General features: G+C 68.5%; 44 protein-coding genes and 3 pseudogenes (2 of these 47 only partly in view). 32 read left to right on the top strand and 15 right to left on the bottom strand.

The genetic code is table 11. From position 1 onward, the window contains the following. The 3 genes in view from NV348_RS32570 to NV348_RS32560 are tightly spaced (at most 58 nt apart) and all read left to right on the top strand, a layout consistent with a single transcriptional unit that may run on beyond the window. A protein-coding gene (locus NV348_RS32570) for a hypothetical protein (protein WP_447150313.1) crosses the window boundary here: on the top strand, positions 1 to 131 show its final stretch. 1,258 nt of this gene lie to the left of the window's left edge; 131 of the gene's 1,389 nt are visible here — the last part of the coding sequence; its start codon lies beyond the left edge, outside the window; its stop codon occupies positions 129 to 131. Positions 132 to 165: 34 nt separating this feature from the next. Continuing rightward, positions 166 to 327, top strand: coding sequence for a hypothetical protein (locus tag NV348_RS32565; RefSeq protein WP_447151236.1), 162 nt, complete (start codon positions 166 to 168; stop codon positions 325 to 327). Between the two features lie 58 nt (positions 328 to 385). After that, a complete protein-coding gene (locus tag NV348_RS32560; RefSeq protein ID WP_447150312.1) occupies positions 386 to 526 on the top strand; it encodes a hypothetical protein in 141 nt (46 codons plus the stop codon). Here the strand turns inward: NV348_RS32560 and NV348_RS32555 are convergent. Then, positions 516 to 1,232, bottom strand: a complete 717-nt coding sequence (locus NV348_RS32555; RefSeq protein WP_447150311.1) for a 2'-5' RNA ligase family protein — start codon at positions 1,230 to 1,232, stop codon at positions 516 to 518. The genes NV348_RS32560 and NV348_RS32555 overlap by 11 nt on opposite strands. 260 nt (positions 1,233 to 1,492) lie before the next feature. Here NV348_RS32555 and NV348_RS32550 point away from each other — a divergent pair, with 260 nt between their 5' ends. After that, entirely contained in the window at positions 1,493 to 1,834 is a 342-nt protein-coding gene (locus tag NV348_RS32550) for an LSm family protein (protein WP_447150310.1), read from the top strand. Between the two features lie 493 nt (positions 1,835 to 2,327). On the opposite strand, the gene NV348_RS32545 is transcribed toward NV348_RS32550, so the two are convergent. The 3 genes from NV348_RS32545 to NV348_RS32535 form a co-directional block, all read right to left on the bottom strand. Then, complete coding sequence (locus tag NV348_RS32545) at positions 2,328 to 2,699, bottom strand: YybH family protein (protein ID WP_447150309.1); 372 nt, start codon at positions 2,697 to 2,699, stop codon at positions 2,328 to 2,330. A gap of 69 nt (positions 2,700 to 2,768) precedes the next feature. Next, a complete protein-coding gene (locus NV348_RS32540; protein ID WP_447150308.1) occupies positions 2,769 to 3,338 on the bottom strand; it encodes a hypothetical protein in 570 nt (189 codons plus the stop codon). A gap of 253 nt (positions 3,339 to 3,591) precedes the next feature. Continuing rightward, positions 3,592 to 3,957: a hypothetical protein gene (locus tag NV348_RS32535; protein WP_447150307.1), complete on the bottom strand. Its 366-nt coding sequence runs from the start codon at positions 3,955 to 3,957 to the stop codon at positions 3,592 to 3,594. A gap of 11 nt (positions 3,958 to 3,968) precedes the next feature. Between NV348_RS32535 and NV348_RS32530 the strand changes: the two genes are divergently transcribed. The 9 genes and pseudogenes from NV348_RS32530 (at position 3,969) to NV348_RS32490 (ending at position 14,636) form a co-directional block, all read left to right on the top strand. After that, positions 3,969 to 4,502, top strand: coding sequence for a hypothetical protein (locus NV348_RS32530; protein WP_447150306.1), 534 nt, complete (start codon positions 3,969 to 3,971; stop codon positions 4,500 to 4,502). 16 nt (positions 4,503 to 4,518) lie between these two features. Beyond that, complete coding sequence (locus NV348_RS32525) at positions 4,519 to 6,123, top strand: MFS transporter (protein ID WP_447150305.1); 1,605 nt, start codon at positions 4,519 to 4,521, stop codon at positions 6,121 to 6,123. Positions 6,124 to 6,417: 294 nt separating this feature from the next. Beyond that, positions 6,418 to 6,846, top strand: coding sequence for a DUF7144 family membrane protein (locus tag NV348_RS32520; protein WP_447150304.1), 429 nt, complete (start codon positions 6,418 to 6,420; stop codon positions 6,844 to 6,846). A gap of 52 nt (positions 6,847 to 6,898) precedes the next feature. Next, on the top strand, positions 6,899 to 8,218 hold the full coding sequence (locus NV348_RS32515; protein WP_447150303.1) for a diacylglycerol/lipid kinase family protein: 1,320 nt from the start codon (positions 6,899 to 6,901) through the stop codon (positions 8,216 to 8,218). 428 nt (positions 8,219 to 8,646) lie between these two features. Beyond that, complete coding sequence (locus NV348_RS32510) at positions 8,647 to 10,068, top strand: condensation domain-containing protein (protein WP_447150302.1); 1,422 nt, start codon at positions 8,647 to 8,649, stop codon at positions 10,066 to 10,068. A gap of 4 nt (positions 10,069 to 10,072) precedes the next feature. Further along, positions 10,073 to 11,455 carry a glycosyltransferase gene (locus tag NV348_RS32505; RefSeq protein ID WP_447150301.1) on the top strand — a complete coding sequence of 461 codons (1,383 nt, stop codon included), beginning with the start codon at positions 10,073 to 10,075 and terminating at the stop codon, positions 11,453 to 11,455. After that, positions 11,452 to 12,400, top strand: a pseudogene (locus NV348_RS32500) (ATP-binding cassette domain-containing protein). Before NV348_RS32505 ends, NV348_RS32500 begins: the two are co-directional and overlap by 4 nt. A gap of 20 nt (positions 12,401 to 12,420) precedes the next feature. After that, entirely contained in the window at positions 12,421 to 13,257 is an 837-nt protein-coding gene (locus tag NV348_RS32495) for an ABC transporter permease (protein WP_447150300.1), read from the top strand. An 11-nt stretch (positions 13,258 to 13,268) separates the two neighbouring features. Beyond that, the gene (locus NV348_RS32490; protein WP_447150299.1) at positions 13,269 to 14,636 is read left to right on the top strand and encodes a hypothetical protein; all 1,368 of its coding nucleotides are present in this window, start codon (positions 13,269 to 13,271) and stop codon (positions 14,634 to 14,636) included. Positions 14,637 to 14,685: 49 nt separating this feature from the next. Here NV348_RS32490 and NV348_RS32485 read toward each other — a convergent pair whose 3' ends face one another. The 5 genes from NV348_RS32485 to NV348_RS32465 all read right to left on the bottom strand — a co-directional run bounded on the left by NV348_RS32485 (position 14,686) and on the right by NV348_RS32465 (position 17,104). Next, positions 14,686 to 15,273, bottom strand: a complete 588-nt coding sequence (locus tag NV348_RS32485; protein WP_447150298.1) for a hypothetical protein — start codon at positions 15,271 to 15,273, stop codon at positions 14,686 to 14,688. 26 nt (positions 15,274 to 15,299) lie between these two features. Continuing rightward, complete coding sequence (locus NV348_RS32480) at positions 15,300 to 15,680, bottom strand: hypothetical protein (RefSeq protein ID WP_447150297.1); 381 nt, start codon at positions 15,678 to 15,680, stop codon at positions 15,300 to 15,302. After that, positions 15,670 to 15,972: a hypothetical protein gene (locus NV348_RS32475; protein ID WP_447150296.1), complete on the bottom strand. Its 303-nt coding sequence runs from the start codon at positions 15,970 to 15,972 to the stop codon at positions 15,670 to 15,672. Before NV348_RS32475 ends, NV348_RS32480 begins: the two co-directional genes overlap by 11 nt. Positions 15,973 to 16,074: 102 nt before the next feature. Continuing rightward, positions 16,075 to 16,266 (bottom strand): hypothetical protein, encoded by a 192-nt coding sequence (locus NV348_RS32470; protein WP_447150295.1) that lies wholly within the window; start codon positions 16,264 to 16,266, stop codon positions 16,075 to 16,077. A 190-nt stretch (positions 16,267 to 16,456) separates the two neighbouring features. Further along, positions 16,457 to 17,104 carry a TetR/AcrR family transcriptional regulator gene (locus NV348_RS32465; RefSeq protein WP_447150294.1) on the bottom strand — a complete coding sequence of 216 codons (648 nt, stop codon included), beginning with the start codon at positions 17,102 to 17,104 and terminating at the stop codon, positions 16,457 to 16,459. Positions 17,105 to 17,220: 116 nt separating this feature from the next. Here NV348_RS32465 and NV348_RS32460 point away from each other — a divergent pair, with 116 nt between their 5' ends. From NV348_RS32460 to NV348_RS32435, 6 genes are all read left to right on the top strand, one after another. Beyond that, positions 17,221 to 18,360: a VOC family protein gene (locus tag NV348_RS32460; protein ID WP_447150293.1), complete on the top strand. Its 1,140-nt coding sequence runs from the start codon at positions 17,221 to 17,223 to the stop codon at positions 18,358 to 18,360. Further along, complete coding sequence (locus NV348_RS32455) at positions 18,357 to 19,295, top strand: fumarylacetoacetate hydrolase family protein (protein WP_447150292.1); 939 nt, start codon at positions 18,357 to 18,359, stop codon at positions 19,293 to 19,295. Before NV348_RS32460 ends, NV348_RS32455 begins: the two co-directional genes overlap by 4 nt. Continuing rightward, a complete protein-coding gene (gene mhpA / locus NV348_RS32450) occupies positions 19,285 to 20,853 on the top strand; it encodes a bifunctional 3-(3-hydroxy-phenyl)propionate/3-hydroxycinnamic acid hydroxylase MhpA (RefSeq protein WP_447150291.1) in 1,569 nt (522 codons plus the stop codon). The genes NV348_RS32455 and mhpA overlap by 11 nt, the downstream gene beginning before the upstream one ends. Beyond that, the gene (locus tag NV348_RS32445; protein ID WP_447150290.1) at positions 20,843 to 22,045 is read left to right on the top strand and encodes a cytochrome P450; all 1,203 of its coding nucleotides are present in this window, start codon (positions 20,843 to 20,845) and stop codon (positions 22,043 to 22,045) included. The genes mhpA and NV348_RS32445 overlap by 11 nt, the downstream gene beginning before the upstream one ends. Further along, entirely contained in the window at positions 22,042 to 22,863 is an 822-nt protein-coding gene (locus NV348_RS32440; RefSeq protein WP_447150289.1) for an SDR family oxidoreductase, read from the top strand. Before NV348_RS32445 ends, NV348_RS32440 begins: the two co-directional genes overlap by 4 nt. Before the next feature lie 531 nt (positions 22,864 to 23,394). Beyond that, positions 23,395 to 24,492: an MCE family protein gene (locus tag NV348_RS32435; protein ID WP_447151205.1), complete on the top strand. Its 1,098-nt coding sequence runs from the start codon at positions 23,395 to 23,397 to the stop codon at positions 24,490 to 24,492. Positions 24,493 to 24,794: 302 nt separating this feature from the next. On the opposite strand, the gene NV348_RS32430 is transcribed toward NV348_RS32435, so the two are convergent. Then, positions 24,795 to 25,085 carry a hypothetical protein gene (locus NV348_RS32430; RefSeq protein ID WP_447150288.1) on the bottom strand — a complete coding sequence of 97 codons (291 nt, stop codon included), beginning with the start codon at positions 25,083 to 25,085 and terminating at the stop codon, positions 24,795 to 24,797. 818 nt (positions 25,086 to 25,903) lie between these two features. Between NV348_RS32430 and NV348_RS32425 the strand changes: the two genes are divergently transcribed. The 9 genes and pseudogenes from NV348_RS32425 to NV348_RS32385 form a co-directional block, all read left to right on the top strand. Beyond that, positions 25,904 to 26,443 (top strand): MSMEG_0572/Sll0783 family nitrogen starvation response protein, encoded by a 540-nt coding sequence (locus tag NV348_RS32425; RefSeq protein WP_447150287.1) that lies wholly within the window; start codon positions 25,904 to 25,906, stop codon positions 26,441 to 26,443. A gap of 9 nt (positions 26,444 to 26,452) precedes the next feature. After that, complete coding sequence (locus NV348_RS32420; RefSeq protein ID WP_447150286.1) at positions 26,453 to 27,511, top strand: MSMEG_0568 family radical SAM protein; 1,059 nt, start codon at positions 26,453 to 26,455, stop codon at positions 27,509 to 27,511. 1 nt (position 27,512) lies between these two features. After that, positions 27,513 to 29,036: an MSMEG_0567/sll0787 family protein gene (locus tag NV348_RS32415; protein ID WP_447150285.1), complete on the top strand. Its 1,524-nt coding sequence runs from the start codon at positions 27,513 to 27,515 to the stop codon at positions 29,034 to 29,036. Continuing rightward, on the top strand, positions 29,033 to 29,962 hold the full coding sequence (locus NV348_RS32410; RefSeq protein ID WP_447150284.1) for a carbon-nitrogen hydrolase family protein: 930 nt from the start codon (positions 29,033 to 29,035) through the stop codon (positions 29,960 to 29,962). Before NV348_RS32415 ends, NV348_RS32410 begins: the two co-directional genes overlap by 4 nt. Further along, positions 29,950 to 30,267 carry an MSMEG_0570 family nitrogen starvation response protein gene (locus NV348_RS32405; RefSeq protein WP_447150283.1) on the top strand — a complete coding sequence of 106 codons (318 nt, stop codon included), beginning with the start codon at positions 29,950 to 29,952 and terminating at the stop codon, positions 30,265 to 30,267. Before NV348_RS32410 ends, NV348_RS32405 begins: the two co-directional genes overlap by 13 nt. Then, a pseudogene (locus tag NV348_RS32400) lies at positions 30,264 to 31,543 on the top strand (MSMEG_0569 family flavin-dependent oxidoreductase). Before NV348_RS32405 ends, NV348_RS32400 begins: the two are co-directional and overlap by 4 nt. Positions 31,544 to 31,552: 9 nt before the next feature. Continuing rightward, entirely contained in the window at positions 31,553 to 32,404 is an 852-nt protein-coding gene (locus NV348_RS32395; protein ID WP_447150282.1) for a carbon-nitrogen hydrolase family protein, read from the top strand. Then, entirely contained in the window at positions 32,404 to 33,549 is a 1,146-nt protein-coding gene (locus NV348_RS32390) for an MSMEG_0565 family glycosyltransferase (protein WP_447150281.1), read from the top strand. Before NV348_RS32395 ends, NV348_RS32390 begins: the two co-directional genes overlap by 1 nt. Before the next feature lie 117 nt (positions 33,550 to 33,666). Beyond that, positions 33,667 to 34,467 (top strand): annotated as a pseudogene (locus NV348_RS32385) (IS3 family transposase); the annotation flags it as partial. A gap of 653 nt (positions 34,468 to 35,120) precedes the next feature. Here the strand turns inward: NV348_RS32385 and NV348_RS32380 are convergent. Further along, positions 35,121 to 35,960 carry a glutamate ABC transporter substrate-binding protein gene (locus NV348_RS32380; protein ID WP_447150280.1) on the bottom strand — a complete coding sequence of 280 codons (840 nt, stop codon included), beginning with the start codon at positions 35,958 to 35,960 and terminating at the stop codon, positions 35,121 to 35,123. 29 nt (positions 35,961 to 35,989) lie between these two features. Further along, positions 35,990 to 37,807 (bottom strand): type VII secretion AAA-ATPase EccA, encoded by a 1,818-nt coding sequence (eccA, locus tag NV348_RS32375; RefSeq protein ID WP_447150279.1) that lies wholly within the window; start codon positions 37,805 to 37,807, stop codon positions 35,990 to 35,992. Between the two features lie 200 nt (positions 37,808 to 38,007). Here eccA and eccD point away from each other — a divergent pair, with 200 nt between their 5' ends. Genes eccD through NV348_RS32355 form a run of 4 tightly spaced genes read left to right on the top strand, consistent with a single transcriptional unit; the run spans position 38,008 to position 46,020 of the window. Then, complete coding sequence (gene eccD, locus NV348_RS32370; RefSeq protein WP_447151204.1) at positions 38,008 to 39,462, top strand: type VII secretion integral membrane protein EccD; 1,455 nt, start codon at positions 38,008 to 38,010, stop codon at positions 39,460 to 39,462. Further along, a complete protein-coding gene (gene mycP / locus NV348_RS32365) occupies positions 39,455 to 40,852 on the top strand; it encodes a type VII secretion-associated serine protease mycosin (RefSeq protein ID WP_447150278.1) in 1,398 nt (465 codons plus the stop codon). Before eccD ends, mycP begins: the two co-directional genes overlap by 8 nt. A 15-nt stretch (positions 40,853 to 40,867) precedes the next feature. Then, entirely contained in the window at positions 40,868 to 44,914 is a 4,047-nt protein-coding gene (gene eccCa, locus NV348_RS32360) for a type VII secretion protein EccCa (RefSeq protein WP_447150277.1), read from the top strand. A gap of 14 nt (positions 44,915 to 44,928) precedes the next feature. Further along, complete coding sequence (locus NV348_RS32355) at positions 44,929 to 46,020, top strand: hypothetical protein (protein WP_447150276.1); 1,092 nt, start codon at positions 44,929 to 44,931, stop codon at positions 46,018 to 46,020. Positions 46,021 to 46,044: 24 nt separating this feature from the next. On the opposite strand, the gene NV348_RS32350 is transcribed toward NV348_RS32355, so the two are convergent. The 3 genes from NV348_RS32350 to NV348_RS32340 form a co-directional block, all read right to left on the bottom strand. Continuing rightward, positions 46,045 to 46,428: a hypothetical protein gene (locus NV348_RS32350; protein ID WP_447150275.1), complete on the bottom strand. Its 384-nt coding sequence runs from the start codon at positions 46,426 to 46,428 to the stop codon at positions 46,045 to 46,047. A 109-nt stretch (positions 46,429 to 46,537) separates the two neighbouring features. Continuing rightward, a complete protein-coding gene (locus NV348_RS32345; RefSeq protein WP_447150274.1) occupies positions 46,538 to 48,715 on the bottom strand; it encodes a WXG100-like domain-containing protein in 2,178 nt (725 codons plus the stop codon). Positions 48,716 to 48,719: 4 nt separating this feature from the next. Beyond that, positions 48,720 to 57,671, bottom strand: partial view of a C2 family cysteine protease gene (locus NV348_RS32340; RefSeq protein ID WP_447150273.1) — the end only. It continues 16,212 nt past the right edge of the window; the window shows 8,952 of its 25,164 coding nt (coding positions 16,213-25,164); its start codon lies beyond the right edge, outside the window; it ends in the stop codon at positions 48,720 to 48,722.

The following is a 57,671-nucleotide window of genomic DNA, read 5'->3' as shown; positions in this document are numbered from 1 at the left end:
CCTGCGACGACGACACCGTCACCCTGGTGGTCACCGGCGGCGACCCCGACCGCTTCCCGACCCGCGCGGCGCTGCAGGACCTGCTCGCCGCCGAGTTCGCCGACTGGGGCCTGACACCGCGCTTCTGGTGAGTCCGCGCCCGGTGCCCGCGGCTATCGTGGAGCCGTGGGCATCATGGGCGAGCTGTTTCCGGGTAAGAAGCTGCAGAACGAGGGCAGCGGCGACAGCAACGGCCAGGACCGGGAACCTCGGCTGGCCGTGGACCTCGACGCGGGCATCATCCGGCTCGCACTACCCGTCGGCCAGGACCCGTCCGACGGCGAGTAGAGCCGCGCCGCACCTGCACGCGCTCGCCGTCGGCATCGAGATCACCTTCGGTCTGCGCGTGCCCAACGCGGAGGAGTCGCTACCGACCGAGCACATCGGCCGCTTCCGCAAGAAGCTCGGCTGGGGCGACGGCCGGACCGCGGGCGCCCGGGTCGTGGTGTGCATGCCGCACGGCACGCCGCCGTGGCTCAGCCCCTGAGCAGGTCCGCCGGTCGACGCAACGCGCCGAAGAGCGGATCGTCGTAGACGGTGGGTTCGACGACCGGATCGGGGAGCCGCAGCAGGTCGGCGGCGCTCACCTCGGACCAGTCGTATCGCTGGTTCTCGCACTGCAATTCGACCAGCGCCACCGACGACACCGTGTCGTCGAGGCCGAAATCGGCGAAGCCGTCGTCGGCGAGCACCGCGCGGATGTGCTCGACCGGGGTCGGCCGGGTGGCGTAGGCCAGGGCCAGGTAGGGCCGCAGCGGCTCGCCGAACTCGGGGATCCGCTCGCGGATCCACACGTCGGTCAGCGCGCGCGTGAGGTCGTCGCGGACGTCGAGCAGATCGGCAGGCAACTCGATCGGCAGACGGATCGAGTCGGCGGCGACCACGGGCGCGCCGAAGGTGAGCTGGAACGGGGCACGCTCGGCGAGCATGGTTCGCGAGCCCGCGACCAGCGCCGCGAGATGCACCCCTTTGACCCCGTCGACGAAACCGATCCCCTGGACCCCGATCCGCAGGCGGCCCGCGTCGACCGGTTCGAAACCGGGCAGCCGGGTCAGGGTCGGCGCGAAGATCTCCACCAGCTTGTCGGCGACCGGCTGGGTCGGCGTGACCTGCCAGTCGTAGAAGGAACGTCCCGGTGTCCACCCCGGCCGCCACCACCAGCGGCTGGCAACCGTCATCTCGCTCGCGCCCATCGACCCACCTCCCGACCTCGGCCGCTCGTCCCAGCGACCACCCGGCTGACCGGCGGATCTGCTCACGAACGACAGATTCGGCCAGTTCACCCCGACGTACCGGACACGATCGGCAACCCATCTGCGATGACAGTTACCTGTCAGCGACGGTATTACCCGGCGTGGCCCACCCGCAACACGGCGAGACCGTTCCGTTGTACCTTCGATCCCGAGTCCACGCTTTCGGCCGCGGCCTGTCGGCCCGCATTACACTGACCGGCATGCCTGTTCGTCGGCTGATCACGCTGTGTGCGTTCGCCCTCCTGCTGCCCTTCGCCGCCTCCGCCTGCACCATGACGGGCCCCGGCACCACCTCCGAGTGCAACGTGGGCGGGTGCACGGTCACCTTCGAACGCGGCGTGAGCGCCAAGGCGTCGGTGCTCGGCATCGATGCCGAGCTGGTCGCCGTGAACGGCGACATGGTGACGCTGAGCATCGGCGGACAGCAGGTGACGGTGCCGGTCGGGCAGTCACAGGCGTCCAACGGGATGGACGTCCGGGTCGACGAGGTCACCCAGGACAAGGTCGTCGTCGTGCTGTCGACCGGCCTGAACCAGAACTGACGCGCGGCGAAAGCCGCTGCGCTACACCGGTTCCGCGCGGCGATAGCTGCGGGCGACCAGCGCCGACCGCAGCCGCCACAGACCGTGGCTGTGCGTCCGGTCCACCCAGGTCGGCAGCGCGTCGCTGTGCAGTGCGCGACCGCCGCGGTGATCGGCACGCCCGCGGCGTCGGTCAGCGCGGCGAAGAGCGGGTCGAGTTCGTCGGCATCGACATCGCCGGGAATCAGCGCGGTGCCGCCGTCGCCGGTCAGCAAGGACCGCGAGGTACCGTCCGACCAGCGGAACAATTCGGCGCGCAGCTGCTCGAGCCTGCGCCTGGCCTTCGATCGGTCGGAACGCACGCGGGCAGCCGGCTCCGGATAGTCCGGAACGGCCAGCGCGAGAACCCAGTAGTGCGTACAGGCCTCCTCGATATGCTGGTCCCGACCCGAGAACCACGCTACGGAGCTGCCGGCCCTCCCGATGTCCAACATTCTGGACACCGCCGCCCCGCTCAGCCGAGCACGTTCGGCTGATCCAGGATCCAGCGCCAGCTACCGTCCGGCTGCCTGCGCGCGACCTCGACGGTCGCCCCCGTGCCGCCGGGCAACCGGGACGAGGTGAGCGCGAGGTCGCCCGCGCGCAGTGCCGGCGCCTGCGCACCGAGCTGGAACACCGGCCGATCCGCGACCAGCCGCGCATAGGCCGCTCTGATCTCCGCGATACCGGTCGCCACCACACCGTCCGGCAGGGCGAGCACCGCGTCGGATTCATACAATTCGACCAGGCCGTCCACGTCACCGGCGTTCAGCCGTTCGACCACCAGCCGGCTCAGATCCTCCGGACGCCGCGCTCGTTCGCGCACACCGTCGACACTGTCGGTCATCGTCACCCTCCTCGACATGGGCTGTGCGCCAACGGTAACGCCGGGGTACGACAGGACCGGACGACCGTCTCAGTGCCCGTCGTGCAGATCGACGGAGTACCGGTACCAGTTCCCGTCGAACGGGGTGTAGACAGGCTGATAGGCGGAGGGGACGTGCACCGGCGGCCGGGCACCGGCGGGAAAGTGGGCCAGGCCGCCGAGGGAGTCACCGATCCCGAACAGACAGCCGCCGTCGCGGCCGGTGACCGAGTACACCCGGACGACCCCGATCCAGCCGGCGGCGGCCTCGTCGCACGGCCCCTGCGCCGCCTCGGTCAGCGCCGACTCCGACAGCCACCACGCCACCCGATCCGGGATCCCCGCCACGGCGGCGCCGATCCCGGCCAGCACCACCAGCGGCGCGATCAGCACCGTGCGGTAGCGGCGGTAGCGCGCGCACCCGATCGGCGCGCAGACCATCCACAGCACCCCGGCGACCAGCAGCGCGAACACCGCGGCGACCGTGATCAGCAGGTCGAACTCGGTGGCGTCGTTCAGCAGCAGCGCGACGATCGCCCCGGCCGCCACCGCCGCCGAAGTGCGCATCACCAGCACCCAGCGCCGGGGCGGTGTCCCGGTCGCGGTCTCCACGCTCGTCATGGGCCCACCCTACGGATCCACCTCCCGGAAACGGCGAAACCCCGGAACGCCGACGGCTTTCCGGGGTTTCACGCGCACAAGTCACACCGTCACAGCGGCGGGAATCCCGCCGAGCCGGTCGCCATCCAGTTCCAGAAACCGGCGGCACGGTTGACCAGCAGGGCAATGACGTCGAGAGCAGTGCTTCCCATCAAGCTTCCTAACATTCGGATGAACGATTCGCTTGCCCACCATAGCAACTCGTCACCGCCGATCACGACGCGATCTCGGCGCACTGGAGCATTACCAGCGAGCCGCCGCGCGGATTCGTCTCGCCGACAAAGCGATCGACGTTTCGGCAGGTGAGAGCGTTGCCGACGCGAAATATGCCCGGTGCTCGAGTTCTGCGTGCGGCGAGCACGGAGGCCGGTCGATTACCGAGCGGGCGCATTTCCGAGCGGGTCCACAGCGGCGAAATTCCGTCGGCGACGAATTCGCCGGACGATCGAGACGACAGGCGATCGCGGCCGAGTTCCGGCGACGACGCGGGTGGCAGATCCTCGCGGCCGTCGCGGCCCGCGCATACAGTACAGAGGTAGCAAACCTTTCCGACGTGAGACCGGTAGCGCCCGACGAACACGGTGAGGACAGATGGAAGGCACCAGGCACGAGCTCCTGCACAGACCCCTGTTCTCCCGGGACCCCCTCGATCAGCGGAATGCGGCCACTCGCATCAGCGCCTACATCTACGGGAACGTGCTGATCCTCGCCGCCCTGATCCCGGTCGCGCCGTCCGCCGAGAATGTCGGCATCCTCGTCGTCCTCGGGAGCGCGGTGTCCACGTTCATCGCGCATACCTTCGCCGAGAGCGTCGGCCGGTCGGTGCGGCAGGACCAGGCGGATCCGATGGCGCAGCACTGGTCGCATCTGCGCGATTCGCTGCCCATTCTCAGTTCGGCCGTGCTGCCGTGCGCGGTACTCGCGGCCGCGGCCGTCGGCTGGCTCCAGCCGCGCACCGCGCAGGTGCTGGCCGAGGTCGTGATGCTGGTGCGGATCGCCGGCATCGTCTTCGTCATCCGGCGACTCCAAGGCAAACACCCCGACAGATCGACACTGCTCGGCGCGATGCTGCTCGGCTGCGCGGCCACCACCGTGGTGGCGATCAAAGTCGTCCTGACCCACTGATACCGAGGAGGACCGGATGTCTGAGCCACCGGTGAAGTCCAGCTCGCTCGTCCTGGTCGTCCTGGCCGCCGGACAGTTTCTGATGACCCTCGACAGTTCGGTGATGAACGTGTCGATGGCGACCGTCGCCGAGGACATCGACACCACGATCACCGGCATCCAGACCGCCATCACGCTCTACACACTGGTCATGGCCTCACTGATGATCACCGGCGGCAAGGTGGGCGCCATCGTGGGCAGGCGCCGGGTGTTCGGGATCGGCCTGATCATCTACGGCATCGGCTCGTTCGTCACCGGTCTGGCGCCGAATCTGGCGGTGCTACTGCTGGGCTGGTCGCTCCTGGAGGGCATCGGCGCGGCCTTGATCATGCCCGCGATCGTCTCCCTGGTCGCGGGCAACTTCCCGCCCGAGCGCCGGTCGGCGGCCTACGGAATGGTCGCGGCGGCGGGCGCGATCGCCGTCGCGGTCGGGCCGCTGCTCGGTGGCGCGGTGACGACGTTCGCGTCGTGGCGCTACGTCTTCTTCGGCGAGGTGGTCATCGTGGTGGCGATCCTGCTGGTGTTGCGCCGGGTCAAGGACGCGCCCGCCGAGCAGGTGCGGCTCGATCTGATCGGATCGGCGCTGTCGGTCATCGGTCTCGGGGCGATCGTGTTCGGCGTGCTGCGGTCGAGCGAATGGGGGTGGGTGCGGCCGGACTCCGGCGCGCCCACGCTGTTCGGGTTGTCGGCGGTCATCTGGCTGTTGCTGGGCGGCCTGTTCACGCTGTACCTGTTCCTGCGCAGGCAGACCTATCTGGTCAGCCGGGGCCGGGATCCGCTCGTCGATCCGGCGCTGTTGCGGAACCGGCAGCTCGTGGGCGGGTCGAGCATGTTCTTCGCGCAGTTCGCCGTGCAGGCCGGGGTGTTCTTCACCGTGCCGCTGTTCCTGTCGGTGGTGCTCGAGCTCAGCGCGGTCGAGACCGGGGTGCGGATCCTGCCGCTGTCGGTCGCGCTGGTGCTGGGCGCCGTGGGTATCCCCAAGTTCCGGCCACAGGCCGACCCGCGTCGGGTCGTCCGGTGGGGCCTCGCCGTGATCATCGTCGGGGTGCTGATGCTCACGGCAGGCATGGATCCCGGGGCCGAGGCGGCCGTGGTGTCCATTCCGATGCTGTTGATGGGGCTGGGCCTGGGCGCGCTGGCCTCGCAGCTCGGTGCGGTCACGGTGTCGGCCGTACCCGATTCGCGCAGTTCCGAAGTCGGCGGGATCCAGAACACCGCCACCCAGCTCGGCGCCTCCCTGGGGACCGCGCTGGTCGGGTCGATCATGATCGCGACGTTGACCTCGTCGGTCATCAGCGGCATCGAGCAGAACCCGGCGGTGCCGGTCTCCGTGCAGCAACAGGCCACCACGGAGCTGGCATCGGGCGTACCGTTCCTGTCGGATCGGCAACTGTCGGATGCCCTCGACAGCGCCGGGGTCGACGACACCACCGCCGAGGCCGTCATGTCCGTCAATACCGACGCCCGCCTCGAGGCGCTGCAAGTGGCGTTCGCGGTGACCGCTCTGATCGCCATCCTGGCGCTGTTCGGCACCGGCCTGCTGCCCCGTCGCCCCACCACGGGAATCACCCGTTCCGGGTGAGGTCCGCCCCTCGGCCGGCTGGTTGGCTGGACGTCGTCGCGTCCCTGCTCGACAGCGAGCGGGGCGGGCACTGCCTCGACGAAGAACTCGACCGCGTCGAAGCGGCGCCACCATCGACGTAATGATCCCGTGCCCACCCGATTCCTTGTTCGGAGGATTCTATTTCAGTAAAATCAGAATGTTCTTCGACCGAATCAAACCCGCTCGCCGACCTCGTCATCGGATCGTCGCCAGAATTGTCGGCGATTCCTTTCGCGACGGGCCGGCGTCCTTCCGCACGGCGAGGAGTCGAGCATGACCAGCAATACCTCAGCGCATCGCGCGCCACCCGAAGAAGAGCCCTTTCAGCGCCAAGCCTTCGCGGAGGGAATTTCCATCACGGCCGCGTGCATGCTGCTCATCCTGGCAGCGGTCTCGATCCTGCAGGGCATTTCCGCGCTGCTGGAGGACGAAATATATGTCGCCGGAATCGAATACGTGTACAAGTTCGATACGACGACCTGGGGATGGGTCCATGTCGTGCTCGGGGTGCTGGCACTGATCGTCGGCGTCGGCCTGGTCCTTGGCGCCACCTGGGGCCGGTACAGTGCGCTCGGCGTCGCCGGGCTGGTGATCGTCGCGAATTTCCTGTCCCTGCCCTACTACCCGGCTTGGTCCATGATCATCATCGCCCTCAGCGTGGTGATCATCTGGGCGATCTCCACCTGGAAACCCCAGCACTGAGTCCGCCCGTGCGACGGACGAAACGCCGGCTCGGCGATCGGCCGGCCGGGTGATGACCACCGACTCCGGGGCGCGGCTGCGCATCTGGTCGGCCCGGGCCGCCTTCCTGTTCGCGGCCCTGACAGCGGTGATCCCGGTGCTGTTCGCAGGGGTGGTTGGCACCCTCGGAGTGCTCATCGTCGGCACCGGCGGCGTGGTCGTCACGCTGGCCGCGCTGTACTGGTTCCTCACCAGGTACGGACTGCTGCGCTGGGTGTCGCTGGCGATCGCGGTACTCGCGCCGATCTTCGTCATGGTGGCCTTCGTGCGGGCCCGGCTGCTGTGGGTGGTGCTGCTCGCCGTGGCGGCGGCCCTGCTGGCCCTCGTCTGCGCGCGTATCGCGTTGCGCGCCGGGACATCGCACGCCACCACGCCCGGTCGACCCGCCCCACCGGCCCAGCGCCCGTTCCTGATCATGAATCCGCGGTCCGGTGGCGGGAAGGTCGAGAAGTTCGACCTGCGCCGCCGCGCCGAGGAACTCGGCGCGGAAGTAGCCCTGCTCGAGGGCCAGGTCGACGTCGAAGCACTCGCCAGGCAAGCCGTCGCCCGGGGCGCGGATCTGCTCGGGGTCGCCGGCGGTGACGGGACCCAGGCACTGGTGGCGGGCGTCGCGGCCGAGCACGATCTGCCGTTCCTGGTGATCAGCGCGGGGACCCGGAACCACTTCGCGATGGACCTCGGCCTGGACCGCGCCGATCCCGCCGCCGGGCTCGATGCCCTCCGCGACGGTGTGGAGTTGCGCGTCGATCTCGGCCGGATCAACGGCCTGCCGTTCGTCAACAACGCCTCGTTCGGTGTCTACGCCGAGATCGTGCGCAGTCCCGCCTACCGCGACGACAAGACCGCGACGGTCCTGCGCCTGCTCCCCGATCTGCTCGCCGGACACACCGGCAACCGGCTCGTCGCGCAGATCGACGGAACGACGGTCACCGGCCCGCAGGCGATCCTGGTGAGCAACAATCCCTACGGCACGAGCGATCTCGCCGGCCTGAGCCGCCGCGATCGTCTCGATCGGGGCACGCTCGGCGCGGTCACCGTCTCGGTCGCCAGCACCCGCGACGCGGTCGGCCTGATCCGCCGCACCCGCAGCAACGGCCTGACCCAGCGCACGCCGACGGAAGTCACCGTCGATACCGACGCACCGCAGATCCCGGTCGGCGTCGACGGCGAATCCCGCCAGCTCGACACGCCGGTGCACTGTGTCATCGAACCGGGCGCGCTGCGCGTGTGGGTACCGCGGAACCGGCCGGGCACACCGCCCGCCCCGCCGACGATCGATTGGCTCCGGCTGCGCGACTTGGCCATTCGCGGCGACGCCGGCGCGGCGCGCTGAACCCGGTCACCGATTCCGGCATTTCACCCGCTGCCGAAGTGCGCCGGGTGAACAGACGGGAAACGGCACCGGACAACGGCCCGCCGGGGCTGTGATGACGCCGACATCACCGGCCCACCCCTGGTGAACAAAAGTATCGGCGGACAACGTTGTGCGCCGATAATTCCCTCCGAAATATTCTGCGCGCCAGCCGTAATCCACCGACCCCTCGCAATAAATCGCAGGCAGTCGAGTTTTGTTCAGCGAAACCGTGACAGCCATCACAAGCATGAAATTCACCGCTCCGGCTATACCATCGAATCCGCCGAGGCTTCCCGGGAATGTCCGCCGTCGAAGTTCCAGAGCACCAGTGGTGACACATCGACGTGCCCCTTTCGAATCCGCCTTCCGCCGCTTCGGCATGTATTCGTCACGAGGTGAACCCGGTCATGGAATACACCCACCTGTCCGAATTCCAGATCCGTCCCGGTACGTTGTCGATCTGGACGCCGGAACTCCCCGCGGACGCCTGGCAGCCCGACGACCGCCCGCTGACCAGTGTGCACGCCGGCTACTGCGCGAGCGTCGACCCCGCCGATCCGCGGCCGGGCCGTGGTCGCTGGATCGGCACCGTCTTCGAGATGGACGCCCGGCTCGATCGCGCCGCCTGGCGCGAGACGCTGCGCCGCTGGCACGCCAGGCACGAGGGGCTGCGCACCACCGTCGGTACCGAAGCCGCGGGCGAGCCGCGCAGGCTCCTCGCCCCCGCCGCCGCGGTCGGCATCGCCGAACAGCGGGTGGCGGAACTCACCGACGGAGCGCGGATCAACGAATTCCTCTGCGACGCGCTGGAGCTGCGCCTCTCCCCGCTGGTCTGGCCGCATCTGCTCGCCGCGACCGTCGAGCACGCCGCCACCGGGGACTTCACCGTGCTGGTGGCCGCCGATCACTCCGTAATGGACGCCTACTCCCAGGCCATCCTGATTCTCGAACTGCGCACCCTCTACCGCGAGGTGCTGGCGGGCGAGCCGGCCCGCGAATCGGCCACCTTCGGCAGCGCCGCCGACTTCGCGGTGGTCGAACGGGCGGCCGCCGCCGATCTCGATGCCGATTCGCCCGCGGTGGCGACCTGGCGGGAGTTCCTCGCCGGCGGCGACGGCACGATGCCGCGATTCGCCCCGCACACACACCGGCCCGCGCCCGCCGACCTGGCGCAGCCGAGCGTGTCGCGGCGGGTGCTCGAGCTCGACCAGCTCGAGCGGGTCGAGGCGGTGCTCGACCAGGTGCGGCATCGGATGTCGGTGGCGGTGTTCGCGGCGCTGGCCGTAGCCCATCAGCGCCGGTTCGGTGCGGAGCGGATGCGCACCGCGATGCCGATCGCGACCCGCCCCGATCTGCGCTGGCTGGAGTCGATGGGTTGGTTCGTCAATGTCGTCCCGGTCGACATCCGGGTGGAGCCCGGCGCGGGGATGGCCGCGGCGCTGGAGAGCGCGCGCACGGCGTTGCGCCGGTCCCGGACCGCGAACGATGCGTCGTGGTCCCGGGTGCTCGACATCCTCGGCGTCCAGGACGCGCCCCGGTTCGGCATCTCCTTCCTCGACATCCGGGTGCTGCCCGGCTACGAACTCGTCGCCGACCTGCGCGGACGGACCCTGCGGGCGGAGTCGTACTCCACCGACGAGGTGTTCCTGTGGGTCGTGCGGGCCGCCGACGGCCTCTACGTGTCCACCCGGTATCCCGCGGGAATGCCCGCCGAGGTGATGGACGAGTTTCTCACCGCATTCGGCGAGGCGCTCTCGGAGGTCACCGCGGCGGTCCACCTAGACGCCCCCGCGCCGGTCGCGGCGCCGGTCGTCGCGCAGGCGGTGTGAGCCGATGCGGGCACTGCTGGCTTTCACCGGCAGCCGGGGCGACGCCCAGCCCGGCATCCTGCTGGCGCGCGCACTGCTCACCCGGGGTCACGAGGTGACACTCGCGCTCGCACCGAACCTCGTCGGCTTCGCGCTCGCGCACGGCGTCCCCGCCGTTCCGTTCGGTTGTGACAGCGCCGCGCTCCTGCACACCCAGCGCACCGACCTCCGCTTCGGTGCCCGCAATCCATGGTCGCGCGTGCGCGCCGTGCTCGACCTGCAGCGGCGTGGTGTGCCGGAGATGGTCGCCGATCTGCGCGAGCTGGTGCCCGGTCACGATGTGGTGGTGGCCGGAATGGCGGGAGAGGAGGCCGCCGCGGCGGTGGCGCGGGAGACCGAGCTGCCGTTCGCGGCGATGCACTTCTTCCCGATCCAGGCCAATGCCGTCGTTCCGGTTGTTCCGGCCCGGTGGGCGCAGCGGTTCCCGGGCGTCGTGCACCGCTGGGGGTGGTCGGCGCTCGCCCGGGCCAGGGCCGCCGCGCTGGCTCCGGTACTGCCCGCGGGCGAGCCGCCGTCGCGGGTGCGCATCCAGGCGTACGACCCCGCGCTGTTCCCCGGCCTGCGCGACGAATTGCCGGGGCCGTTCACCGGTTTTCCGGTCGACGTCGACGGATTCCTGACCACACCGACAGATTCCGATCACCCCCGGAGCCCGCGCCGCGCAAAGCCCGGGGCCGGGGCCGACATCCGGGTCGCCGTACGTCACGGCGGCTCGGTGGAGCACTCCATCCCGTCGATCGAAACCGCCACGGCGCCACCCGGTTCCGTCTCCGGCACCGACGCCGCGACAGCGGTTCGCCGGTGGTTGTCGGCCGGTTCCGCACCGATCTACGTGGGCTTCGGCTCGATGGATGTCGGGGACCCGGCCGGGTTCGTCGCCATGCTGCGTGCGGTGTGCGCGAGTCGGGGTCGTCGGCTGCTGCTGGCCTCGGGATGGGCCGCCATCGCGCCCGGCATCGATGCGGAGGTGGCCGTCGTCGACCAGGTCGACCATGCCGAGGTGCTGCCGCAGTGTGTGGCGGCCGTACACCACGGCGGCGCGGGTACGACCGCCGCCGCGCTGAGAGCCGGTGTGCCGCAAGTGATCTGCTCGGTACAGGCCGACCAGCCCTACTGGGGCCTGGCACTGCAACGGCTCGGTCTGGCAGCGACCGCCCCGGCGCGCACACTCACCGGTCCGCGGCTCGACGCGTTACTCGACCGGGTCTCGACCCCCGAGGTCCGGCGCCGCGCCACCGACTACGCCGCGACGTTCACCACCGATGGTGTCGAGCGTGCCGCCGACACCGTCGAAGCACTGACCCCGGTCGCCCCCGAACTCATCGACGCCACAGGGAGACTCTCATGAACCCCGACATCGCCATCCGGATCACCGGACTCGGCAAGTCCTACGGCGACTTCACCGCCGTGGGTGCCGTCGACCTGACCGTCGCCGCGGGCACGGTCTTCGCCCTGCTCGGGCCCAACGGCGCGGGCAAGACCACCACCGTGCGCATGCTCGCGACCCTGGTGCGTCCCGATCGCGGCACCGCCGAGATCTTCGGCTACGACATCGTGCGCGAGGCGACCGCCGTGCGTTCGATGATCGGCCTCACCGGCCAGTACGCCTCGGTCGACGAAACCCTCACCGCCGGTGAGAATCTGCGCCTGTTCGGCCGCCTGCTCGGCCTGTCCCGCCGCGAGGCCGCCGCGCGCAGCGCCGAACTGCTCGCGGAGTTCGAGCTCAGCGCGGTCACCGATCGCCCGGTCGGCCAGTTCTCCGGTGGTATGCGCCGGCGCCTCGATCTGGCGGCGACGCTGATCACCGATCCCCCCGCTGATCTTCCTCGACGAGCCCACCACCGGCCTGGACCCGCACACCCGCGACCGCATGTGGGGCATCATCCGCAAGCTGGTCGCCCGCGGTGCGACCGTCCTGCTCACCACCCAGTACCTCGAGGAAGCGGACGCGCTGGCCGATCGCATCGCCGTCATCGACCGGGGCACCATCGTCGCCGAGGGCACCGCCGCCGAGCTCAAAGCCTCCATCGGCGATCAGGTGCTGCGCCTGGAACTCGCCGATGTCACCCAGTCCGCGCACGCGGAGGCCATCGTCGCCGACCTCACCGGCGAGGTGCCGGAGGGATCGTCGGCCGGGATCCTGACCGTCGCGCTCACCGACGCCGGCACCGCCGCCGACATCGTGGCCGCCTGCCGGGCCGCGGGCATCGCCCTGCGCGGCTTCGCCGTCGACCGACCCGACCTGAACGAGGTGTTCCTCGCTCTCACCGGCACGGCTCGCGCCGCCGCCTGATCACGGAAGCCGAGACCACCATGACCGTCACCACCGCCGAGATCGCCGTCGAGGCCACCGCGCCCGCGACGATCGATCGCCGCCCCCGGGTCACCCACGTCAGCCTGCGCGCCGCGCTCTTCCAGTCCCTCATAATGGCCTGGCGCGGGCTGCTCACCTTCCGGCACAGCCCCCAGCTGCTCTACGACGCCATCCTGCTGCCGATCGTCGGGCCGCTGCTGTTCGGCAGCATCTTCGGCACCGCGATCGCGGGCAGTATGGCGGCCTACCTGCCGATCCTCATCCCGGGTGTGCTGGTGCAGATCGTGCTGACGTCGTCGGTCGCGACCGGCGTGCAGCTGTCCGAGGACATCAGGTCGGGGGTGTTCGACCGCTTCGTCGCCATGCCGATCGCGCGGTCGGCGCCGGTCGCAGGCGCGCTGCTCGCCGGGGCCACCCGCTATGTGATCGCCGCGACCACGGTGGTGATCGTCGGCTTCGCCATGGGCTACCGACCGGCGCATCCGGTCGGCTTCCTCGCCGGCGCGGTGCTGGTGGTGCTGGCGACCACCGCGATCAGCTGGCTGTTCGCGTTCATCGGGGTCACCGTGTCGCGGCCCGCCGCCGTGCAGGGCATGTCGATGCTGGTGCTGACGTTCCTGAGTTTCGCCTCGAACGCGCTGGTGCCCGAGGAGTCGATGCCCACCTGGCTCGGCTACGTCTCCGACTACAACCCCGTGTCGTATCTGGTGTCGGCGGTCCGCACGCTCGCCGAGGACGGTGCGATCGGCGCCGATGCCTGCTGGTCGGTGGTGGCTTCGCTCGTCGTCGTCGCCGTCTTCGCGCCCCTGACCGTCCGCACCCTGCGTGCCCGCTGAGAGGAGCCACCATGACGCTCACCGCTCCCACGATCACTCCCATGGCCGCCGTCAACCGGCTCACCGCCGACGACGACCTGTTCCTCAAACTGCACAGCCTCTACGGCAACGCGCTGGTCAACCAGCTCGCCTGGCGGTTCGACGAGCCCTTGAGCCGCGACCTGCTCGACAGCTTCCACGCCCAGCTCGCCCACGGCTTCCTGGCCCGCCGGGTCCAGGGCACCCGGGTGCCCTTCGCCCGCCCGTACTGGGTGCCCGCCACCGCATCGATTCCGCTGAGCTGGGACGCGGTGCCGGTCGCCGACGACGAAGTCCTGGATTGGTATTTCGCCCAGAGCCGGGTGGATTTCGACCCCGAAGCCGGTCTGGTGTGGCGGTTGTCCGCCGCGCCGACGACCACGGGCGGGACCCTGGTGTCGCTGGTGACTTCGCATGTGGCCTCCGACGGCGGCGCCGTATTGTTCGCCGTCGGTGACGCGCTCGCCCGCTTGACCGAGAAGCCCGACCGGACCGTGAGTTCCGGAGCCCTGGTCGGCCGCGCACCTCGACACGCGTTCGGCGCGAACGTCTCCGACGCGGTATCTCAGCTCCGAGCGGTGGCGAAGGGTGTCTGTGCCGCGATCGCGGCACGCTCCGTCACCGAGCCCGACCGCACTCCCCGGCCCGCGGAACCGCTACTGCCGCTCCCGGATCGCTGGTCACCCGCCGATGTCGTCGTGCAGCTGTCCCTGGACCAGTGGAATTCCGTCGCCGCCACACATTCCGGCACGACGAACGGACTCCTGATCGCCCTCGGCGCGGGCCTGCTCGGGCGCAGCGGACGCGTCGGCGCCGCCGCCGACATCCGCGTCGACATCCCCCATTCGATGCGCACCGCCGACGACCCGCGCGCGAATGCCACCACCGGCCTGCCGATCTCGGTCCGCTACCGCACCACCGACCGCATCGACCTCGCCGCGATCCGCACGGCAGTCAAACAGGCAGCGACCGCCTATCGCGACCCGGCGACCACCCCCGCCCTCCAGCACCTGCAACCCCTCCAGATGATCCTGCCCCGCTTCGTGCTGCACCATTTCGCCCGCACCGCCACCGCGCCGGAGTGCCTGTGCACCAATCTCGGCGAAACCGCCCAGGGCGTCGCCGATTTCGCCGGCCACCACGCCTGCGCCGTCCTCATGCGCCCGGTCGTCTGCACCAACGACCCCGCCATGTTCCGCCGGGTGGAGGTCGGCGTGAACCTCTCCTTCTCCACCGACGGCCGCACCGTCACCCTCGCTGTCACCGGCGCCGACCCCGACCGCTTCCCCACCCGCACCACCCTGCGCACCCTCCTCACCACTGAATTCGACTTCTGGGGCCTCACCCCGCACTACTGGTGAGATCCAGCGTCACCGAAGTCACGATCGTCGAGGTGGGACGCACCCGGCGTCACCAGTAGTTGTGGTCGTATTCGTGCCAGGCCTCGTCGAACGGCAGGTAATAGATCGCTGCCTCGGCCTGGGTGCGTTCCGGCACGGCGGTGCCCGGCGCGAAGTAGGCGAAGCCGCTGGTACCGATACCGTCGCCGACGCGGAACAGACACGCGCCGTCGTGGTTTCGGCGCACCGAATCGACCCGGTACACGCCGATCCACGTGGGCTGGGTTCTCGCCGCGCACACTTGCGCCGCGTCGGTCATGGCTCCCTCGGACAACCGCCACGCCACACGCTCCGGAACATCTCGAGACACCGTCACCATCGTCGCGACGACGATCACCGGCAAGATCGACGACACCGCGAACGCGCGGTACCGCACCACGCCGAACACCGCCAGGACGAACCACGGGATGCCCACCGCGAGCATGGTCGCCACCGCGTAGAAGACGATCAGCAGGTTCGAGCCGACGGCCTGAGTGATCACGATGGACGCCGCGGCGAGCCAAGTCACCGCGGTCACCACGACGATCATGGCCAGCCACCCTCCGGGCGGTCGTGGACGTTGTCGCACCGGCCGCGGCATCTCCCCCACCGAAGTCATATCGCCACACTATCTCCGTGGCGTCGTCAGTGGATCTGCTGTCGTTCCCACGCGATGACGTCGAGGCACTGATGGTCGTCTTCGAGCCAGTCCCAGATCAGCCGGCCGATCAGGTCGACGTCGGACAGGGTGGTCGAGGAGAGGGCGTCGTCGCCGGCGGCGTGGGTTTCGAGGAAGTACTCGGAGTCGCTGTGACGGTAGGTCTGGATGAAGGCTCCGGCGCCCGGTTCCCGCGAGACCGTCATGAACGGGCCGCCGCGGGCGAACCTGAGATTGCCCAGCCAGTAGGTCAATTGGCTGCGCGTGAGGGTGGTCAGGGTGCGGGCGCCGACGGTGACCTGCAAGTTCCGGTGGATGACCGGAGCGGTGTCGGGGAGCGCGTCGGGCCAGGTCTGGTCATTCCTCATCCGGGTACCCCCAGTCGAACACCACGTCGGCACCGGGAACCAGGGCGGTCACCCGGCGGACGAGTCGCGCCTCGAACGATTCGCGCCAGCGGAAGAAGCCACTGAAGATCACCGGGTAGTCCGACTCGGCGCGCACGAACAACCCGTCCGAGGTCTCGCCCATCCAGACGAACACCTCGTGCTGCAACCCCTCGCCCGCGAAGACATCGATGAGCAGATCGGTCGCCCCCACCCACTCACGTTCGTCCGCGAGCCCCCGAACAGTCAGGGAGACATCGATATTCACTGACACCGGACGAGCGTATCGTCCAGCACCGACAGGCCCGGAAACGCCGGAACCCCCGGCCGGACACGAGGTCCGGCCGGGGGTTCCGATGTACTGTGACCGTGGCGATCAGCCGTTGTTGGCGGCCTTGAACTCGCGACGGCGGCGGTGCAGGATATGTTCACCACCCGGAGCGCCGTCGAGGACTCGAACGTCACCGGCTGTGGCGCGTGCGCCGGGATTGCTTCGACCGGGCGCGCCGCCGATCGCGTTCAGCGCCATGGTAGCCACGGTGTCGTCGAGTTCGAGAATCCGTGCCACCGTGGTCAGGCTGCACACCGCAACTTCCCTCAGCCAAGGGGGAATTCGCTTCGACAACCAGCTGACCAATGCGACTTCCCAGGTCGCCTGCGTCCGTATCGCGTTCCAGCCCGACCTGGTCGAGGCCCTGTCAGTGATCACCGCCGGGGCCTCGGGCCCGGCATTCGATGTCATGGCCGTGGTCGCAGTCTCAGCTCGGAGCGTCGGCCGCAGTCTCGGCATCCAGCGGCACTGGTCTACTGCATAATTCCTGGGCATCGTCACGCGAGAGGCCAAGTGCGACAAGTATTCCGACGGTCATCTCGTCCACGGTCACGGCACAGTCGCGGTCGGGTTGCTGTAGCAGCAGGCGTCCGAGGCCGAGCAGTGATCCGGTTACCAGCGCCATCGCCAGATCGGTGTCTTCGACCACGAAGCGTCCCGCGCGTGTCGCGGCGGCGATGTCTCGTGCGGCGCGAGGCGCGAGGCCGTGCTCGGATTCGATCAGCGAGGCGCCGGAGTTGATCAGGACCCGGCTGAGATCAGGCTGTAGCCGAAACAGTCGGCCGACGATCCGGAAGGACTGGGCGAAGATCTCCGCCGGATCGGCGAGCTCGGTCGTGAGTGAGTCGAGGTAGTCGCCCAGCGACTCCAACGCGCTGTCGACCGCCGCGACGAACAGTTCTTCCTTGCTGCCGAAGTGGTTGTAGAACGAGCCCATTCCCACGTCCGCGGCCTGCGTTATCTCGAGGATGGGCGCGTTGAGCCTGCCCTCGGCGATGAAGCGTTGCCCGGCGGCGATCAGAGCCGAGCGGGTGAGAGCTTTGCGGCGTTCGAGCCTGTTCGCTGTGGCGGACATGCCGCGATCTTAATCACCTTCAAATCTGACGACTCCTTCAGAACCCTTGACTGATCATACAGTCATAGATGACGATATCGTCAGAACATCACCGCACGCGGAGGAGGAGTCGAGAGATGCCGGAAGGCCGCAGCGACACACATCGCGACCTGCACGTCGATCAGGGCGCCCTGCCGGGCGAGCACCCCGGCCGTGCCAGGAATCCGATCGTCAAGGTCGCCGACCTCGCCTGGCTCGAGTTCCGCAAGCCCGATCTGTTGAAGGCTGAAGCCTTCGCGCTGGCCTTCGGGTTCTCTGTCGCCTACCGCACCTCGGAGGAGATCCACCTGCGCGGCACGCAGGCAGGCACGGCGTGCGTGATCATCCGCAAGGGAGATCGCACCCGCTTCGTCGGCGCCGCGTTCCTGGCCACCGAGGACTCCGACGTGCTCAGGCTCGCCGAGGTGACGGGTCATCGCGTCGAGCGACTGCCCGAGAGCATCGGCGGAATCGGCGTCACCTTGCACGATCCGGGGGGCAAGACGGTGCGCGTTGTGGCCGACGGCGCGCGCCAGCTGCCGCAGCTGCCGGGGCAGCCTGCCCACCCCCTCAATGTCGGTGACTCCGCTGCGCGGGTCAATGCGACGCAGCGGCCACCGCGCGTGCCTGCCGGTGTCGAGCGGCTCGGCCATGTGGTGCTCTCGCGCACCCGCTACCTGGAGAACCTGAACTGGTACCTCGAGCATCTCGGACTCATCGTCAGCGACTTCCTGTACTACGACGGGCAGCGCGAACGCGGGCCGGTGATGGCCTTCATCCGCTGCGATCGCGCGAGCACCCCCACCGACCATCACACCCTCGCCATGACACTCGGCCCCTCGGATCGATACGTGCATTCGGCGTATCAGGTGTGCGACCTCGACGCGCTCGCGGCCGGTGGCGAGTTCCTGGCCGAACGCGGATATCGCCGATCCTGGGGCATCGGACGGCACATCCAGGGCAGTCAGATCTTCGACTACTGGCGCGATCCCGACGGTTTCCTCGTCGAGCACTTCAGTGACGGCGACCTGTTCGACAGCTCGCTGGAACCGGGATGGGCGCCGATGACAGCCTCGGGGCTGGCGCAATGGGGCCCACCGGCAACCAAGGATTTCCTCGGCATCGCACCGGGCCGCCAATCGCTGCGGGAACTCCGGTCCATCTTCTCTTCGCTGCACCGAGACAACGAATTCGACGCCCAGCGCTTGCGGGGCCTGCTGAAAGTAGCCAACTCATGAGCATTTCCGTGCTGCGTACCGCCGACGCATGGTGGGTACTGACCCCGGACGGCGCTGTCCGAATCGACACCGACGCCACGACCACGGGCGACCTGCTGGCCGACCGAACCGCGATCGCCGCAGCGCGCAGCGGCAGCGACACCACGCCGGTGGAGAACTTGACGCTCATCTCCCCCGTGACCACGCCGTGTCGGGTCGTCGCGCAGATGACCAATTACGTGTCGCACGTGAAGGATTCCGGGATGAACCCGGCGACCGTGCCGCTGACGTTCTTCCGCAAGTCGTCCGGGTCCATCAGCGGTCCCGAGGACGACATCGTCAAACCGGCGCACGTGCGGTTGCTGGACTACGAAATCGAGATCGGGCTCGTTTTCGGCGCGACGCTGCCCGTCGGCACCGAACTCGACAGCTCGAACATCGGCGACTTCGTCACGGGGTTGGTCATCACCGATGATGTGTCCGCCCGCGACGTGCAACTGCCCAAAACCCAGTTCTACGAGGGCAAATCGTATCCGACATTCACACCGGTCGGCCCAGTGCTGCTGCTGCTCGAGGCGGGTGAGTTCGACAGATTCCACGACCTCTGCCTGACGCTGCGTGTCAATGGCGAAGTGCGCCAGCACAGCACGGCGGCAGAGATGATCTACAGCCCGCTCGATACCCTGCGCGCCCTCACCCGATTCCAGCGCATGGACGCGGGCGATCTACTGCTGACAGGCACCCCCGGCGGAACGGCCCTGAAGGCTCCCGCCAAGCCCGTCGAGATCCTCGGGTCGCTGGTACCGCCCGCGCTCAAGTGGAAGATCTTCTTCGACAAGCAGGCGTCGAACCCGCGCTACCTGCAAGACGGCGATGTGGTGGAGCTGACCGTCTCGACCCCGGACGGCGCGCTCGACCTCGGCGTTCAGCGCACGACGGTGCGGCATGGGCACTGATCGAGGCCGGGTCGAGCACTTCCCGGTCGTGATCGTCGGTGCGGGCCCGACCGGCATGACCGCCGCACTACTGTTGGCGCGGTACGGCATCGAATGCCTGATCGTCGATCGCTGGGACGAGGTGTACCCGCAGCCGCGAGCGGTGCATCTCGACGACGAGGTGTACCGCATACTGGCCGACCTCGGACTCGGCGACGAGTTCGCAGGAATCTCCCGTCCCGGCCGCGGCCTTCGCCTGGTCGACTCCGCCATCACCACGCTCGCGGAATTCGACCGCGACCCCGACCGGATGCCGCACGGGTTCCCGCCGGCCAACATGTTCGACCAGCCAGATCTCGAGCGCGTGCTGCGGTCCAGGCTGACCGCGACGGAGGGCGTGCAGATACGGGGTGGGTGCGAAGTGCTCGAAGTGGCGAATCTGCGTGATCGCGCTCGCGTGCGGTACCGCGATACCGAGACAGGTGAACGACGAGCTGTCACAGCGGAATTCGTCCTCGGCTGCGATGGCGCCAACAGCGTCGTGCGCGCGTCGATCGGTTCGCGGATGCGCGACCTGGGTTTCGAACAGCGGTGGCTGGTGGTCGACATCGCCACCGATTCCGATCTCGGGCAGTGGGAGGGCGTCCACCAGGTGTGCGATCCCGAACGCGCCGCGACGTACATGCGCATCGGCGCGTCACGCTACCGCTGGGAGTTCCGCCTCCGCGACGACGAAACCGCGGACCAGTACGCCACGCTCGACACCATCGAGCCGCTCGTGTCCCCCTGGCTGCGCGAGCTGAGAGATCCCGAGCTGACGCTGATCCGGTCCACCGAGTACACCTTCCGCGCCCAAGTAGTCGACCGATGGCGGGACCGCAGGATCTTTCTGCTCGGTGACGCCGCGCATCTCACCCCGCCGTTCATCGGGCAGGGCATGGGCGCGGGCCTCCGGGACGCCTATAACTTGATCTGGAAACTGGCCGCCTTCTCGAGAGCCACACTGCCCGACGACGCACTCGAAACCTATCAATCCGAACGTAAACCGCACGTCACATCGATGATCGGCCTGGCCGTCGCCGTCGGACGGGCGATGACGAGTGGGGCGGCGGCGGGTGACATGGTCCGCAAGCGGATGGCGCCGCTCCTCGGCCACGTTCCTCTCCTCAGATCCAAGGTCACCGACAGCGCCACCCCGCGCCTGTCCCGGTCGATATTCGTTACGCGACAAGCGATTCAGCCGCTCGACCTAGCCGGCTCGCTGTGTCCGAACTGCGTCGTCGACGGCGGCCCGCGGGTCGACGAGATCGCCGCCGGACGCTTCCTCTTCCTAGCGACCACCCCGCTCACCCGCGAACAGCGGACCGAACTCGACCGACGCGGCGCCGCGATCCTGGCGGTACCGGCGTCCTCCGAGCTCGGCGAATGGCTGCGCCGCGGACGCGCGACGGCTGCGATCGTGCGACCGGACAAGACCGTACTGGCGACCTCCCGATCGGTCCCCGCCCTCCACACTCGCGTACCGAGCTGCCCCGCTCTGTCCACCACTTCCACGCGCAGGAGTTCCCATGGCGGTTGACATTTCCATCCCGCGGTATCGCGAGAATCTCTTCAATACCGAGGCGATCCTCGATCCGTACCCGCACTATGCGGCACTGCGCGCGGCCGGCCCGGTGGTGTGGCTGTCGCGCCAGCGCGTCTTCGCGATCTCCCGATACGCCGAGTGCAAGGCCGTCCTCCGGGACGACGCGACCTTCGTCTCCGGTAACGGGGTGTCGCTGAACCCCGTTACCAACCGCCTCGGCCGGGGCACCACGCTCAACAGCGACGCAGAAGAGCACACCACCAAACGGTCCGTTCTCGCACACCGACTGACGCCGAGGGCACTTCGGGAAGTGACAGATACTATCGAGCGCTGCGCCGAAAGCGTCGTGGACAAGGCGTTGGCGAACATCCGCATCGACGGGGTCGACGATCTCGCGACCGCACTGCCACTTTCGGTGGTCCCGGATCTCATCGGCTGGCCGCACGACGGGCGCGAGGAATTGCTGCGCTGGGCCGGTGCGACGTTCGACTCGATGGGGCCGATCAACCGGCACTCCGTCGGCGCGGCCAAGGCGGCCTCCGAGATGCTGGCCTTCGCCCGCCGTGTCGCGCGCGATCGATCGGTTCTCGACGACAGCATGGGCAGTGACGTCTTCCGCGCCGCCGACGAGGGCAGGATCGATAAGAAGTCGTGCCCGGCACTCATGATCGACTACCTGGCCCCATCGCTGGACACCACCATCGGCGCGATCTCGAGTGCGCTCTACCTGTTTTCACAGAACCCCAGGCAGTGGCAAGCCGTGCGGTCGGATCCGGGACTGATACCCCATGCCGTCAACGAGGTCGTACGGATCGAATCGCCGTTGCGCGCGTTCTCTCGCACGGCCGCACGCGATGCCGACATCGGCGGGGTGAAGATCCCGGGTGGAAGCCGCGTACTGGTGCTCTTCGCCTCTGCCAACCGGGACCCGGCCGAATGGGATCGGCCCGAGTCCTTCGACATCACCCGCGACGCGGCCCGCCAGCTCGGCTTCGGCTGGGGTGTGCACGGCTGCGCGGGCCGGACGCTGGCACGGCTCGAAACCACGTCGATTCTGCGGGCACTGGCCGATCGTGTCGAACGAATCGAGCTGGTCGGCACACCGAAGTGGGCCGTCAACAACATCATTCGCAGGCTGGAACGTCTTCCGCTCGAGCTCGTCCCAGCAGACAAGAGGTCGGCATGAAGACAGCGATCGTCACCGGGGCGTCCTCCGGAATTGGACGGGCCGTCGCCACCGCCTTGGTGGCTCGCGGCTACCGCGTGCTCGGGACAAGCCGCGACAGTTCGACCGTGGCCGATCCCGTGCCCGGCGTCGGCTACCGCGACCTGGATCTCACCGATCGTGGCTCGATCGCCCGGTTCATCGACGCGCTCGACGACCTAGCTGTCGATGTACTGGTGAACAACGCCGGTGAGAGCCAATGCGGACCGCTCGAAGAGCTACCGATGGATGCGGTGCAGAGGTTGTTCCAGCTCAACGTCTTCGGTGCCGTCGAACTGACTCAGTTACTACTGCCAGGGATGCGACAGCAGCGTCGCGGCAGGATCGTCAACATCGGGTCGATGCTCGCGAGCTTCCCCCTCGCCTACCGATCGTCCTATGTCGCAACCAAGGCGGCCCTCGAAGGCTTCGCGACCGCCGCACGGTATGAACTGAGGCCGTACGGAATCGAGATCACCACCGTCGAACCAGGTTCCATCGCGACCGGGCTGTCCGGACGCCGCACCAAGTACATCAGCAACGACTCCCCCTACTTCGAACAGTTCACCTCCGCGATCGCCGTCCTCGACGCCAAGGAAGCCCAGGGAACATCGGCAGACGAAGTCGCCCGCACCGTGCTCGAAGCTATCGAAGCCGAGCAGACGTTACCGCTCTATGCCGTCGGCAGCAATGCAGCGGCAGTATTCCTGGCCCGTAGATTGTTGCCGCGCAGAGTAATCGAGGCCGTCATGGCCAAGACATACGGCGTCGGCGCCGCTCGAACCCGACGCGTGCCGTAGGTGTTCCCGCCGAGGCAGACCGCACGCAGCCGCGACCCGAGCGGGACACCCGGCCTGCTTGGGTCGAGTGCTCAGCGAATCGCGGACCCCACCGACCGCGTTGTCGGTCGGCCGTCGTAGTACACACCCCACCGCGCGTCGATCAGCGCAGCGCGAGGGAGTGCGGCGTCCGCTGCTGTCTGCGTCGTCCGCCGAGAGCCAGATCGGCGTGTGGCAGCCTCGCGCTGGGACACCGCGTACTCCGTCACCGAACCAGCATCCGCTGAGTTCCGAGGTTGATCGACCCGTCAGCGGCGGCCACGCTCACGCTCACCACACCGTCGACCGAGAGTCACTCGGGATGGCGCGCCGGCCGGAGGCGCGAAGTCCATCGACATCACAAGCGCGAACCACACACCGTTGTGAGGAGTCCCCAGGTTCATTGACTGAACAAATCATCACCTGTGACTATTTCATCAGTTCAATGACCCGGGACGCGACTGCCGAAGTACGCGTGTCTTCGACGGCCGAAAGGAACGCACCGTGGGGCTCCTGTACAACACCGTGAACCGACCGTTCCGCATTCTTGTAACCGCAGCCGCGGCGACCGTGATCGCGAGCTGTTCCCCGCTTTCCGCCGATGACGCACTCGCTCGCTCGACCGAGGTCACCGCGGACTTCGACAACATCGCAGGGATATACGCGGGTAACGACGTCATGGTCCTCGGCCTGGCGGTCGGCAAAGTCGACAAGATCATTCCCAAGGGCACCTACATCGAGGTCCACATGACCATCGACGGCGGGGTGAAGATCCCGAAGGAAGCGATCGCGGCGATCATCTCGCCCTCGATCGTGACCGACCGCCACATCGAGATCACCCCGCCCTACACCGGCGGTGAGTCGATGAAGTCCGGTGAGCACCTGCCCAAGGCGCGCACCAGGACCCCGGTCGAGCTGGACACGATGATCAAGACCATCGACCAGTTCTCCGCCTCGCTCAAGCCGGAGCCGGGTCAGGAAGGGCTGGGCCCGCTCTCGGGCCGGGTGCTCTACCCGGTGCTCAACGGCAACGGCCAGAAGATCCGCGAGACCCTCGACGCGCTGTCGAGCGCGCTGAAGGTCGGTATCGACAACAAGGACGCGATCTCCAACATCATCATCAAGCTCAACGAGCTGACGACGATGCTGGCCGACAACGACCAGTCGGTGCGCGATTTCAGCGACCGGGTGACCGCGATGTCCGGTCTGCTGGCCGAGCAGGCCCCCGGTCTGCAGGCCACCCTCGACCAACTCGATCAGTTCCTGGCCAACACCTCGACCACGTTCGGCGAGCACGCGGACACCCTCTCCGAATCGCTGACAGGGCTGATCAACGTCACCAACCAGCTGCGCGCGAACTCGGGCGCGATGGTCGAGATCGCCGACATCGTGCCGCTGCTGATGCAGAACATCGACGGCGCCATGGACCACGAGGACAAATTTATGCGCACCCACGCATTGATCGGGACCGCCCTCTCCGGCGAGGTCGTCAGCGTGTTCTGTGAGCGGATCCAGATGAAGTCTGATGGTTGCCGTTCCGGGAACATGCAGGACTTCGGTCCGGACTACGGATTGACCGCCGCACTGCTGGGACTGACGAAGATCGGTTGACTCGCCGGGCTCCCGGTCGACCCACGGTGTAGCCGTTTCGAATTGGGTCGCCAAGCGCGCCGACGACCACCACCGGCCTCTCGTGGGGCCTTCCCGAGGTCGTCGTAGTGCCGGCCGAATTTCGGGCAGATGGGACGTAGCTGCTGGTCAGTGGGTGCGGGTGGATCCCGGGCCGATCACACTGGTGCGTTCGCGCATGGCCTGGGGTGAGGGTTTGAAGTAGCGGCGAAGGGTCTCGACGCTGCGGTGCCGTGATTTGGCCATCAGTTCGAGCAGGCTTGCGCCGGATTCGCCGAAGTGTGTCAGGCCGGAGTTCGTGGAGGTCCGACCCCGGTGCCGGGCCCATCGGTGGCGGTGGCGGCGTCGAGCAGATCGCGGGCCTGGTCATAAGACAGCCGAGCGAGTCCGATGTCAGGGCAGACGTCACGGTCGGCGAGGTCTTTTCCGGGTCCGGGGCGGCGGTGGGTGACGAACACCGGCCCGCGGGCGCGGTCGCGGAGCAGCCGGAGCAGGAGCCGGGCGGTGCCGGCGTCCCAGTACACGTCTTCCAGGACGTGTACGTCGTCCCAACAACCGCCAGGAGCGATCTTCACGCGCTCCGCCCGTCGCTGCATCACCGAGCCGCCGTACGACCAGAGGAAACCGACTTGACACCATTCGAGACGCTACGTCGTCAATACCTGCCGAACAGCGAGAAGCGCAGCCCCTTCACGCGCCACAGCACCACAATCCCCACAGCAACAGCGGCGTCAGCAGGGCGGGCCGACGAATCGGCCGAAGACCTTGTCGCACTCCCGCTGTCATGACACCCAGGTTCCTGGCCACGCTGGCACGAAGGCTGCCCGGAACACAACGCGACACCATGGACCCCAGTCATCAGACCGGGGCTATTTTTTTCGTGCGTCTCCCGGGGGTGAGGCCGAGCTCATCTCGATCGCCGAGCCTGGTATCGCACGGGGCCGGTATGTGGTGGATCGGCCGATCAGGCTCCTGGTGGAGGGGCATCTTTGTGCACCGGAGGACATCGTTGCCGCGAAGTTTCTGCGCCGTGACCGCCCGGAGCGAATCCGTGCTCTGGTGGTTAATTCGTATCCGACGAAAACGGGGACACATGTTTCGCGGTGTTAAGTCGTCCGCCGAGAACCTCTGCCGTAGAACGTGCCTATCATTGAATTATGTTGTAGGCGAACCCCTTTCGGCATCGCTTGGTCGCGATCACTGTGAGATCCGGTTAACTCCCAATTGTTCTGGACGAAACCAATCAGCAATCGTTCACACGTGAAATTCTCTTATCCGATCCACTGCAATCGCAGACACGGGATCGGACATCACTTTCTCAACGCTTCGCCCGCGCCGAGGCTTCCGGCCGAGGCCGAAGCCTCGGCCGCTGTCAGCACATCCAGGAGGAACCGTGTCCGCACCCACCATCGCCGAGATCGACAAGGCCATCGAGGCGAACATTCAGAAATCCCTCGCCGAGGTCCCGCACCCCGCGCTGCCGAAGGGCACGAATATCTATGGTGCGACGAAGATCTTCCCCGACTACCAGGCGGAGTCGGGCGAAACGTACTTCACGCTCGTGCACGGCATCGCGCACGAGTCGTCGGTGAGTTTCGTGGCGATCCTGCAGGCCACCAGGGCGCTGCGCAAGGGCTTCGATTCGGCGATCTACTTCTACGGTCCCGGTGCCATCAATGCCGTTGCCACACGTGGCTTTCCGACCACCGGAGACAGCGGTTTCCCGGGCGAACAGAACATCAACGAGGCGCTCGCGACCTTCATCAAGGAGGGCGGCAAGGTGTTCGCCTGCCGATTCGGGCTCGCCCTGCACGGTGCCCGCGAGGAGGACCTCATCGAGGGCGTCATCCCAGCACATCCGCTGGATGTCCAGGACGCGTTGATCCACTACGCACGCAAGGGCGCCATCATCAATTCCACTTATCAGCTGTGAGGTGACCCGATGACAGGTCTGTCCACTCGAGTCGAGCTGGCATTGCTCGGCGTTCGCGCCGAGGTGCCGGTGGGGCGCCGTTCCGGTGCGGGCCCCAGCGACGACGGTCATGTACTCATCGACGGCATCGGCGCCGCCGTTCCGATCCGCTCCGACAGCCCCTTCGTGGTGGCGGGCAACCGGCTACTGCGTTCCGGCACCGATATCGGCATCGAGATCGAGCCCGTGAGCAGGCCGAGGTTCTACGACCTGGCTACCGCCGATGGGGTGTCCTACGAGAAGATCGCCAAACTGCACGGCTCGAACGTGCTGGCGACCACGGTGGTGCAGACCTGCATCCGGTACGGCGAGGACCAGCGCTGCCGGTTCTGCGCCATCGAGGCTTCCCTTACCGCGGGCAGCACCATCGCGGTGAAACGGCCCGACCAGCTCGCCGAGGTCGCGGCGGCGGCGGTTCGCCTCGACGGTGTCGAGCAGATGGTGATGACCACCGGAACTTCGGCGGCCAAGGACCGCGGTGCTCGCCATCTGGCCCGTTGTGTGCGGGCGGTGAAAGCGGCCGTGCCGGACCTGCCGATTCAGGTGCAGTGTGAGCCGCCCGGCGAGCCGCGCGTGCTCACCGAGTTGCGCGAGGCGGGCGCGGATTCCATTGGCATCCACGTCGAATCGCTCGATGACGAGGTACGTAAGCGGTGGATGCCGGGTAAGGCCACGGTGCCGCTGAGCGAATATCGGACGGCCTGGGCGGAGGCGGTGCGGGTATTCGGCCGTAACCAGGTCTCGACCTACCTACTGGTCGGACTCGGCGAGAACCCCGACGAATTGGTCTCCGGCGCAGCCGAACTCATCGAGATGGGCGTCTACCCGTTCGTGGTGCCGTTCCGGCCGCTGGTGGGTACGCTGGCCGTCGACGTGGACGGCGCGACCGCACCGACGCCGCAGCTGTTGGCCGACGTCACCGATCGGGTGGCCAAGGAACTACAGCGGGCCGGGATGGTCGGCGCGGACCAGCGCGCCGGCTGCGCCGCTTGTGGGGCGTGCAGCGTCCTGCAGAATGCGGGCGGCTGAGATGAACAGCCATACCGATAGCGCGACGTTCCTCGCGGTGCGATGGCCGGGCGACAAGCGGCCCAGCGTGAAACTCCTCGACGCGCGGGCAGGCAGGGAACCCATCGACGGTGCGTTGGGCGACGGAACAGCCGACCTGTGCCTGCTGTCCGGTGTGTCGGCAAACGGTTCCAGCACAACGGATTTCCTTATCCAACCGGCCAATCGGCGGCAACTGACCGACTACCGGGCACTGCGACGCGCCGAATTCGTGATGGACCAGGGACTGTTCGCGGGCAGCGACGCCGACGACATCGACGACGATCCGCGCACCCAGGTACTGGTCGCGCTGGATCCCGACGGCATCGTCCTCGGCGGCGTGCGCCTCGCTCCGGCGACCGACGAGGATCTGGGATGGTGGACCGGCAGCAGGCTGGTGGTGGACCGGCAGTGCCGTGCCGCTGGGGTCGGTCCGGCCCTGGTGTCGGCCGCGTGTGCCTACGCGGAGAGCCACAATGTGCTGCGGTTCGAGGCCACCGTGCAGACCCGGTACGAGCCCATGTTCGCCCGCCTGGGCTGGATCCGGCTCGGGGACAAGGTGATCGGCGGCGTCGAGCACACCTGGATGCGGTGGCCGATCGACCGGGTGGAGCGGTTGGTCGGCGCCACCAAGTCGCTGCTCGCGCAGACGCTGGCGCCGCTGCGTGGATCGCCGCTCGGCCTCGGCGGTAAGGGTTTTCGCGGGGACGATGGTGCCCCGGTGCCGGGCAGCGACCTCATCGCGGCATGTGACGCCATCCTCCCCTCGATGGTGGAACGTGATCCGGAATGGGCGGGTTGGTGTTCGGTGCTGGTCAATATCAATGACCTGTCGGCCATGGGCGCCACCCCGATCGGTCTGCTCGACGCGGTCGGTGCGCCGACCCATTCACTGCTGACTCGCGTGATTCGCGGGCTGGCTCGCGCCGCCGAGGCATGGGATGTGCCAGTGCTGGGCGGGCATACGCAAGTGTCGGTGCCGCCGTCGTTGTCGGTTACGGCACTCGGCCGCGCCGCCGCCCCTGTGCGGGGCGGCGGCGGCAGGATCGGTGATGAGCTGCGGCTGACCGCCGACCTCGCGGGCGGCTGGCGGCCCGGATATCACGGCCGGCAATGGGATTCCACCTCACGACGTAGCGGCGCGGAATTGCGGGCACTGGCCGGCTTTGTGGCGCGGTCCGCCCCTGCTGCGGCCAAGGACGTCAGCATGGCCGGGCTGGCAGGCACCACCGGCATGCTTGCCGAGGCCAGCGGCCTCGGAGCCGAGCTGGATGTGGCGCGAATCCCGCGTCCCCATACCGCCGCATTCGCCGAATGGCTCACCTGTTTCCCGGGTTACGCGATGATCACCGCCGACCGGCCCGGTGCGCCGATCGCGCCGCCTGCACCGGCCGACTCGGCGGTCTGCGGACGACTCGTCTCAACCCCTGGTGTCCGGCTGCGCTGGCCGGACGGCATCACGACGCGAGCGGTGCACAGCACCGTGACCGGATTAGGAGAATCATGAACAACCTCACGATCTCCGTGGCCGCCGCAGAGTTCGGCCGCGATATGGAACAGAGCTATCGCACCATCGCTCGCCTCATCGAGGAGGCTCGCGCACGCGGCAGCCGCCTGCTGGTGCTGCCGGAGGCCTGCCTCGGCGGGTATCTGCCCAGCCTGGGCGGCGGGGACGAGCCCGATGAAGCCAGAGAGCGCAGGCTGCGTGCCCTGCCGCCCGCACTCACGCTGGACGGTCCGGAGTTACGCCGCGTGATCGATATGGCGGGAGATCTGGTGGTCACCCTCGGCTTCTGCGAGGCAGCGGGTGACACCCGCTACAACGCGGCGGCCACGCTCTCCGGCGACGGAATCCTCGGCTCCTACCGCAAGGTTCATCAGCCGCTCGGCGAAAACCTCTGCTACGCAGCTGGCTCCGAGTACAAGGTCTTCGATACTCCGGTCGGCCGGATGGGTATGCAGATCTGCTACGACAAGGCGTTCCCGGAGGCCGCGCGGGCACTCGCCCTGGATGGTGCCGAGATCATCACCTCGCTGTCGGCCTGGCCGACCGCCCGTACCCAGACCGTGCCGAATCTGGAAGACGATCGGTGGAAGCGGCGCTTCGATATCTTCGACCAGGCCCGCGCGGTGGAGAACCAGCTGGTGTGGGTGGCCTCGAACCAGGCGGGCACCTTCGGATCGCTGCGGTTCGTGTGCAGCGCCAAGATCGTCGGACCCGGCGGGGACGTATTGGCCACCACCGGCGTCGAGCCGGGTCTGGCCACCGCGACGGTCGACGTCGACGAGGTGTTGGGACTGGCGCGGGGCGGCGGCATGTACAACCTGCGGGACCGTCGTCCCGACCTGTACCACAGTGTGATTCGCGAACACGGCGTCGTTGGTCAGCCGGGCTGGCGCGGCGGAATTGGAGCCGTCCCATGCCTGAGATGACTTTCGTTGTCGAGTGGCCGAACGGGACCCACCAATCGTGCTATTCGCCGTCGCTGGTGATGCACGACCACCTCGAGGCCGGAAAGTCCTATCCTGTCGCCGAATTCGTCGCTCGCACGAGGACGGCCCTGAATGAGGCGAGCGAGCGGGTGCGCACGAAGTTCGGCTTCTACTGCACCTCCGCTTCCGATCAGCTGGCCGCGATCGAGCGCACGGCCGCACGATTCGAGCCGTTCGAGATCACCCGCGTCGTCTCGATGGCGCCCCCGCCGATCGTCTCGAATATCGTTGGAGGACAACAATGATCGCCAAACATGAGGTCGTGGTGATAGGTGCGGGCCAAGCCGGTCTATCCATCAGCTGGCACCTGACTCGCCGTGGCATCGACCATGTCGTGCTCGGCGCGACACCATCGCCCACGAATGGCTCGACAGCCGCTGGGACAACTTCACCCTGGTGACACCGAACTGGCAGTGCGTACTGCCCGGCTATCCCTACAGCGGGCCGGATCCCGACGGATTCATGAAGCGTGACGAGGTGTATGCCTTCGTGCGAGGTTACGCCGACACATTCAACGCTCCGGTCCGGGAGGGGGTGTCGGTCACCTCCGTCCGGCAAGCCGCAGCCGGCGGATACGACATCGACACCAGCGACGGCCCGCTGCGCGCGAACCAGGTCGTAGTGGCGACCAGCGGCTACCACGAGCCGATCGTGCCACGCTACGCGGAGAAGCTGCCACCGACTGTCGAGCAACTACATTCGGTCGAATACCGTAGTAGCGCCGCCCTTCCCGAGGGCGAGGTGCTGGTGGTCGGCACCGGTCAGTCCGGCGCGCAGATCGCCGAGGACCTGCACCTGGACGGCCGCAAGGTGCACTTGGTCGCCGGTGACGCACCGCGCGTGGCACGGTTCTACCGTGGTCGCGACTGCGTGGCCTGGCTGCAGGACATGGGGCACTACGACCTGCCGATCGAGGATCAGCCGGGTGGACTCGGTAAACGCGAGAACACCAATCACTATGTGACAGGTCGCGGTGGCGGCCGCGATATCGACCTGCGCCAGTTCGCAGTGGAGGGCATGTCGCTGTACGGCAGGCTGCTCGACTTCGACGGCGCGACATTGCGATTCGCACCGACACTGGCGAAATCGCTCGATTCCGCCGATGCCGTCGCCGAGAGCATCAAGGATTCGATCGACGCCTACATCGCCCGCGCTGGTATCGACGCACCGGAGGAACCGCGCTACGTCCCGGTGTGGCGTCCCGAAAGTGAGGTCACCACACTGGATCTCGCCGAAACCGGCATCACCTCGGTGGTGTGGTCGGTCGGGTTCCGCACCGACTACCGGTGGCTACGCGTCGGAGTCTTCGACGGCGAGGGCCATCCGTGCCACAACCGCGGCGTCACCACCGCACCCGGCCTGTTCTTCCTCGGCCTGCCGTGGCTGCACACCTGGGGTTCGGGCCGGTTCGCGGCCGTTGCCAGGGACGCCGAGTTCCTCGCCGACGAAATCGTCGGGCGCGTCGAGGAATTGGCGGCCACCAACGACTGCTTGCAGGTCGCTCGAATGAACATCGCGTAGGCATCGCCGATGGGAACTACACGAATTGCCGCGCTGGCCGGGCACTTCGGCCGCGATATCGGCCGGGCGCTGGAGAAACTCGGCGGGATCCTCGAGCGACTTGTCGACGATGGGATCGATCTGCTCGTGTTGCCCGACGCCACCCTCGGCGGCTATATCGGCGACCTGCGGAACCCGACGGTGGGACCGTTGCCCGAGCCGATCGATCCCGAGGGGCCGGAGTTGCGGCTGCTGTGCTCGATGGCGGGCCCGATGACGGTGTGCATCGGATACGCGGAGAAGGACGGCGATCTGCGCTACAACGCAGCGAGCTGTCTCACCGGCGACGGCCTGCTCGGACATCATCGCAAAGTGCATCAGCCCGCAGGCGAACACCTCGCATACGCGGCGGGAGACACCTTCACCGCGTTCGACACGCCGGTCGGCAGGCTGGGCATGCTGATCGACTACGACAAGACCTTCCCAGAGGCGGCTCGCACGCTCGCACTCGACGGCGCCCAGATGATCGGCGCGCTGTCGGCCTGGCCGGCCAGCGTCACCGACCGAGCCTCGCGGATGCCCAACGACCGGCAGGCGCGGTTGTTCGATCTCTATGACATGGCCCGCGCCGCCGAAAACCAGGTGGTGCTCGCCTCGTCGAACCAGACCGGTGTCACCGGCTCGCTACGTTTCCTCGGCCAGGCGAAGGTGGTCGGCCCCGGCGGTGACATTTTGGCGAAGACCTGGTCCAAGGGTGGGCTGGCGGTGGCTGATATCGATGTCGAGCGGGAGGTGGATCGGGCTCGCCGGACCCTGCGGCACCTCGATGAACGACGAGTCGACAGCTACCACAATCTGTTGCGCGAGAAGGGAACCCGCTGATGCGCATAGCCCTGCTCACCTACTCCACCAGGCCACGCGGCGGGGTCGTGCACACCCTGAATCTCGCCGAGGCACTGGCCCGCGCTGGAGCCGAGGTCACCGTCTGGACCCTGGGACGCGGCGGTGACAGCGCGTTCTTCCGACCGGTCGACCCGAGCGTGCACGTCGAGGTCGTGCCGTTCGAGGCACATGCTTCGGAAACAGTGGGGAAACGCATCATCCGCTCGATCGAGACGCTGCGGGCGGCGTTCCGGCGCGACCACTACGACACCGTGCACGCGCAGGACTGCATCAGCGCCAACGCTGTCGGTGGGTGCATCCGCACCATCCACCATCTTGACCAATTCACCACCCCCGAACTTGCGGCATGCCACGATCGGGCGATCACCGAGCCGCACGCCCGGATCTGTGTATCGGCCGCTGTCGCCGAAGAGGTCCGGGCCGGATGGGGTTTCGAGCCGACAGTCATCCCGAACGGTGTCGAATACGAACGGTTCGCGGCGGCCGCCGGAACAGGAGTGAGCCAGTCCGCGCAGCGGGCGGCGTGGCGGGAGCGGTTCGGCCCGTATGTGCTCGCAGTCGGCGGGATCGAGCCGCGCAAAGGAAGCCTCGACTTGCTTGAGGCCTTCGCGATATACACGCGAGACGCGCCCGAGCAACAGCTGGTGATCGCGGGGGGCGACACCTTGTTCGACTTTCGCGAATACCGGACTGCATTCGACGTTCGAGCATCCGAACTCGGCATCGCGCCGGTCGTGCTCGGCACAGTAGAGCACACCGAACTACCCGCGCTGGTCGCCGCCGCGTCGGTGCTGCCGTTCCTGTCTACCAAGGAAGGATTCGGCCTGGCGGCCATGGAGGCCCTGGCCGCCGGAACACCGGTTGTCGCTCGTGACCTTCCGGTGCTTCGCGAGGTGTTCACCGATGCGGTCGAGTTCGCATCAACCCCGGAGACAATGGCCGCGGCGATGGCGGCGGCAGTCACACCCGACACCGGCCGACGCGCCCGTGGACAGCTGCTTGCTGCCGAATTCAGCTGGGACGCAGTGGCATCAGCCCATCTCGAATTTTATGCGTCCGCGACCAGCGACACCACCGCCTGGAAGCGCAGGGCCGGGTCCATCGCCGTCGGCCGCGTGGGGTGAAATCCGCGGCGCAGATACCGGGACAATTCGGCGAATAGCACCGTGAAGCTCGGAATGCCCCCGTGCACCGTCGCGTTCACGACCCGCACCGGCCAGACACGACCCGGATCGCTACCGTATTACCGGTGGCTCGCCGATCCGGTCACCAACGCTGAACTCGAGCAGGCGTATCGGGCCAACGCCTTGTTCGACGCTCACCGCGACGACCCCGAGTTCGGGTACCGATTCCTCGCTGACGAGGCCGCCGACGCGGGCCAGCAGATGGCCTCGCGGACCGCCTGGCGGATCTGCTCGATCAACAAATGGTGGAGCAGTTTCGGTAAGAAACGCGGAACGAAGGACCGCCGACCGGGTCCACCGGTTCATGACGACCTCGTCGGGCGGAGGTTCACCGCAGATGCACCAAATATGTCGTGGCTCACCGATATTATCGAACATCACACCGGTGAAGGGAAGCTCTATCTCTGCGCGATCAAGGACGTGTTCTCGAACCGGATCGTGGGTTACTCGATCGACTCGCGGATGAAAGCCCGCCTGGCTGTCGACGCTGTGAGCTCGGCCGTGGCCCGACGTCGCGCCGCCGGCGACGACGTCGCTGGTTGTGTGGTTCACAGCGACCGCGGGTCGCAATTTCGGTCACGAAAGTTCGTTCGCGCCTTGGGTATTCACGCGATGGTCGGATCGATGGGCAGAGTCGGGGCGTGCGGTGACAACGCCGCGATGGAGTCGTTCTTCGCGTTGCTCCAGAAGAATGTCCTCGACCGGCAGCCATGGACGAGTCGTGAGGAGCTCCGGATCGCGATCGTCACCTGGATCGAACGGACCTATCACCGTCGTCGACGCCAGGTCAGGCTCGGCAAATTGACCCCGATCGAATACGAGGCCATCATGGCCACACCGGCTCTTCGAGCTGCTTAACCGCTGTCACCGGATCGTGCAGCAGTCCCGCCTCGGGATCCGAGCTCAGACTGCCCGCAACACCGCGCTGATGGATCTCGCGAGCCGCCTGCCGGCCGCGGTGTTGTCCGCTCTGCTGGGCCTCGATGTCGTGACCGCACAAGGGTGGATTGCCGAGGTCGGGCAACGTGGCGCCTACGCAGCAGTGGTGGCTCAGCGAACCACCGCTCGGCCGAATCGAGGTACCAGCCCAGCCCGGACGAAGAACAGTGCGACCGAGAATCTACAGGCCGACCTTGCTGTCGCCGCGGTGGCGCCGTGTCGAGTCAATTGACACTCGCTGGTTCGCAACCTCACTCCGTCACGGGTTTACGCTCGGCCATTGATCGGCAGAGGAAATCCACGGTCAGCCGCATCACCTCTCGGCTCCAAGGGAGCAGAACGTCGAGCACAGGGAAGGCATGTACCTGTCGGTGCCACACGTGCGTCCGCGCCGATGCTGCGTCCAGGCAACCCCCTGCTCCAAGACCGCCACAGATCACCGCGGACAGAACCCACGACAGCCGAGGTATCGCACATTCATCAGTGGATGCGGCCTCGGCCACATGGCCCGATGAATACCTTTTAGTATCCAAATGGGGTTAGGGTGATGGCGAACCGCCTCAAGGGGCCGGTCAGTAGTGGTCGACCAGGGGTGGTTGCGAGACGACGAAACCGGTTCCCGCGAAGGACTTTTCCTGGGCGGCCTGCCAGGAGCCGTCGAGGATCATCGCCTCGATGGCGTCGTTGATGGTGCGGCGTAGTTCGGTGTCGCTCTTTTTCAGACCGATGCCGTATTTCTCGGCGGTGAAGGTCTTGTTCACCAGTGTGAACAGGCCGGGGGATTGGGCGGCGTAGCCGGCGAGGATCACGTTGTCGGTGGTGACCGCGTCGACCGCGCCGGTGCGCAATGCCTCCACGCACTGTGAGTACGAGTCGTAGGTGTGTATCCGGGTGTGCGGGAAGTTCTTCGCGATGTACAGCGCCGGGGTGGAACCCGTCACCGAGCAGACCCGTGTGTCGGCGGACAGCGCCTGCGGGCCGGTGACGACTGTCTCGGCCGCCCGCACTAGCAGGTCCTGACCCGCCACGTAGTAGGGGCCCGCGAAGTCGACGCGGTTCTTGCGCTTGTCGTTGATCGAGTAGGTGGCCACGATGAAATCGACCTGCCCGTTCTCGATCATGGTCTCGCGCTGGGCCGATGGCGCTTCCTTGAAGGTGATGCGCTCCGGCCGCACCCCGAGTTTGCCCGCGACATACATCGCGACCTCGACGTCGAAGCCGCGGTACACGCCGTCGGCGATGCGCAGGCCAAGACCCGGCTGGTCGAACTTGATGCCGATGGTCAGCGTGCCCGCCCTGGCGTTCTCCAGCGCCGATCGCCGCTCGGTACTGCCACAGGCCGCCGTCGCGGTGGCGGCCACGACCAGTGCGACCGCGCAGATTCCGGCGCGTAGCGCGCGATTGATACTCACAGGGCCTTCTCCTCGAGCTGTCCGGTGACTCAGCTCAGCGTGGCGAGCACCATTTCCAGCGCCTTGCGCATGTCGTCGGCTTCGATGCGCATCAAGGTCACTTCGTCGAGCGAGCGCGGGTCGAGCGACTCGTCCATGGCCAGGCGGTATTCCCGTTCCTCCTCGGCCGTCTCGATCACATTGCGGATGAAGCGGCCGTTGCCGGCGAGATCGACACCGCGGCGCGGCAGGCCGCTCTGGTCGGTGCGCTCGGCCGCGTAGAGCTCGGCGCAGGCGACGCGCAGAATGTCGACGGCGTCCTCGGCGACCGAGGAGTCGCGTTTGTTGGCGATGAATCTGCCGATCTCGCACAGCTCTTCGGGTGAGTACGAGTCGAATTTCACGCGTTTGGCGAACCGGGAGGCGAGGCCGTCGTTGCTGGCCAGGAACCGGTCGATCTCGCCGTCGTAGCCGGCGATGATCACCACCAGCCGGTCGCGGTCGTTCTCCATCCGCGCGAGCAGGGTGTCCACGGCCTCCCGGCCGAACGCGTCACCACCGGACAGGCCTGCCTGGATCAGCGTGTACGCCTCGTCGACGAACAGCACGCCATCCATCGCCGAGTCGATCAGCGCGTTGGTCTTGATCGCCGTCGAACCGAGGTGCTGGCCGACGAAATCGGACCGTTTGGCCTCCACCACCTTGTCGGTCTTGAGCAACCCGAGACCGCAGTAGATCTTGGCGACCACACGGGCGATGGTGGTCTTGCCGGTGCCGGGCGGGCCGGTGAACGCGAGATGCTGTCCGCGCGGCACACTGTTGAGACCCTTCTCGGCCCGGATCTTGGCCATGGTCGCCGACGATTGCAGCTTGTCGACCTGCACCTTGACCGCGGCCAAACCGATCTGGGCATCCAGTTCGGCGCGCGCCGAGGCCAGCACCTGCTCGGCCCGGTCCTGATGTTCCTGCGCTGCCGCCTCGGCCAGCGAGGGCGCGGTCTCGGGATCCCAACGGCTGGTGCGGGATTCGATCTGGTCGCGGGTGGTGACCACGATCCGGAACGTCGGGTCGCCCATCGCACGCGAATTCGCGGCGAAACCGGGGACCTGGCTGTACACGGTCTCGAACAGGGCGCGGGCCTCGTCCTCGTTGCCCTGCTCGCGCAGGGCCAGGCCGCGGCAGTACATCGCCGCGGTGCGTGCCGCCGGAATCGGGCCGCGCTCGGCCTGTTCCAGCCTGCGCGTCGCCTCACCGAACAGCCCCAGGTGCGCGCAGGCGGTGCCGACCATGACGTGCGCGCCGACGGCCATGAACTGGTCCTGCCATTCGGCCGAGCCGGCCAGCACCGCCATCACGTCGGGCCACAGCTGCGCGGTGAAATACAGGACGCCACGGGCGTAGGCGCAGACCCGGTCGTCGAGGGCGCGGTCGGGGTCGTCGGTGAGCTTGGCGCGGCGCTCGTCGAGCTCGTCGAGGACCTGCTCGGCCTCGTCGAACTGCTTGTCCTCCAGCAGGCGCATGGCCCGCGCGAGCCAGATCTCGGTGAGACCGGCGACCGGATAGTCGATGTACTGGCCGATCTGGAAACGGCCTGCCAGCTGGCGCGGCGGCAACCCGAGGCGGCGCTGCTCACGCATCAGCGAAGTGGTCGAGGTGCGGTGCAGTTGCCGCAGCACCTCCTCGGTCGCGTCGCCCGCGGCGAGGCGACCCAGCCACGCGTCACACATGTCCGGGTCGAGCTCGGTGGCCCGGCGGAAGGCCACCTTGGCGTACTCGAGGTTCTTGGTGGCCTGTTGGCCGTCGACCATCAAACCCAACGACAGTACGCCCGCGTCGAACACCTGTTGTGCTTGCCGAATCGCTGACATGCCGCGCACCGTAACCGGGCTACGCCACGCTGGCTCGGTGACCGCGGTGGCGCGTACTCGGCATTCACTGTCGCGTAACCCTGCGACGTGGCCGTCGCCGCGGAACCCCATGTCGCGTCCCGTCCAGGGTTACGGCAAGGGAAACTCGACCGCGCGCACCGAGCCGACTACACGCTGTCGTTGTTAGTTTCCCGAAGGTGATGGAGTCCACGGCGATCGAGCCGCAGCTGTGCCGGATTTCGGTGATCGGTGACAACACCCAGATGGATGTGGTGTTGCCCGCCACCGTCCCGATCGCGAATATCACACCAGACCTGGTGGCGCTCATCACTTCCCGCAATCCCGACCTGTCCGAACACGAGGACAACGGGCCACTCGCGGCCCGGCACTGGACCCTGTCCCGGCTCGGCCAGACCGCGATCGACCCGGACCGCACCCTGGCCGAGGCCGAGGTGTTCGACGGCGATCTGCTGGTGCTGCGCGCGATGGACTCGGTCGACTCACCACCCCTGTTCGACGATGTGATCGACGCGGTCGCCCGCCTCACCGACGATTCCTTTCGCGGGTGGACCGGCGAGTCGGCGGGACGTGCGGGCATGGCGGGCGCGATCGCGGCCGTGGTCGGTTCCTGTGCGCTGCTGCTGTACGCGACGGCGCTCGGCTGGGGCATCGTGGCCGGGTCGGCCGCGGTCGGCATCGGCGCGGTGATCCTCGGCGGCGGCGCGCTGGTGGCCCGCAAGTACGAGGCCGAGCCTGCGGCCACCGTCCTCGCGCTGTGTGGACTGCTGCTGATGGGAACGGGCGCAGCGGCTTTCGTGCCGGGCGCGCCCGGCGCGCCGCATGTGCTGCTCGGCTGTGCCGCCACGCTGTTGCTCGCCGTGATCGCCGCGCGGACGGTGCCCGTTCGCCCGACGATGTTCACCGCCGTGTTGACGGTCGCGACGTTCGGCGTCGCCACCACGGGTGTGGTGACGATCTGGGATGCGGCCCCCGCCAAGGTCGCGGCCGGGGTGATCGTGTTCGCGCTGCTCGCCATCACGCTGGCCCCGCGGATCGCGGTGGCCTCTGCGCGGCTCCCGGTGCCCCCGGTGCCGACGGCGGGCGGGGCGATCGATCCGCGCGACCACGAGCCACGCCCGACCATCGAAGGCGTCGGCGCGATCGGCGCCACCGCCATTCCGTCGGCGGCCGGGCTCGGCGAACGGTCGAGGACGGCCAACGACTATCAGTCCGGGATGATCTTCGGCATCGTCGGCGTCGCCGTGCTCGCGACGATCATGGTCGTCGCGGCGGCGACCGAGCACCGCTGGCAGTGCGCGCTGCTGGCCGGCGCGGTCGGTGTCGTCCTCGCCCGGCGCGGACGGGCGTTCGCCGATCTGACCCAGGCGGCGGTGCTGGTGGCCGGTGGCTGCACGGCGCTGATCGTGCCGTGTGTGCTGTGGGGTCTGCGGATACCGGAGCTGGCGCTGCCCGCCGCCGGCGTGCTGCTCGTGGTCGCGGGGCTGGCGATGCTCATCGGGGTAGCGGGCCCGAATATGGAGGTGTCGCCGGTCGTGCAGCGAGCAGGCGAGATCGTCGAATACGCCCTCATCTGTGTGATCGGCCCGCTCGTGTTCTGGATCATCGACATCTACGCCATGGCCCGCAATGCGTGAGTTCCCAGCGCTGCGGTCGGTTGTCGTCGCCGCCGTGACCATGGCACTGGTGGCCGGGCCCGCCGGTGGCGCGCTCGGGGTACCGCCGCCGGTGATCGATCCGGGGGCGCTGAATACGACAGCGCCGGTGGCGCCGCCGGAACCGGCCGAGCAGCGACTGCTGTGCTCGCAACCGATCTGGAGTGGGCCTGCCCCGACCGGTGTCCCCGCCGTCCAGAAGATGCTCGGTCTCGCCGACGCCTGGCGGTTCAGCCGTGGCGAGGGCCAGACCGTCGCGGTGATCGACACCGGCGTCACCGCGCATCCGCGACTGTCGGTGCGGCCCGGCGGTGACTACGTCGCCGCTTCCGACGGCACCGCCGACTGCGACGGGCACGGCACCCTGGTCGCCGGCATCATCGCGGGGCATCCCGCGAGCGACGGCAGCGACGGGTTCTCCGGTGTGGCGCCCGCGGCGGAGATTCTCACCGTGCGCCAGACCAGCCTGGCCTACGAAGCGAAGAACCGCAGCCGCGCCGCCGACGATCCCGGCGGCATGTCGGCGGGCGGTTACGGCACCGTCGACAGCCTCGCCAACGCGGTGGTGCACGCGGTCGACAGCGGCGCGACGGTCATCAACATCTCCGCGGTGTCGTGCAGGCCGGCGGGCACCGACGCGGTCGACCGCGCGCTCGGCGCGTCGCTGCAGTACGCCTTCGAACGCAATGTCGTCGTGGTGGTGGCGGCGGGCAATGTGCAACAGCAGGGCGCGTGCAAGGAACAGAACGGGACAGCGGGCTGGAACGCGGTGGGCACGATCGCGACGCCCGCCTGGTTCGCGCCCTATGTGCTGTCGGTGGCCTCGATCGAACCCGACGGTTCGCCCTCACCGTTCACGCTGTACGGACCGTGGGTCTCGGTGGCCGCGCCGGGCAGCAATCTGATGTCGCTGGACAGCAAACCGGGCGGCACCGGATTGGTCAACGGCACCCCGCAGGCCGACGGGCAGTTGGCGCCGGTGAACGGCACCAGTTTCGCCAGCGCCTATGTCGCCGGGCTGGTCGCGCTGGTGCGCGCCCGGTTTCCCGACCTGTCGGCCCGGCAGGTGATGGAACGCGTCACCCGCACCGCCCACGGCCCCGGCAGTGGCCGCGACTCCCGGATCGGTGCGGGCCTGATCGACCCGCTGGCCGCGCTCACCGCTGTCGTGCCGCCCGCCTCGGCACAGGATCCGGCAGGCGGCGTCGCGATCGCGGCGCCGACGCCGCCGCCGTACGTGAGTCCGTGGCCGCGCCGGGTCGGGCTCGCCGGCGCGGTCGGCGCGCTGACGCTGCTGGCGATCGTGCTCGTCCTCTCCATTCCGTTCCGGCGCGAACAGCGCCTGCCTCTCGCCCTGCCGGGCGACGACTAACCGAAGGAATTACCTATGGGCACACAGGGATTCATCCGGCTCGCCCGGATCGCACCGCCCCGCCCACCGGGCGGCGAGGTGATTCTCAACGCGCCGCCGGAGATCACCGCGCCGGTGCCTGCACCGCTGTGGCAGCGGTTGCTGCCGGTGGTGATGGTGGTGGCGATGGTCGGCATGATCGCGCTCATGGTCACCATGGGTGGGCGGTCCATGCTCACCAATCCGATGACGATGATGTTCCCGATGATGATGCTGATGTCGATGGTCGGCATGTTCGCCGGCCGCTCCGGCGGCGGCGGGAAGAAGGCCGCCGAGCTCAACGAGGAACGCAAGGACTACTTCCGCTACCTCGACCAGCTGCGCCGCGATGTCCGCACCACCGGCCTCGCCCAGCGCGAGGCCCTGTTCTGGAGCCATCCGCATCCGATCGACCTGCACGCGCTGATCGGCACCCGCCGGATGTGGGAGCGGCGGGCAGGCGACCCCGACTTCGGCCATGTCCGGATCGGCGTCGGCAGCCATCGCCTCGCCACCAAACTCGCCCGGCCGGAAACGGTTCCGCTCGAAGACCTCGAACCGGTGGCGACGGTGGCGCTGCGCCGCTTCGTGCGCACCCACTCGGTGGTGCACGGCCTGCCCACCGCCATCTCCCTGCGCGCGTTCCCCGCCGTGAACATCGAGGGCCCGCGCGAACACGGCCGCGCCCTCGCCCGGTCGATGGTGATGGAACTGGCGACCTTCCACGGCCCGGACAGCTTGATCATCGCCATCGTCACCGCCGACCCCGACGGCGCCGCCTGGGGCTGGACCAAATGGCTTCCGCACCTGCAACATCCGCGCGACACCGACCGGATCGGTTCGATGCGGATGCTCTACGAATCGCTGTCCGAACTCGAGACCGCCCTGGCGGAGGACCTGCTCGAACGCGGACGTTTCCTGCGCAACGCCCCGGCCACCGCGGGCCGCGTGCACCTGGTCGTTGTGATCGATGACGGCTACGTGAGCGGGTCCGAGCGCACCATCAGCGACGCGGGCCTCGACTCGGTGACCGTCCTGGATCTCACCGCACCGCAGACCGGTCTCGCGGTGCGCCGCGGTCTGCAACTGGTGGTCGAGGAGCAGATCATCGGTGCCCGCACCGGCGGTGCGGTGGAGAACTTCGCCGGACCCGACCGGGTCGGCCTCGAGGTGGCCGCCACCTTCGGGCGCGCGATGGCGCGCTACCGGATCGCCACCAGCGCCCAGATCGTCGACCTGGGCGAGGACATCACCACCGACCCCGGCCTGATGGCGATGCTCGGTGTCACGGACGCGGCGACCATCGACGCCGATGTGGTGTGGCGGCCCCGCTCGGCGCGCGAGCGCCTGCGGGTGCCGATCGGTGTCACCCCCGACGGCACCCGCGTCGAGATCGACATCAAGGAATCCGCCGAGAACGGCATGGGACCGCACGGGTTGTGCATCGGCGCAACGGGTTCGGGCAAGTCCGAGTTCCTGCGCACGCTGGTGCTGTCGATGGTGACGACGCACTCGCCCGACCTGCTCAACCTGGTGCTGGTCGACTTCAAGGGCGGCGCGACGTTCCTCGGCCTCGATCCACTCCCCCACGTGTCCGCGGTGATCACCAACCTCGAGGAAGAACTCTCGATGGTGGACCGCATGCGCGACGCGCTCGCCGGTGAGCTGACCCGTCGGCAGGAGCTGCTGCGATCGGCGGGCAACTTCGCCAATGTCACCGAATACGAGAAGGCCCGCGCCAACGGCGCGCCGCTGGATCCGCTGCCCGCGCTGTTCATCATCGTCGACGAGTTCTCCGAATTGCTGTCGCAGAAACCGGATTTCGCGGAACTGTTCGTGATGATCGGCCGCCTCGGCCGGTCGCTGCGGGTGCATCTGCTGCTGGCGTCGCAGCGGCTGGAGGAGAACCGGCTGCGCGGCCTCGATTCGCACCTGTCGTATCGGATCGGCCTGCGCACGTTCTCGGCGGGCGAGTCCCGGCAGGTGCTCGGCATCACCGACGCCTATCACCTGCCCGCGCAGCCCGGCGCGGGCTATCTGAAGAGTGACTCGTCGGATCCGTTGCGGTTCAACGCGACTTATGTCTCCGGCCCCTATGTCCCGCCGGTCACGGGCCGGGCGGTCGGCCCGGCGGCGGCCGCGGCGGGGCGGGTCGACCTGTTCACCGCCGCCGTGCTCGAACGCACCGAACCCGCCGCCGAGCCTACGTCGGAACCGATTCCGGTGGAGCTGCCCGACCTGAGCGAACTGCTCGGCGAGACCACCGCGCCCGCCGATCCCGAACGGTCGCTGCTGGCCGTGGTGGTCGACCGGCTGACCGGGCACGGCAGGCCAGCCCACCAGGTGTGGCTGCCCCCGCTCGAGGTGTCGCCCACCGTGGATATGCTGCTGCCCGAAGATGATTGGCGTTCCGAGGCCAACCGCACCACCATGCTGTGGCTGCCGATCGGCATCATCGACAAGCCCTACGAGCAGAAGCGCGACGTGCTCTCGATCGACCTGTCCGGCGGCCAGGGCAATGTCGCGGTCGTCGGCGGACCCCAATCGGGCAAGTCGACCGCGCTGCGCACGATCATCCTCTCGGCGGCGGCCACCCACACCCCCGAGCAGGTGCAGTTCTACTGCCTCGATTTCGGTGGCGGCGCCCTGGCCGCGCTCACCGGTCTGCCGCATGTCGGGTCAGCGGCGGGCAGGCTGGAAACCGATCGGGTACGCCGCACCATCGCCGAGCTCACGGTGCTGCTGCGCCAGCGCGAGGCGCGTTTCCTCGAACTCGGCGTGGAGAACATGCGCGATTTTCGGCGGCGCAAGGCCGAGATCGCGCAGCTGCCCGCCGAGGAGCGGTCCGCGCATCCGCTCTCGGCCGACCTGTTCGGCGATGTGTTCCTGGTGATCGACGGGTGGGCGGCCTTCCGCGAGGATTTCGACCTCATCGAGGGCCATGTGCTCGCGCTCGCCGCGCGCGGCCTGTCCTACGGCATCCACGTGATGCTCGGTGCGAACCGGTGGGCCGAGATCCGGCCCAACGTCAAGGATCAGATCGGCACCAGGATCGAGCTGCGCCTGGGTGATCCGTCGGATTCGGAGATGGATCGCCGTGCGGCGGTGCATGTTCCGGTCAACCGGCCCGGCCGTGGCATGACCCCCGACAAACTCCACATGCTGCTCGCCCTGCCCCGCCTCGACGCCGACGTCGACCCGGAGACGCTGGCCGACGGCATCGCCGCCGCGAAAACCGGTCTCGCCGAGCTCTATCCCGGCCGCCGCGCGCCCGCGGTGCGGATGCTGCCCGACCTGATCGACCGCGAGCAGGTGCTGGCCACCGCGCGGGAGATGGACATGCGCATCGACAGCAAGCGGGTGGTGATCGGCCTGAGCGAGTCGGAGCTGGCGCCGGTGGTGCTCGATTTCGAGGAGTCGCCGCATCTGCTGGTGTTCGCCGACGTGGGGTGCGGCAAGACCACCCTGCTGCGCAATATCGCGCAGGGCATCGTGGAGAACTCGCACCCGAACGAGGCGCGGGTGATCATCGTCGACTACCGCCGCACCATGCTCGGCGCGGTCGAGGGCCCGCACCTGGCCGGCTATTCCACCTCGGCGCAGACCTCGGTGCCCACCTTGAAGGAGGTCGCCGGCTTCGTGTCGCAGCGGGTGCCCGGCACCGACATCACGCCGGCGCAGCTGCGGGAGCGCAGCTGGTGGACCGGTCCCGAGGTGTATGTCATCGTCGACGACTACGACATGGTGGCCGCCAACAACCCGCTGCTGCCGCTGATGGAGCTGCTGCCGCAGGCCCGCGACATCGGCCTGCACGTGATCATCGCCCGGCGCTCCGGCGGCGCGGCCCGCGCACTGTACGACCAGGTGCTCGGCCCGATGAAGGACATGTCGGTGGACGGCATCCTGATGAGCACGCCCAAGGACGAGGGCATCCTGCTCAGCGACGTGCGCCCCGCCCAGTACCCGCCCGGCCGCGGTCTGCTGGTCTCGCGCACGCGAGGGCGCGACCTCGTCCAGATCTGCCATCTACCGCCGGTCGGCTGAGAGGAACAGTGTCGGTGAACAACCAGACCACGGATCAGCTGGCCGACGCGCTCGCCGCGGCGGGTCCGGACGGGTGGCGGCGGTTCGAAGCGGTCTTCGCGCTCACGGTGATCGGCGGTGTCGCGCACGTCGTGTATGTCGACGAGAACGATCGGCAGTTCCGGGTCGACCCGGCGCCCGCGGTGCTCGAGCTGGCCAAGAAGCTGCGCGAGGAGTCCGCCGGGCACGGCGACGGTCCGTGGTGGCGGATGATCGTGCGCGGCGATCTCGGCGGCGGCAACGAGACCGAGTACGACTACGGGCACGAGCCGTTTCCCGAGGATCAGCTGCTTGTCCCCGAGGCGTATCTGATCGATCTCGAGGCCCATCCTCGCGACCGGGTGCCGGTGTGGCTGGCGGCGTATGTCTTCCACAACGATCGGCAGTCGCGCAGCCCGAAGGTCGCGGCCGCCAGCTCGATCACCGATCGGGCGGTCGGTCGCGCCGCGATCCCCGTGCCCGGCGAGTTCCCCGCGCTGCCACTGCTGCTGGCCCGCTGGGCGGTGATCGCCGCCGCGTTCGTGGCGGTCGGCTCCGAGCGTGGACCGCGCGTCATGCCCGCCCTCGGCATTTTCGAGGGTGCGGCCAGAAGCGGGTCCACCGTGCACGTGCTGCCAGGTGGGCGCGCTGTCCTGTCCGGCGGGGTGTGGGACGCACCGGAATTGGACGCCGCCTACAACCGCCGCGCACCCTTCCCCGAGGTCTACGCAGGCGCGCCCGATTGGGTGACCGATCAGGTGCTGAACTCGCGGGCACGCCGGGGGCTGCTATCGTTCTGCTACTGGTGGGACAACGACCGCTGGTATCGGGGCGAGTCCCCCACCGCGGATCAGGTCAGCAGCGCGGTTCCCGGCGTGTGGTCGGCCGCTGATGTCGTCGATGTCCTGTGTGCGGCAACGGTATCCGAGCCGCTGCCGCGTCATCGGTTGGCGGCGGCGGATCTGGTGGCCGCGGCGGAGGCCGGCACCGTCACCCGTGGCATCGTGGCGGCCTTCTTCGACGATCCGGCCCACGATCTCGCCGGGGCGCTGTGCGAGCTGTCGATGGCGGGTCTCGTCGTCGCCTAGCCGCGGGGGGGCCGGGGCCGCTGATCAGGCGAAGTTGGCGCCCGCCTCGTCCTCGGAACGGCGCACATCGCCTGCCGCGCGCCCCATTCCGGTCGCGAATTCGGACAGGGTATGCGCCAGATCGAAGCCGCCCTGGAGCAGTCCTGCGCCGAGCTTCACATAGCCCGCGTCGCCCTCGGCGAACTGCTTGCCGTAGGAGTCGGTCCCCCACGGCGGCTTTCCGTCTGTGCGTGCGGTGACGGTGCTCGCGTCATTCCCGTTGTCCTGCACCGAGATCGGATCACCCAGCGTGATCAGCGTGTCGGCGAGCGTGTGCACTGCTCGTCCGATGGCGTCGGCCACGCTGTCCATCACGACGGCGGCGGAGTGCAGGTCGGTCGTCGAATCGACGGCGATCACGTTCGCCACGGTGGCTCCCCTCGTCACACGGCGTATCAGAACAAGACTGCCCGTGACAGGCGACCGTAAACGGGATGGAGGCGAGCCGGAGCCGAAACACTAGGCAAACTCGAGGTTTTCAGCGCACGGAGTGGTGTTCTGGTTCCTCAGGCTCCTCAGGTTCCTCCGGCTCCTCAGGTTCCTCGGGCTCGTCCGGCTCTTCGTCCGGTTCGTCGGGCTCTGCCGAGTCGGGCGGCAATCCCCACACCTCGGGGTCGGGCGGCGGTGGCGCGACATAGTGTTCGATCGTCGGCTGTTCGTACTTCTCGAGTTTGGATCGGGTCTTGGCCCGCAGATCGGTGGCCTTCGGCTGGTAGTGGTCCGTCCCCGGACCGCCGGTCCCGAACTCCTTGCCGAGCTGCTCGCTGCGCAGCAGGGCCCGCTGCCACCAGCTGTGCTCGTCCCCGAGCGGCCGGATAGCCGGCTTGGCCTCGGTGTCGGACTTGTGGTTGACCGCCTCGGGATCGACACGGACCATGCGCAGGTCGTCGGCGCGGGCCTGCGCGTGATCGGCCTTGCGCTGGGCGTCGTCGGCGCGAGCCTGGAATTCGTCGGCCCTGCGCTGATGCGCGTCGGCCCGCGTGCGCGTGGTCGCGTGCGTCTCCTCCGCGCCGGTGTGCGCGGCGCGCGCCAGGGTCAGCTGCTGTTCGGCCCGCTCGACCTGCTGTGGATCGGGATCGTCGCTCGCCCGCAGTTCCGTCATTCTGTCCTCGGCGGCGCGCAGCTGCCCCCTGGTCTGTTCGGCGTGCGCGCGGGCCTGCTCGGCCGCGTTGTCCTCGGTGGTCGCCCGCCGCTGCTGCATGTCCGCGCGCCGCTGCCCGGCGTCGGCGCCGTTCTGCAAGCGATCGGCGCTCGCCTGGGAGGTCTGTGCCCTGCCTTGCATGTCGGCGGCCCTGTCTCCCATCCGGCTGCCCCACTGTGGTTGCCGGTCGACCGATTCCTGCCCGTCGGGGGTGCCGAGCGCCCGCGCTCGTGGCTGGTTCTCGACGTGCTCCGAAGGCGCGGCCCGCAATTCGGGCTGGGCCTGGCGGACCTGCCGGTGGTAGTCGCGCAGGTTCGCTGCGTCGGTCCGGTCCAGCGCGCGCAGGCTGCGCTGATGTCGCGGTGTCGATTCCACCGACGCGTCCACCGGCGGCCGGGCCACCGGCGCGGGCCGTGGGATCGGGGAGTTGGTCGCCGCTCCCCCCGCGGCGGCGACCTGGCTCGCCGGCACGTACACGTTCCCTTCGGCATCGAGCTGGAAATGCCGGACGAAACCGGTACGCGCCGACCCCCGTGGCACGCGGTTGAGATGGAACAGCCCACGGGCGCCACCGGCCATTCCGCCACGGAACCCGCCACCGGCCGCACCGAGGCCGAACCCGCTCGCGGTGAACGAGCCCTGCCAGTCACCACTGTTCATCGCGGTGGCCATCGATCCGCCGACGGTGCCGACCACGCCGGCGAACGCACCGATGGCCGCGCCGCGGCCCACATCGCCCGCGCGGCCGAGCCGGTTGGTGAGCCTGCCGATGGACGCGTCGAACCCGATCCCGCCCCAGTGCGCCGACGCCCGGCCGAACAGCCCGCTGGCGAAGGACGCGCCGAAGGAGACCAGGGTCTGGTTGCCGTCGAAGTGGCGGCGCGTCCCCGCGGCCATCTGCCCGCCCTGAATGGTCACGTCGACCAGCACCGATTGCACGCCCGACACCGCGCCTTTCACGGCGTAGGTGGCCAGGTTCTTGACCACCAGCTTGGTCCACGCCTGCTGCCCGACGCTGCCGAAGGCCCGCAGGATCACCTGTTCGATCCGGGTGATCACGAGGTCCTCGATCCGCCGCAGCGTCGACCTGGTCCCGGCCACCGCCGCCGCCTCGACCGCGGGCGCGGTCGGCGGAAACATCCACGCCCACACGATCTCCAGCGCGAGCAGGACGAACGAGACGATCATCATCAGCTTCGCCGCCTGCACCGTGGTGCCGAAATCGAAAGCAGCGTTACCGAGTTCGTCGAACCCGGCCCCCAGGGACTCCACCGAGCTGTCGCCGTCGAGCAGGTCGTCGAACAGTGCCGCGATGGTCTCGGCGCCCGCGCCGTCACGGTAGGCGCCCGACGCTTTGTCTCTGACCTGCTCCAGCGAATCGACCTGCGCGGCAATCGCTGTCGCCGCGGCGTTCCACGCCTCGCCGATGGCGAAGAGCCGATCCTCGTTCCCTTCGGGCAGGTCGACACCGACCAGCCAGCCCAGCCACTCGAGTTCCGGCGGAATATGGATCATCGGCTCACTTCAGGTTCAGGAAGTCCGGCGAATCCGGGGACCCGGCGGCCGGCGGATGCTGGTGCGTGGTCACCTGGCCGGTGACGGGATCCCACGAAAGCTCCATCTGGCAGTCCTGGCACTGTGCGGGATCGAGCGGGGCGGCCGACCGGATCTCCGACGAGTGGATGTGCCCCAGCACGATCCCCTCGATGTCGCCGGTGTACACCAGCCAGTCGCCGTCGCCGAAGCGGACGGCCTTCGGCGCTTCGCTGCTGTCCACATAGTCCGCCGGATCGATGACGTCGAGCGGGGACAGCGCGAGTTCGAACAGGTAGATCGACTCCCCGTCGCGCAGCTGCCCTGCCATCTCCGGCGTGGTCGCGACCGACTTCGCCACCCGCTGATCCAGCGTGACCGACTGGAAGGCGTCGGCGTCTTTGAGCCGCTGGAGGTCGGCGGCCCTGGCCGCGGTGTACGCGGCCCGCGCGATGGCGTGGATCTGCGACTTCATCACGGGGGTGAACTTGTCGAACACCTTCGGCGACAACGCCTCCGGTCCGAGCTGGGGGTTCAGCTGCCTCGCCGCGTCCTCCAGATACCGCCGCCAGTAGCCGAATTCCCTTTCCCGCAGCTCCGTCGCGCGGACCGTGATTCTGGTCTGGTCGATGCGCTGGGGACCGCCGGGGGGATACAGCTCCCGCTTCGCGGTCGGCTTGTAGCTGTCGACCGGCTTCAGGACGGCCCATGGTCGCATCGTGGATGCTCGCGCGAAGGGCCGGATGTGGTTCGTCATCGCCTGACGTAGTGGCGTGTCGAAGATTTCACGGGTATCGAGCAGATCGGGCTGCCGCGCGCGGATCGCGTTCCCGAGGCCGGGGTCGGCGGTGGCCGTGCGCCAGGCGCGGCTGCTGAGACCGGTCTCGGCCTGGATCTTCGCGGCCGCGTCCTCGGTCAGCTTGAGCGCACGGTAGTACGTCGATGTCGGCAGCGAATCCGAGAAGGCGTGCCGGATCTCGAACACGGACTTGCCTGCCCAGGTGCCCTCTTGCGCGAACCGCACGAACGCGGCCCGGTGCGTCGCCGAGACGACGCCGGGATCGATCAGCAGTTGCCGGAAGTCACCGCTCACCGCGGCGCCGACCTGGCTGTTGAGGAGCTCGAGGTCACGCAGAATCGCCGCGGCCTGATCGCCGTAGCGCCGCGCGGCGTACTCGTCGTGATCCTCGATCCCGGTCGCGGCGTGCTCGAGCCACTCGCGACGATTCATCGTCGAGCTGCTGCGCAGGACCTCGAGCGCCCACACCGCGGGATCGGTCTGTGGCCGGCTGGACGAGGTGAGCTCGGTGGCATCGAGAGCGAGCGTGGACGTGAGTGCCTGTGCCAGTTCGTCTCCCGCCTGCGACGCTCCGTACCCTTCCGCGGTCGGCACGGCATGGTCCCAGCCGTAGGCCATCCGCGCGCCCATCCCGACCGACGACAGACTCTCGAACTGGTTGAGATGCCGCAGGGGCACCTCGATGCCGTCCGCGAACCGGTGCTCGGGGAGCCACCAGAACGGGTCGATCAGGCGCACCGCGGTGACGGTCCTCGCCTCGTCGGTGACGACACCGGCCACCACGTGCGCGTGCTGATGCGTGAGGTCGGTGTGGGGGTGCCTTCTGCCCACGTCGAGCCGACGCGTGGACAGCACGACGGTGTCGCCGCGCGCGAGCAGCTGCGCGATCCGATCACCCGCCCATTGCGCGACCGGCGAATCGGCCATCGGCGCCGCGGATTCCCACTGCCTCATCACGTCGAAAAGCGGCGCCAATCGCTGGGCGAGCGGATTGGTGTCGTCGAAAGCCCACGTGGTCTTCAGGAATTCGGCGAATCCGGTAGAGGTTCGCGCGTCTTGGCGACCGAGCCAGTCCCAGAATTCGGCCGAGGCGGCCTCCTCGGACAGTCCGAGGTTGTCGATCCGCTCCATTTCCCCGGCGGCGCGGTCCCAGGTCGACAGGTCCGACCAGCCGTCCATCCACGCATGCCACTCCGACTCCAGGCTCAGCAGCTCGTTCGCCAGCTCCGCGTCGCCGAGAATCCCCGCCACCAGATCCACGTCGAGCGACATCGGATGCGCGAAACCCATGTCGTCCACGGCGCGCTTGGACAGCGCCCGGCCGGTGCTGCCGGTCAGTGCCGTCGGCCACAGCGCGGCACCGGTGGCGCCGGGCAGTCCGCCCTCGATACCGGCGTATCCCTCGTGCTTGCCGGTGTAGATCGCCCATGCCTTCTCGATCACCGCGGGCCACAGCGGGTGACCGGTCTGGTGCGCCGCGTACGCCATGTCCGTGCCGACGGCGTAGAACCGGTCGTCCACCGCGATCCAGACCTCACGACGGACCGGATCCTCGAACGCCGAGGCGCGGGGCGCCGGACGCCCGCTCTCGTCGACGACCTCCTCGGTGAACCGCACTTCCCAGCCGCCGCCATCGCGCGGGCGGATCATCTGCTGCACCCACGTCGGATGTTTGGCGGCCAGGCCGATCAGGTCGGCCATCAGATAGCAGGTGCCGATATCGCCCTGCTTCACATCGGTGGCGGCCGGAAGTCCGCCGGTCCCGAACAGCGGGCCCGACACCCGGATGAGTACCGGTAGCACCACATCGGCGGCCTCGAGCACCGACCGATCGACCGCATGCCAGGTCGGCCCCGCTGTCCCGTCCGCCTCCGCGTACACCATGACCTGGTTCGCGGTGCCCGAGTCCAGCCGGACCGCGACCCGCGACCCGGCCTCGAGCTGCACCCGCTCCCCGTTCGATTCGAACTCGAGGTCGGTGCGAATCTTGATGAGCGCGGCCGGAAGCAGGTCCTGGCTGTCCGTGCCCTCCCGATGCGCCAGGATGGAATCGATAGCGGTCAACGGGACGTCCTGATCGGTCACTTCGTTCCGCGGCGACAGCACGGTGCGATCCGCCGCTGTTCCCGCGAGGTCGAGTGCCCCGTGGCCGACCACGGCACTGGCCCGCACCGGCCAGTAGGTCGGCGTCACGAACGCGTCCCACCCGTGCGCGAACCGGGTGCCCGGCCCGGCGGAACTCAGCAGCAGGAACTGGTTGAGGTGACGCACCGACACGATGCGTGACGGCGCGACACCGTTCGGGTGGTCGATCCAGTCGGTCGGGTCACGCAACTCCAGGGCGGTCGCGCGACCGTTCTCGGTCACCACCCGCGTCACCGCAAGGCCGTGCCCGGCCAGCAATCCGGTGTGCGGGTGGACGTTTCCGCTCCGCACGCGGCGCGTGCCGACGGTGACGTTGTCGCCGCGCGCGAGCAGCAGGGCGATCCGATCGGCGACCCACTGGGTGAGCACCGAGGACTCGTCGAGCGGCTGGCCGGATTCCCACTTCGCCATCTCGGTGTGCAGCACCGCGAGCGCGGGGGCCAGCGCCGCGTACCGGTCGACGCTGAGGACCTCGCGCAGGAAGATCCGCAATCCCGCCGAGGTGTGCGCGTTGTTGGCGTCGAGCCACTGGCGATACCGCGGTTCGTTCGGGTCGATCGCGGAGTTCGTTCCGTGCAGCGAGCGCCACACGCTCCTGGCCCGATCCCAGTTCGTGTGGTCGGCCCACCGGTTCATCCACTCGCGCCACGCGGGTTCCAGATCGAGGATCTCCGCGGCCTGCTCAAGCGCCCTGTGGTGTGAATCCTCGTCCTGCACACCGGGTCCCACGATCAGCTCGGCGAGCGCGTCCTGCCCGAGGGTGAGCGGGTGGGCGAAATAGTGGTCGTCCATGGCGCGCGAGGAGACCAGCCTGCCGTGCCTGCCGGTCACGGTCGGCGGCTCGAACGCGGCGGCGGTGGCGGCGGCGCTGCCGCCTTCGATGCCGACATAGCCGCGGTCCTCGCCGCCGCGGTACTTCGCCCAGGCCTTCTCGATCACCATCGCCCATAGCGGCATCCCCGACTTGCGTTGCGCGTAGGGACGTTCGGCGTCGTAGACATAGAAGTTCCGGTCTACCGTTATCCAGACTTCACGCCGGTGCAGGTCGTCGATCTGCTCGGTGAACCGCACATCGAAAGTGCCGTCGGCCATTTCGATGATCATGTCGTATATCCAGTCCGGATGCTGCTGGGCGAGCCCGATCAGATCCGCCATCAGATAACAGGTTCCGAACATCCCCTGCTCGACATCGAGGACCGAGGGCAGCCGGTCGGGGTCGAACAGGACAGTGTTCATCCTGACCACCTGCGGCACTTCGACCCCGCGTGAGGTCACCGCGCCCTTGTCGAACTGGTGCCACTGCGGCGTCGGGTTCTGATCCGACGCGGCCCAGAGCCAGACGTGGTCTTCGTGCACCCGCAGCGGGACCCGTGCCCCGCCGGCCAAGCGCACTCGGTGCCCACTGTAGGCGTCGAGCGAGAATCCTTGGCGCGGAACGTCGGTCGCGGCGGGCGGAAGCGCGAACTCCGACGCGGGCGGTGTGGTCGCGACGACAGTGGCGACCGGCGCCACCACCGTCGGCCGGGTGGACCGGCGAATGGGCGGAGCCACCGGCTGATTCACCGGCGCGTCGTTGACCGACATCGTCCACGGCGACGCGCTCGGGCGGGTCGAGCGGTTCGGGACCGGCGGCTCCGCCTGGGGCGCCCCGAAACCGATGCGCTGGGTGGGGAGATAGTCGTGGCCGTGCGCTCCCCAGCTGCCCGATCCGGCGGACGAGAGCATGATGAAGGCATTGAGGTGGGTCTCGGCCACGGTGATGAACGCGGCCGGGTCGTACATGCTCCGGCCGGGATCGACGACGACGACACCGGTGACGTGTCCGGTCGCGGCATCGGTGTTCACCCCGAGCACGGTGTAGGCGTGGCCGGTGAGCAAGCCGATGTTGCCTGGCGCGTTCTGGTCGAGATCGCCCCTGGTGCCCAGGACGACGGCGTCGCCGTGGTCGACGAGGTAGCCGATCCGGTCCAGTGCCCACCGGGTCAGCGCGGACCCGGTCGGCTGGGGGCGGCCGGAGTCCCAGTCCCGCATGGCGTCCCACAGTGCGGTCGCCCGCAGCAGCTGATCGAAGCCGGCGGGGTCCATCGTGGACTGGAGGAAGGCCCGGAAGCCTTCGGGCACATAGGGATTGTGTTCGCGGCCCGACTCGGTCTGGTTCTTGATGCGCTCGCGCCACGCCCGCTCGAGCCGCAGGACGTCGCGGGCGAGCGCCGAGCTGCCGACCAGGGCGGCCAGAGCGTCCTGGCCCATCGTCATGGGATGGGCGTACCCGAGATCGTCGGTGGCACGGAAGCGCGCGGGCCGTCCGATCGAGGTCCACGCGTGCATCGGCGCCAGGATCGCCGCGGTGGCCGCTGCGGTGCCGCCGCTGATGCCGGCGTAGCCCCGGTCGCCACCGACGTAGATCGCGAACGCCTTCTCGATGACGACAGCCCACAGCGGCACCCCCGGCGCGTGGAAGCCGTAGGCCAGTCGCTGGCCCGCACCGGATCCGACCGCGTAGAACCGCCGGTCGACCGTGATCCAGACGTACCCGGTTGGCCCGGTGAACCGCACCGCGAAGCCGCCGTCGCGTTCCTCGACCATCTGCTGGATCCAGTCGGGGTGGGTCGTGGTGAGGCTGCGGAGCAGGCTCTGCAGATAGCAGGTGCCGAGGCCGATCTGCCCCGTGTCACCCGCGTACGGGCGTCCGTCCTGGCCGAACAGGTCACCGAGGACGCGGACGACGTGCGGCACCGGCATTCCCGCGGCGGCGAGGGCCGCCGCGGGAACCAGATGCCACGAGGCCTGACCGGGTTCCCGGATCCACACATGATCGGGGTCGCTCATGGTGTGGCGCGCGGCGATGCGGGTGCCCGCGGCGAGGTGCAGCGGTCCGATCGCGGTCGGCAGGGTGGCCCCGGTGGGTGGGACCTGGATGTCGGCGGCGGGCAGCTGACCGACGGCGCCGGGCTCGTCGACGATCGCCGGTGTCACCGCCGACGGATAGAGCTGCGGTGCACCGGGATTCAGCTCTGGTCCGGCCACCAATCCATGGGCGTTCTCGATGATCGGCAGCGTGAAGCGTTTGCCGAGTTCGGTGTTCGAGTGCACATAACCCTGGTCCGCCAGCTCCTGCCGGGTCAGCTGGACCGTGATGCCGCGGCTGGGGTCGTAGAGCGTCAGCTGTGCGTCGGGATCGTTGCCCGCGGCGTCGTTCCACACGATCAGCACCTGTGCCCGTTCCCATTCCGTCTGCTCGTTGTCCGAGGCCACGGTCGGTTCGGGTGCCGCGGGCGGGCCGTCGGTGACCGCGCTGAGCCAGGTCGCCACCTGGTTGTCGAGGTCGGCGCCGACGGCTGCCGCGGGGAGCCAGATTCCGGCGTCGGTGTCGTACTCCCTGTCGTGCAGGCTGAGCTGAGCGTCGTGCTGGTCCTCGGCTTTGCGCACCGCGGCGACGGCTTCGAGCATCAGCAGTGGCCAGATCGGATCGGCGTCCGTGCCGGTGAAGTCCAGGGTGGTGAAGCGGTCGACCCGGACCCAGCGTGGACGGCCACGCACCATCAGCAGCACACCGAAATCCCGTCCCAGCGAGGTGAACATGGACACGAGGCGCTTCGGGTTGTGGGTGACGAGATCGCGAAGTTGTTCCAGCACCGCGGAATCGGGGGCGAGGTCGACGTGTGCCAGGTCGTCGATCGAGGGACCGGAGGTGCTGAACACGCGATGGGCGAGGCGGCGCAGCGGGCGCAGGCCGAGCCGGTCGGCCTCGTCGGCGGCCACCGATACCGGGGCGAGGTTGCCGCGGTACAGCAGCACCCGGTCCGGTGCCGCGGGGTCGCGCTCGACGCGAACGAATTCGTCGACCGACAGCGTGATCGGGCCGGTCGACGTGGGCAGGGTCAGGTCCCGCGCGAACCGCCCGTTGGCCGCGTCAAGGCGGTAGCCGTTGTCGTGCAGTGTGCGGCCGCTGACCCAGCCGGTCCCGTCCGCCCCGGTGACGAAGTAGGACCGCTCGCCGTTGCCGTCGGCGCGCACACGCGTCGGCAGGCCGCGATGCCGCAGGATGCCGCCTGGCAATGGTTGCAGCGAGGTCCCCGAAACCGTGGTGATGGTGAGAACTTCGCGCGGCCACACGCGGGAACCCCTGGTCTGCAACGTCGTCTCCACCAGCTGACTGGTCGCGCCGTCGGGCGCGATGGGCAGCAGCCTGCGCGCCGCGGTGGCCAGCGGTGCGGCCACCTGCTCGGGCGCCGTCCGGTCGCCCATCCAGTCCTGCTCGATCCAGCCCGGTTCGCTCGGGGTCCGCCCGGCGCCGACGTAGCGCAGGTGCCGGAAGTCCTCGGCCACAATCATTCTCGGTGCGACCGGCCCGGCGTCCGCGGGCTGCCCGCGCATCAGGTACAGCAGCGCCTGCCCATTGTGCTGCGACATGTCGAACCCGTACTCGCCGTTCGCGTCGGCCATCACGGTGAGCACGCCAGCCCGCACCTCGACCCACGCCGACGCGGCGGCCCGCCCCGCCCCGAGCAGGGACGCGGGGGTGATCGTCGTTCCGTCGAATTCGCCCGACGGGACCGCCCACATGTTGCCGCGCTCGTCCATCACCAGGATGGCGCGCCGGTTCATCGGCGACGGTGTCAGGTGCGCGGGCTGCTGGTGGCCACCGTGCGGGCTCGCCGCCCACAGGGTGTCGAAGAGGCTGCCGTCGGATCGGTACAGCAGGCCGTCGGGTCCGACGACGATGCGGCGCTTCTCGTACAGGCCGGCGGGGAGCGGGGGGACCGTCACCTCGGGGAGCGGTGCGACACCGGCGAGCACGATGTCCTCGGCGGCGGTTCGCCGTCCGGGCACCGGGGTGCGGGTGCCGGCGAAAACGGGCCCACCGTACGCGGGGGCGACACCGGATTCCGGTCCGTACTGTTGCGCGGCGAGTTCCGCGCCGTAGTCGGGTACTGCCCGCAGTGAGTCCAGCGCACGCGCGAGATCGGTCGCCTGCGCCGGTGTGGTGTCGTCGGTCGGCGCGGCGAAGGTGTCCTCTTCCTCCGCGAGCAGGGTGTCGAGTCCGGTCAGCGATATCACCCGGCCGTGCTGCGGCGCCATTTCGATGTGGCCGAGCAGGAATTCGGTCGCCTGGTGGTCGCTGATCAGTCCGTCGATCCCGCGTTCGTCCAGCACGACCGGCCTGCCGTCGAAATCGAGCACCCCGACCCGTCCCGCGGGGCCGCTGTGCAGCACGAACAGGTGCCGCGTCGCCGTGCCGAGCAGCATGATCTCCGCCCGATCGGCAGGGCGCCACTGCGCCGCCGCGCCGGAGAAGTCGGACCAGTCCCCGTCGAACCACTGGTCGAGGGCGTGTTCCCACAGTGGCGCATCGATGTTCGCCGAGGTGCGTGCCGACGCCACCGGCAGCGGCGGCAGCTCCTTGTCGAACCAATGATCCACGGTCCGTGGGGTCTTCGGGGTGCGCGGAACCGCGGCCAGGACCGCGAGCAGCCGTCGCGCGGCGGCACCGACCAGCCGGCGCGCGCCCTGGCGCTGTCGTGTCCCGCTCGGGTTACCGGGCTGCCCCGACGGCTGCTGGGTCACCGTCGCGAGGTTGTAGTGACCCCCGGCGACCTCGCGCCGGAGCAGATAGTTCCGCGTCCCGGATCCGGTGGTGTCGTGCGTCTCGACGATGTTCCCCGCGTCGTCCATCACCGCCAGGTCGATGCCGTACCGTCGCGCGGCGGCCACGACCAGGAAGTCGGCGGCATCATTGGCGTACGTCCCGTCGCGACGCAACGCCTCGACCTCGTCGGTGAACTTCCGCGCACGAGATTCGCCCTCGTCGACGGCGACGAACTGTTCGAATTCCGCGCGCTGGTCGAGCAGATAGTCGATGAGATCCGCGCGAATGGTCGCGTGATCCTGTCCAGTGATGGCGGAAATGGCACGGAAGAAGCAGTTTCCGTCAGCCGCGATGGAGACCACTTGCGCACCGGCAGGCAGCTTCTGGAGCTGATCGCGGGTGGG

The organism is Nocardia fodinahabitans, assembly GCF_052983615.1.
The sequence above is the reverse complement of the archived record's forward strand: the minus strand, read 5'-3'. Positions and strand labels throughout refer to the sequence as shown.

What these genes read in the sequence shown, in the direction of transcription:
- NV348_RS32415 (WP_447150285.1), top strand. Translation starts at nt 27,513, where the DNA reads ATGAACAGCCATACCGATAGCGCGACGTTCCTCGCGGTGCGATGGCCG.
- eccA (WP_447150279.1), bottom strand. Translation starts at nt 37,807, where the DNA reads ATGTCAGCGATTCGGCAAGCACAACAGGTGTTCGACGCGGGCGTACTG.
- NV348_RS32545 (WP_447150309.1), bottom strand. Translation starts at nt 2,699, where the DNA reads ATGACCGACAGTGTCGACGGTGTGCGCGAACGAGCGCGGCGTCCGGAG.
- NV348_RS32480 (WP_447150297.1), bottom strand. Translation starts at nt 15,680, where the DNA reads ATGAGGAATGACCAGACCTGGCCCGACGCGCTCCCCGACACCGCTCCG.
- NV348_RS32395 (WP_447150282.1), top strand. Translation starts at nt 31,553, where the DNA reads ATGGGAACTACACGAATTGCCGCGCTGGCCGGGCACTTCGGCCGCGAT.
- NV348_RS32520 (WP_447150304.1), top strand. Translation starts at nt 6,418, where the DNA reads ATGACCAGCAATACCTCAGCGCATCGCGCGCCACCCGAAGAAGAGCCC.
- NV348_RS32455 (WP_447150292.1), top strand. Translation starts at nt 18,357, where the DNA reads ATGAGCATTTCCGTGCTGCGTACCGCCGACGCATGGTGGGTACTGACC.
- NV348_RS32460 (WP_447150293.1), top strand. Translation starts at nt 17,221, where the DNA reads ATGCCGGAAGGCCGCAGCGACACACATCGCGACCTGCACGTCGATCAG.
- NV348_RS32515 (WP_447150303.1), top strand. Translation starts at nt 6,899, where the DNA reads ATGACCACCGACTCCGGGGCGCGGCTGCGCATCTGGTCGGCCCGGGCC.
- NV348_RS32405 (WP_447150283.1), top strand. Translation starts at nt 29,950, where the DNA reads ATGCCTGAGATGACTTTCGTTGTCGAGTGGCCGAACGGGACCCACCAA.
- NV348_RS32440 (WP_447150289.1), top strand. Translation starts at nt 22,042, where the DNA reads ATGAAGACAGCGATCGTCACCGGGGCGTCCTCCGGAATTGGACGGGCC.
- NV348_RS32465 (WP_447150294.1), bottom strand. Translation starts at nt 17,104, where the DNA reads ATGTCCGCCACAGCGAACAGGCTCGAACGCCGCAAAGCTCTCACCCGC.
- NV348_RS32420 (WP_447150286.1), top strand. Translation starts at nt 26,453, where the DNA reads ATGACAGGTCTGTCCACTCGAGTCGAGCTGGCATTGCTCGGCGTTCGC.
- NV348_RS32530 (WP_447150306.1), top strand. Translation starts at nt 3,969, where the DNA reads ATGGAAGGCACCAGGCACGAGCTCCTGCACAGACCCCTGTTCTCCCGG.
- NV348_RS32410 (WP_447150284.1), top strand. Translation starts at nt 29,033, where the DNA reads ATGAACAACCTCACGATCTCCGTGGCCGCCGCAGAGTTCGGCCGCGAT.
- NV348_RS32495 (WP_447150300.1), top strand. Translation starts at nt 12,421, where the DNA reads ATGACCGTCACCACCGCCGAGATCGCCGTCGAGGCCACCGCGCCCGCG.
- NV348_RS32510 (WP_447150302.1), top strand. Translation starts at nt 8,647, where the DNA reads ATGGAATACACCCACCTGTCCGAATTCCAGATCCGTCCCGGTACGTTG.
- NV348_RS32390 (WP_447150281.1), top strand. Translation starts at nt 32,404, where the DNA reads ATGCGCATAGCCCTGCTCACCTACTCCACCAGGCCACGCGGCGGGGTC.
- NV348_RS32505 (WP_447150301.1), top strand. Translation starts at nt 10,073, where the DNA reads ATGCGGGCACTGCTGGCTTTCACCGGCAGCCGGGGCGACGCCCAGCCC.
- NV348_RS32525 (WP_447150305.1), top strand. Translation starts at nt 4,519, where the DNA reads ATGTCTGAGCCACCGGTGAAGTCCAGCTCGCTCGTCCTGGTCGTCCTG.
- NV348_RS32485 (WP_447150298.1), bottom strand. Translation starts at nt 15,273, where the DNA reads ATGACTTCGGTGGGGGAGATGCCGCGGCCGGTGCGACAACGTCCACGA.
- NV348_RS32555 (WP_447150311.1), bottom strand. Translation starts at nt 1,232, where the DNA reads ATGGGCGCGAGCGAGATGACGGTTGCCAGCCGCTGGTGGTGGCGGCCG.
- mhpA (WP_447150291.1), top strand. Translation starts at nt 19,285, where the DNA reads ATGGGCACTGATCGAGGCCGGGTCGAGCACTTCCCGGTCGTGATCGTC.
- NV348_RS32445 (WP_447150290.1), top strand. Translation starts at nt 20,843, where the DNA reads ATGGCGGTTGACATTTCCATCCCGCGGTATCGCGAGAATCTCTTCAAT.
- NV348_RS32345 (WP_447150274.1), bottom strand. Translation starts at nt 48,715, where the DNA reads ATGATCCATATTCCGCCGGAACTCGAGTGGCTGGGCTGGCTGGTCGGT.
- mycP (WP_447150278.1), top strand. Translation starts at nt 39,455, where the DNA reads ATGCGTGAGTTCCCAGCGCTGCGGTCGGTTGTCGTCGCCGCCGTGACC.
- eccD (WP_447151204.1), top strand. Translation starts at nt 38,008, where the DNA reads ATGGAGTCCACGGCGATCGAGCCGCAGCTGTGCCGGATTTCGGTGATC.
- NV348_RS32490 (WP_447150299.1), top strand. Translation starts at nt 13,269, where the DNA reads ATGACGCTCACCGCTCCCACGATCACTCCCATGGCCGCCGTCAACCGG.
- NV348_RS32540 (WP_447150308.1), bottom strand. Translation starts at nt 3,338, where the DNA reads ATGACGAGCGTGGAGACCGCGACCGGGACACCGCCCCGGCGCTGGGTG.
- eccCa (WP_447150277.1), top strand. Translation starts at nt 40,868, where the DNA reads ATGGGCACACAGGGATTCATCCGGCTCGCCCGGATCGCACCGCCCCGC.
- NV348_RS32550 (WP_447150310.1), top strand. Translation starts at nt 1,493, where the DNA reads ATGCCTGTTCGTCGGCTGATCACGCTGTGTGCGTTCGCCCTCCTGCTG.